The following is a 57,671-nucleotide window of genomic DNA, read 5'->3' as shown; positions in this document are numbered from 1 at the left end:
AAATCCAGCCATGGCAGCCTTCCCAGTGTCCCCAGATGTTGCTGTCAAGATGACAATCTTGTTTTCCAAGCCATGTTTCTTAGCAGCTGTCGTCATAAAGTATGGCAAGATGGACAAGGCCATATCTTTAAAGGCAATAGTTGAACCGTGGAAAAGTTCCAAGTTGTATTGGCCATCGAGTTTAACAAGAGGAGCGATAGCTGGAGTGTCAAACTTGCTGTCATAGGCATTGTTGATACAGTAGTCCAACTCCTCTGCTGTAAAGTCATCCAAGAAGGCTGACAAGACAAGCTTGGCCACTTCTTGGTAAGAAGCATCTTTCAATGTATCAAAATCCAAATCTACCTTTGGATAGCTAACTGGAGTAAATAAACCTCCATCTGTTGCCAAACCTTGCAAAATTGCTTGACTGGCTGTTACGGTATTTTTCGCATCACGCGTTGATTGATAAACTAATGTCATAAATCTCTATCCTTTATCTATAGTCTCATCCATTATAACATGATTTTTCAGAAAATTCTCCCTTTATAAGAAAATTATAGAGTCATTTCTTCTTTTAAAGGCTCTAAGTAGGTCATTTCACTTTGACCTCTCATCTCAAGACCTTGCTCTGCTATCGCTAGCAAGTCTTTGGAAAAACGTACAATCCCAGCTTTTTCCTCGTCTGTGAGCTGCTTCTTAGAAAATTGTCGTCTCAAAGACTTGTAATCACGACCAAAACTTTCAAAGAAAGGAGCTGTTTCTAGGTAAGCTTCAAGCTTGTCTAAATTCACCAAAAGTCCCAAGTGAAAGGCTGCCGAAGCAAAAGTGCGGTCTAGGGGTTGTGTACAAACACTCCGAAATTCGACTGTTCCTCGAGTTGTTAAGTCTTGGAATTGATAACTACGGTGCGTTTGAAAATCCTTTTCTTGAGGGACAAGCAGAGTCTCTTTCCCATTTAAAGTATAAGCATGAATCTCATCAGTAGCTAGGTAATCTCTAGCACGAATCGGAGAAAAATAGTAGGTTTCTCCATCTCGTTCTGCTGTGAAAATCGCAGAGTGGTCTAGATAATCAAAGAAATCATCCTCATCTTTGAAGAGTTTTGAATTGACACCAACGTTCTCTGGATAAATCCCATGCATAGAGTCTTCCCAAAAAATATCTCGTGAAATCTGAGTATCCCAGTCTGCTCCCGAAAACTCAGAATTGGCAAATAAGTAAGCTTTTGCTGCTTCAATCTGAGTGAAAGCATTAATGACACGTAGGTAGTTAGCAGTCGATACATCCAACTGAACTTGACTCCCACAGATAAAGGCTCCATATTGTGGGAAGTCATGCAAATTAACTATCTCTTGGCGACTTCCCATATGTAGGTAATCCATCAGCATCTGGTAGCGTGGATAAGCCACCGGTCGATTGTCATTCTGATCCCAGTTTGGATGAATCCCCCAACCCTGAATAGCATGATCCTTTTCGCCTAGCCTTTCCTGAATGACCTTCATATAAGCTTGAAATCGTCCTTCGACCTCTTGGATTTTCTGGGCTCTACCAAAGGCAAACTCCAAGGTCGTGTAGGAAACCTCAAATAGAATCCGATCCTGACTCATTGGTTCTACAAGTTGAATCGGATTTCCGTCCTGGTCCTCTTTTTCAACTTCCAGGCTGAGAGCATCCACTAAAAATCGCATCAAGTCCTTGGTGACTTCAATATCTGTGGATTTCCCTTTCGTGTGTACGATAGGAAACTCCAACTCAATACCAATGTAGAGTTCTGGATTTTCTTTGATATTTTTTAAATAACGTTTTTTCAATAACTGAACAGAAGGGGACATATATACCTCTCACTCTAAATTCTCTTACTAGAAACATCAATTGCTTTCTATATTATACCAAAAAACTCTATGAGAACTTGACCGAAAAACGACTTTCAACAAATTGTTAATTACTTTGAAGTTTTATACTAATTTTCCCATGCAAGATTTTATGAAATCTCGAAAAGTATCGATATATCAATATCTTCAAAAACAAACTTCCCCCTTACATTCTTAGGATTTATTATAAGTAGTTGATTTTTTGCTGAAAACGGTTTATACTTAAAGAGTCTTAAAGTTTTCTTAAACTACAAGTCAAACATTTTATAAGGAGGAATGACAATAATGAGTATCGGAATCATTATTGCGAGCCACGGTGAATTTGCCGCGGGTATTCATCAGTCAGGATCTATGATCTTTGGTGAACAAGAAAAGGTTCAAGTTGTAACCTTTATGCCAAACGAAGGTCCAGATGATTTATACGCCAAATTCAACAATGCTGTGGCTGCATTTGACGCAGAAGATGAGGTTCTAGTCTTGGCTGACCTTTGGAGTGGTTCTCCATTTAACCAAGCTAGTCGCGTAATGGGAGAAAATCCTGAGCGTAAATTTGCCATCATCACTGGACTTAACTTGCCGATGTTGATCCAAGCCTACACAGAGCGTCTTATGGACGCGAATGCTGGAGTGGATAAAGTCGCTGCGAACATCATTAAAGAAGCTAAAGATGGCATCAAGGCTCTTCCAGAAGAGCTAAACCCAGCTGAGGAAGTTGCAACTGCTGCAGCTGCTCCTGTAGCCCAAGCTGCTATCCCAGAAGGAACAGTTATCGGAGACGGTAAATTGAAAATCAATCTTGCTCGTCTTGACACACGTCTTCTTCACGGACAAGTTGCAACTGCTTGGACACCAGATTCAAAAGCAGACCGTATCATCGTTGCTTCAGATAACGTTGCAAACGACGAATTGCGTAAAGAGTTGATCAAACAAGCTGCTCCTAACGGAGTGAAAGCTAACGTTGTTCCAATCAAAAAATTGATTGAGGTTGCAAAAGATCCTCGTTTTGGTAACACACACGCCCTTATCTTGTTTGAAACACCTCAAGACGCCCTTCGTGCTATCGAAGGCGGTGTGCCAATTAAGACTCTTAACGTTGGATCAATGGCTCACTCAACTGGTAAAACAATGATCAACAACGTATTGTCAATGGACAAAGACGACGTTGCTACATTTGAAAAAATGCGTGATCTTGGTGTTGAATTTGACGTACGTAAAGTACCAAACGACACTAAAAAAGATTTGTTTGACTTGATTAGCAAAGCTAACGTTCAATAATTAACATTAAATAGAAAAGGAATAAAACCATGTCAGATATTTCAATCATTTCTGCTATCTTGGTTGTAGTTGTTGCCTTCTTCGCAGGTCTTGAAGGTATCCTCGACCAATTCCAATTCCATCAACCAATCGTAGCATGTACCCTTATCGGTCTTGTAACTGGTAACCTCGAAGCAGGGGTTATGCTTGGTGGATCACTTCAAATGATCGCCCTTGGTTGGGCTAACATCGGAGCTGCCGTAGCTCCTGACGCGGCTCTTGCTTCTGTTGCTGCTGCAATTATCATGATCAAAGGTGGTAACTTTACTACTGAAGGTATCGCAGTCGCAACTGCAACTGCAATCCCTCTTGCCGTAGCTGGACTTTTCTTGACTATGATCGTTCGTACAATCTCAGTTGGTTTGGTTCACACTGCAGATGCTGCTGCTAAAGAAGGAAACATTGCAGCTGTTGAACGCGCTCACTACTTTGCCCTTGCTCTTCAAGGTCTACGTATTGCTATCCCAGCTGCACTCTTGCTTGCAATGCCAACTGAAGCAGTTCAAGGAGTATTGGAACTTATGCCAGAATGGCTTAAAGGTGGTATGGCTGTCGGTGGTGCCATGGTCGTTGCCGTTGGTTATGCTTTGGTTATCAACATGATGGCTACTCGTGAAGTATGGCCATTCTTCGCTATCGGTTTTGCTCTTGCAGCAATCTCTCAATTGACTTTGATTGCCCTTGGTGTCATCGGTGTTGCCCTTGCCTTCATCTACCTCAACCTTTCTAAACAAGGTGGAAACGGTGGCGGAGGAGCTGCAACTTCTAACGATCCAATCGGTGATATCCTAGAAGACTACTAGAAAGGGGAACAATCATGGCTGAAAAAATTCAATTATCAAAATCAGATCGCCAAAAAGTTTGGTGGCGTTCACAATTCCTTCAAGGTTCATGGAACTACGAACGTATGCAAAACTTGGGTTGGGCTTACTCTTTGATCCCAGCTATCAAGAAACTTTACACTAAAAAAGAAGACCAAGCCGCTGCTCTTGAGCGCCACCTTGAGTTCTTCAACACTCACCCATACGTAGCTGCTCCAATCATGGGAGTTACTCTTGCACTTGAAGAAGAACGTGCAAACGGTACTGAAATCGATGACGCTGCTATCCAAGGTGTTAAAATCGGTATGATGGGACCCCTTGCTGGTATCGGTGACCCAGTCTTCTGGTTTACAGTACGTCCTATCCTTGGTGCCCTTGGTGCATCACTTGCTGCAACTGGTAACATCGTTGGTCCACTTCTCTTCTTCTTTGGATGGAATGCAATTCGTATGTCTTTCCTATGGTACACACAAGAGTTTGGTTACAAGGCTGGATCTGAAATCACTAAAGACATGTCTGGTGGTATCTTGAAAGACATCACTAAAGGGGCTTCTATCCTTGGTATGTTCATCCTTGCCGTTCTTGTACAACGTTGGGTTTCTATCAACTTCACTGTCAATCTTCCAGGTAAACAATTGGCAGAAGGTGCTTACATCAACTTCCCAGAAGGCGCTGTTACAGGTGGAGAATTGAAGGGTATTCTTGGTCAAGCACTTAGTGGTTTGAGTTTGGATAGCGTTCAACCACAAACGCTTCAAGGTCAGTTGAACTCATTGATCCCAGGATTGATGGGACTTCTCCTTACTTTCCTTTGCATGTGGTTGCTTAAGAAAAAAGTATCTCCAATCACAATCATCCTTGCACTCTTTGCAGTTGGTATCGCAGCTCGTTACTTCGGTATCATGTAATCTCGGTGAGAATATACAAACAAAAAAGAATCAGGTTTATCACCTGATTCTTTTGGCTCTTTGTCAAATAGTGTTGATGAAGAACCTAATGAAAAAAGAATCCAACAAAAATTGGACTACCTGTCTCCGGTTGAATACCGAAGACGGTAGCCCTAGGGTGTTTTTATTAAATTCTCACTTTTTGGGGTCAGTCCCTAAGCCTGATAGTAGTTTCTTGTTCATACTATTCCCCTTTAGTCATTTACTACTTTAAGTCCCATTGTTTTAGCTACTTCTTCTGCTTTTGATCCCTTAGGTGTATGAATTTCTACATCTGGGTTACAGTTATCTACAAAATAGAATATGTCTGTAATTTCTGTTACACTTGCTGGAATTGTAATGGATTTAATTGACTTTGTGCCCCAGAATACTAATGTTCCAATACTCTTTGTGCCTTCTGGGAAAGTTACTTCTTCAAGAGAACTACATCCATTGAAGATATCATCTTCTACTGTTTCTATTGACTTACCTAAGTATACATACTTTAGAGCACCATCAATCGCAAATGCAGCTTTCGATAGATAACGTACTGTATCTGGTAGAACGATTGCCTCACAGTTCTTTAGGTTTGCTAGACCACGTTCTCCAATTGCGATAACAGGTTTACCTTTGATTTCCTTTGGTACACGAACAACCTTGTCATCGGAAGTACAACTATAGATAACATAACCTTCTTGCCATTCATCATATGTGAAGTACTTTTCATCTGTCTCTGGGAAGTCTTTGAAGTTCTTCTCAGTTACTTCAGAGTTGTTTGTTGTAGTTGTTGTGTTTTTTTCAGTTTCCTTTGTTTCGTTTGTAGATGTACTTGTTGTAGTGTCTTGTTTTGGTTCTTTAGGTCCACAGCCTACTAAACCTGATAAGAGTATTGCTGCACATAAGCCTGATAATAGTTTCTTGTTCATTATTTCTCCTCCTAATATTTTATGAATATATTAATACCTATATGTTATAAGATGTAGATATTCTTGCTAATATCAAATATTTCTATTTAATCTTCCTATAAATATACGCATGTTAATATATTAATATCTTTAAGTATTTATAACTATAGTTCCTTAATTTTCCCAGTAAAAAACGAAAGGCACCACAAGTTATTTATATGTTTTCTTTAAACGATTCATGTACTTCTGTCGCAACTTCTCGCCCGTCTTTAATTGCGGTTGCGATAGATTGAGGACCTAAATATGCATCACCTGTTATTATTTATTTCTATTGTATTCTGATGTTGACCGAAAATCAAATTTTTACCTTTCATCTAGAACACTAAAGTCTACTTTTGTTCAATTGCTGCAACGACAAGATCACATGGAATAATATGTTCACTACCTGCCACTTCATGCGTTAATCTTCTTCCACTTTCATCTGATTCACCAAGTTCCATTGTAATAACCTTTACACCAGTTACTTTCCCACTCTCATCACGCAATACTTCTTTAATATTCTCTAAGAAATGGAATGTAACACCTTCATTGTGTGCATCTTTGATTTGTAGTATAGCTTCTAGTATATTGTTCATATGGTCATCATCCTTTTGTTTTAGGTTTAGGCGCTTTTAATATAATGGATGTTGGCCTTTTTGTATACACTAAAATAGGGTTGGTGGAAAATTTCCATCAACCCTAAAAATTATAGAACCACACAAAACCCTGACCAGAGATGGTCAGGGTTTTGTATTTCAAAAATTATTCTGTAAATTCTATAGTTACTTTTACTTCAGAATCCATTGAAGAAAATATTGTTTTATAATAATTGATTGCAGATTCTTTAATTTCACTCTTAAATTTATCTAAATACTCTGCTTGTTTATCACTAGAAAGTTGGTTTGTGACCAATTTCCCAGTATCAACATCTTCTGTAGTCCCACTTAATAACTCTCCATGACTATCATATAAATCATAAGGATCATCTTTTGAAAGTTCAACACCAATTACTTCCAATTTTGGAACAATAACCTTATATTCTTTTTCGCTTATTTGTTCAACCTTTACACTACTTTTAATTCCAAATTTAGCGTTATAATTTAAAATTACTAATGCTGCTTTTTTAGAGAACGGCACATCAAACCCAAAAACTTGAGTTGTTTTTGTTTCAGAAATAATTTCATTAATTCCCGCATTCAAAAATACAACTTCATTCACTTTTTCAATACTTTCGATATTAATTGACGATTTGACTTCTGATTTATGTTCCTTAGGTAAGAAAAATAGCACTCCAATAGCTATAATAGCTATTAATACCAGATTCAATAGAACACTAAACTTATTAAATTTCTTCTTTAATATAGACAAGATAAAAAAACCTCACTTTAAATAATCTATCTAAATTTTACACATTCTAAAGAAAACAGTCAATATTTTTTCGTACTATCTTCTAAAATTAATTGTGCCTATTAAAAATGAAATTAGTTTGTTGCATTTGATTATATTTTTTGAACACCAAATCCATTTAAAATTGAGTGCTATTTTGAGCACTAAAAAAGGGCTCTTTGTCAAATAGTGTTGATGAAGAAATTTAGGAAGGGATTAAGCAACTAATTGTTGCTTAATTCCTTTTTGTTTTGGGCCAAACATTTTTGTTATTAAAATAATCCTATTTCTAAAATAGTAATAGTTTCTAAAGCCGTAGGCATTTCTTTTAAGCACTTTTATTTTATTGTTTATTCCTTCAATAGGGCCATTTGTTCTAGTTGGATACTCACAAGTATTTTGAATATATGGCAAGTAAGTCATAAGAGTCTTTAATACTCTTTTTAAACCAGGAGATAGGTCTAATTGCGTAGCTGCTTCAATCGTTTCCTTGAATTCTATATAATCTCTATCCTGTATACATTCACGAGGTGAATGTACAACCTCATAATCATTTTTTAGAGATGGATTGTTTTCTAAGATATAATCTACGATTCCTTTACTTGTTATGAAGCTTTCAAAAAGCTTATAACGATTATATTTATAGTTCTGAAGTTCATTAGGGTTCTTTAAAATTAACTTCCAATAATGTTTTAACTTTCGATATAATTTAGGATTTTTATAACGATGCTGATTCATGACACGTACCCGAGTTCGATTTAATTCTCTATTTAAGGCTTGTACGATGTGAAAAGGATCAATGATAATTTTAGCGTTAGGAAACATTTCTTTTATTAATTGAATGTACGGTAAGTACATGTCGATTGAGATAGTTTTTACCTTTAATCTTGTCTTAGTCTCAAAACGATGAAAATATTGTTTTAAACTGTAAGATTTTCTATCACGTACAACATCGACCAGCTTGTGTGTAGTGCTATCACAAATAATGAAGCTCATATTACTATCGGAAGCTTTGACGGATTTAAATTCATTAAAACACAAATGTTCAGGGAAATCATGTAATGGTTTAATCGTTAATAATCGTGCTGTATCATCTATGATACGTCTTACAGTATGAACTGAAACATTTGATTCTTTTGAGATATATATTTCAGATACTGTTTCACTTATTTTTGCCTTAATTTCATTTTTTAATCGTTTCGAAATATGACAATGTTTTTCTACAATGCGACTAGCATCTGCGGTAAATGAAGAACTACATTCTCTACAGAGAAATCTTTGCTTGCGTAGATTTAAGTAGGCCGGAAGGCCTGAAACAGAACAGAGAGTGATACGAGAAGTTTTCGTTCCGTTTTTAACGATATTGTTATTTTGGCTAACACACCCACAAACAGTACAAAATTCTGGTTTATGCGTATATGTAGCTGAATAAAATAAAGATTTTCCCTTTTTAAATATCTTCTCTTGAACTTTATCATCCCAAATAATGTTTTTATCTTTGATTTGTAGTGTAGCTTCTAGTATATTGTTCATATGGTCATCATCCTTTTATTTTAGGTTTAGGCGCTTTTAATATAATGGATGTTGGCCTTTTTGTATACACTAAAATAGGGTTGGTGGAAAATTTCCACCAACCCTAAAAATTATAGAAACATTCTTTTTATATCTCATTTATTCTGCCAAGGCACCCATTGGATCCCATGGTGCAAGGACGATTGGTTCTGCTTCGTAAGCAGCTCGTTCTTCTGCTGTTAGTAATTCCTTACGAACAACAATTTGGTAAGTGTATTCGTCCATCCAAGCATCTGAAGCAACAAAGTAACCATCGGTACCAACCTTGTCTCCCCATGAGTTTTCAACTTTCCACTTGACTGATTTACCGTTTTCGTCCACATCAACACCTGTCAAGACCATGGCGTGAGTCATCAAGCTTTCGCTGTAATCCAAACGTCCAGCCTTGTCTTGAGTGAGTTTAATGTCCATGCTTGATTCAAAGTCATAAACATCTGTCGCAAGGATTCCTGCTTTACGGTTGCTGAGCTGACCGACATCTGAACCAAACCAAACAGTTTCACCTGTTTGCATTTGAGCAATCGCTAATTCTTTCAAGCGCTCCATCGGTACGTTAATGTAACGAACTGCACGGCTACCAACGACATTTCCCAACATTTCAACTGTGTATGATTTACCGTATGGTTTATCAGCAGTTGGAGCATTGATCACAGAAACGTAGTCTTCTAGTGGAAGATCGACATATTTCTTGTAAAACTCTTGTGGAGTGATGCCTTTTTCGCTTTGGTAGTTATTGTCTTTATCACGATAAGCAAAGTCAAATTTACGCGGTGGGAGGCCTAGTGACATTGCAAGGAAGTTAAAGATTTCTTGCAAGAGATCTTCTTTCTTAGTCTGAACAGTCGCTTGATCCGCACCTGAAGCTAATAGATCTCGCAAGATTTGAGCATCTTGACGAAGCAATTTGTTAAGGATTGCATTGAGCTCACGGCTACTGCTAGATGAGATAGATTCAGGATACACTGATTTAGGTACGACACCGTATTTTTCAAAGAGAGAAACTACCATATCCCATTGTCCGCCATCTTGTTGTGGAGTTTGGAGTAGGAAGCTAACCTTGCGGCTAGTCAATTCTTGATCTGCAGTCGCAATCACTTGCTCCAAGAACCAGTTAGACTTTTCATACTTGTCCCAGAAGAAGGTGTGCGCTTGTGACAATTCAAAGTTTTCAAGTTTGTATTGAGAGATGAGTTTGTGGCGGAAAGTATTGAGAGCCGCAAACATCCAGCAACGACCAGAAGCCTTCTGGTTAGTGACCTTGTCCTTAGTCAAGTCAAGCGAGAAAACAGGTGTATTGTCTACATGGCTTTGGCGACGCTCTAGGGCTGCAAAAATTCCATTGTGGCTAGCAGCATTTTCGATAGCTTGGTACTTTACATTTGCTTCATAGTTGGCAAATAATTTATCTGTAAATGATTCTTGAATCGCGTTCATAAAATCCTCCTTTTTTCTTACTGTCTATTATAACTCTTTTCACAAAGGAAGCAACCAAAAACTGAAAAAGGCAAGGATATTTTCCTCGCATTTTCCTAATATTTCATGGTGCTGCTATCACTAGCTGACACTTTCAAGCAAAGCTTCTAGTTCTTCCTTACTTAGGCGACGCCATTCCCCAGGTTTCAGATTTTCATCCAAGGTTAAAGTTCCCATAGTCAGACGTTGCAAGTCTACCACTTCCTTGCCACAATAGGCTACCATGCGTTTGACCTGGTGGAATTTCCCTTCTGCAATGGTCACACGAACCAGACTTTGATTCTTTTCTGCATCCATAGACACAAGCTCCAGCTTGGCAGGTTGGCAGGTAAAGTCCTTGAGCGGAATGCCCTTGGCAAATGTCTCAATGTCTTCATCCGTCATGATTCCATTGACTTGCGCCAGATAAGTCTTATCCACATGGCGTTTTGGTGAAAGAAGAGCATGAGCCAGCTGGCCATCATTGGTCAAGAGCAAGAGTCCATGCGTATCGATATCCAAACGTCCTACTGGGAAAACTTCCTTTGAACGAGCTAAGTCATCCAACAAATCCAGTACAGTTTTGTGTTTGGGATCTTCAGTTGCTGAAATAACACCCTGGGGCTTGTTCATCATGTAGTAAACAAACTCCTCGTAGTCTAACTTTTGCCCGTCAAAACAAATCTCGTCCGTGTCTTCATTGATTTGCAGTTTGGCAGATTTTTCCTTTTTGCCATTGACCGTCACGCGCCCAGCCTTTAGAAAGTTTTTGACCTCCGTCCGGCTTCCTACTGCACATGCAACTAAAAATTTATCTAATCTCATAGGGCTATTATATCATGAAATTTCTTGAACTAAGAACAAAAAAAGCCGCCTGATTGGGCGACTTAATTTTTTTATAGGGAGATTATTATGAAAAAGTTTTAGGAGTATAAGTTAAGTTCTTCTTAACTTATGAGGTAAGTATACAGCTCCTATCTTAAAGTTTCCTTAAGTATTTTTAATTGTGAGATTTTTCCATTTTTCTCGCCAGTTTTTCTTGGATAAACGCTGTTGATAGAGCTTCATTCGGTCTTGATTTTCTAAAAAATGAGGAGTTGGACGAACTTGAAAGTTCAAAATATCCTCCAAACCATAAGGCGCAAAGAGCTCTAAAGTTGCGCCAGCATGCAAGCGAAGTCCTACTGCCGTACAACGTTCAGGATATTTACTCATGGCATCGCAGGAATTTCTATACGGAGGCGTGTGGGGACTATGCTGATGCATATAGACTTGATTTTTCAATTCCCATTGATACTGAGGAAAGTCCTCTCTCAACTTGTTTTCTAGAGCTAGCGTTTCTTCGTAACTCACATCTGGGTCAAAGAAAATCACGTCCACATCTGTTTCACGGTCAAAGGCTGGCTTATCTGACAAGAGATTCCAGATAAAATTTCGGACCGATCCAGCCGCCAACCAGGAATCTTTCAACTCCAAGTCACGGATGATGGTCAGAATAGCCATTATATCAGGATTTTCTCTAAAAGATTCTACGATTTCAGCCTTATTTTTCAATATATTCATACCCTAAATGTTCATAAGCCTTGGCTGTCGCGACCCGTCCTGAACGAGTTCGCATGATAAAGCCTTTCTGGATCAGGTAAGGTTCATACATATCTTCTACCGTCTCACGCTCTTCAGCGATATTAACCGAAAGAGTACCTAGACCGACAGGACCGCCACCGTACATTTCAATCATGGTGCGGAGAATTTTCTGGTCCACATAGTCCAAACCTTCATGGTCTACATCCAGCATAGTCAAAGCCTTATCCGTAATCACATCATCAATCAAGCCATCGCCCATAATCTGCGCAAAGTCGCGCACGCGCTTGAGAAGACGATTGGCGATACGAGGAGTCCCACGGCTACGTAAAGCTAACTCCAAAGCTGCTTCATGAGTGATTTCCATCTCAAAAATATCTGCCGTCCGCTCGACAATCTCTGTCAAGTCATCATGGGTATAGTATTCCATGTGACCAGTGATCCCAAAACGTGCACGAAGTGGATTTGAAAGCATCCCAGCTCGTGTCGTCGCACCAATCAAGGTAAAAGGTGGCAAGTCTAGATGGACACTACGGCTAGCTTCTCCCGCACCAATCATGATGTCAATGTAGAAGTCTTCCATGGCACTATATAGCACCTCTTCTACCGACATGGGCAAGCGATGAATCTCATCAATGAAAAGAACATCTCCTGGCTCCAAGTCATTCAAAATCGCTACCAGATCACCGGCTTTTTCGATAACGGGACCAGACGTTTGTTTGAGATTGACTCCCAGTTCATTGGCAATAACAAAAGCCATGGTTGTTTTCCCGAGACCTGGAGGGCCAAACAAAAGAACATGGTCCAGCGCTTCATCACGCATTTTAGCCGCCTCGATAAAGATTTGAAGCTGATCCTTGACCTTGTCTTGACCGATATATTCACGTAAATATTGGGGACGGAGGGTACGCTCTACCAACTCCTCATCACCCATGATTTCATTATCTAAAATTCTACTCATGTTCCTATTATAGCAAAAATCTAGTAGACAAACAAAAAAGCCACCGAATTTGGTGGCTTCTTTAGGGAGATTATTATGAAAAAGAAAAGTTTAGGATTTCTATTAAATAAAGTTAGGAGGTCTTTACTTAATAACTATATGATATAAGACAATACTTAAAATTAGCTTAAGATTTTAAATCCATTATTAACAATTTTCTTGAACAGCTGTTTGACCTGCAATACGTCCAAACGTAAAGATATCCGTAAGTGAATTTCCTCCTAGACGGTTACCTGCATGAAGTCCTCCTGCAACTTCTCCAGCAGCATACAAACCAGGGATAATCTGACCTTTTTCATTTAAAACATGTGTTGAAGTATCAATCTTGAGTCCACCCATTGTATGGTGAACAGCGGGTTTCCTTGGTGTTGCGTAGAACGGTGCAACCTCACACTTGAGATCGAAACTACCCTTGTTAAATTCAGGGTCAAATCCTGCATCAACATAAGAGTTGTACTTCTTGATTGTATCCGCTAAAACTTGTGGATCCATACCAATCTGAACTGCCAATTCTTCTATCGTATCTGCACGGTAGAGAGTGCCTGCTTTGACTTGGGCATCGATTTTTTCTTGGCTAGTATTGTAGGCTGTTGCCTTGATGCGGTCATCCGCGATCAAGTAGAACAAACCTCCATTATCAATCGCTGCTTGAGATAACTTATCTCGGCTACCGTACTCATCCACAAATCGCTTCCCTTCAGTATTTACCATGATAAAGTTAGCTGGAGGAACTTGAAGTCCTGAGAAGAGAGCACCTGTCACTGGATCGGATACTGGCATCATTTGGCTAAAGCCCATACCCACTAGGTCAGCACCTACACTTTGACCCAAGACGATTCCATCCCCTGTTACGGCTGGTGTATTAGATGTGGCAATATCATCCGCAATTTCAGTCCAGTAGGTATTGTATTTTTGTAACATCTTGGTATTGGCACCAAATCCTCCAGAAGCTAGAACGACGGCATCTGCATGAACGATGATGGTTTGACCGTTTCGGCCTTCTGCTCTGACACCCTTGACAGCCCCTTCTTCTACAAGCAATTCTTTGACTGGAGAGTCCGTCAAAATCGTGCCTCCATTTTCTAGAACATATTTTTGTAGAACCGAGATAAAAGCATAACCCATTGGTTGAACCGGCTTATGACCACGACGCCAAAGGGCTCCAACTGGCATTGTGACTTCACTACGAACAAATTCAACACCGATGTCTTCCAACCAGCGAACAGATTCTAGGGCACGTTCAGTCAATACAGAAACCAAATCATATTGGCCATGAATTTCATGTCCTTGTAAATCTTTTCGTTTTCCACCGATATAGGTTTGGATACGGTAAAGTAAGGTAGAATCAAACAAATAGCTTGGATCTTGCAAATACTTCTCAACCTCAACCTTCAAGGCTCTAAAGTCCTCTAAATATTCTGGGTCAATCGTTGATTCATCTGTCGCAATCAATTCTTGAAGCGTATGTGCCTCACCTGGATGAGCTGCGAAGGTCCCTTGCCATGCTGGATCTGGTGCATTCATTGGACCACCTGCACGAACCGTATTTCCTCCAATTGCTGGGAATTTCTCTACGATAATTGGCTTTTTACCAGCTTGTAAAACTGCAGCAGCTGCAGCTAAACCAGCTCCTCCACCTCCGACGATGACAACGTCTGCCTGATAAGTTTTATCTTCTTTATCCAAGGCAGATGGAGCTTTGGAACGTTTGCGTAAAACATCTGGATTTGCACCAGCTTGTTTGACCGCACGCGCAACTCCATCCAAGACACCATTTGAAGTCACAGAAGCTCCTGACACCGCATCAACATTTAAGGTTTGCCCCTCAATGATTTCCGCTGGAATACGGGTAAATACAACATCTGCAATACCTGAAGATTCTCCAGAAGAATCGATTTCAATTTTTTCAATACGGTCTTCAGAAACGGTGACGTCCATCGGTAACTTACCATTGTGACCTTCAGTTGTAACATGATAAGTTCCTGGTTCAAATCGGATTTCTTCAGGAAGGTTTAGTTGGTTTGCAACAGATACAAAGCGAAGGAAACGATAGAAACAGCTATCTAAGAAATCAACAGTTCGCTCATTAATCAAATCTCCATTTGCATCAAATGCTCGATGAGCTCGACCAAGTAAAAATTCACTTCCTGGCATAACTGTTGCATTTACCCCGGGTGCATCAAGAATCTGACGAAGATGAAGTTGGGCACGCGAAGATCCTTGAACATCATAGGAAGCCCCTACAATCATGGTTGGTTTCCCATCTAGTGGATGAATGTTAAAAGACAACCATTCGAGCAAACTATTTAAACTTGATGGGATTGTATGATTATGCTCAGGTGTCGCGATAATGACACCATCAGCTTCCGAAATCGCTTTGTTAAACTTCTGAATAACAGGTGTATCTGTTTGATCATCGGTTTCATTGAACATCGGTACATCGGTAATTTCTAAAATCTCAATATCGGCTTTTGACGCAAAATGTTTTTTCATAAATTGCAACAAACTGCGATTATAGGATTGTTTGGCATTGGTACCAACAATAGCTACTAATTTCATGGATTGTTCTCCTTTCTTGAAATACTTATGCTTTCAACCATTCTTCCCAGATGAAAGATTTCTTACGATTTGTATCTTCTGGTTTGACTAAAGCCTTTGTTAGTTCAACAAAATTTTGGAATTCTGCAAAATGTTCTTCCAACTCTGCGACTTTTTCAGGATTGTTCAAATTATAGTCATCGTCCAACACCTGTTCAGAATGACCTAGGAAAAATTCTGTCCCTGGCATGACTCTTGCTTTTAACTCAGGCGCATCAAGAATCTGACGCAAGTGCGCTTGGGCTCTAGATGTTCCAAGCAATCCAAGAGAAGCTCCGACAATCATCGTTGGTTTGTTGATCAAAGCGCGACTAGTATAGGCAATCCATTCCAAGGCTGAAGCCAAAGGTGCTGGTATCGTATGGTCATATTCAGGTGTTGAGATAATCACACCATCTGCAGCAAGGATTTTTTCTGAAAAAGCTTGAACTTCGGCAGGCGCTAGCTTGTCCTCAGGTTCGTTAAATGCTGGCAAGTGTTTGATTTCCAACACCTCAATGTCGGCTTTATCTGAAAAATGCTTTTGCATAAATTTCAAAAGTTTCCGATTGGTTGAGCGGTCAGAGTTTGTTCCAACGATAGCAACTAATTTCATCTTGCTACCCCCTTTTTTGTTTTATTCACTTTCATTATACTACTTTAAATTATCTTCGACATTCATGACACTAAAACATTGTGTTATTCTATCAGTTTATCTTATCTTAGTATAACTTAGTGAAAAAATTAACAATATTTTCTTAGAAAGTATTGACCCTCATTTTTAACTATGTTATAGTCTTTGTGAAAAATGTATTAAGTTAAAGGAGGGTCTTCTTATGAAAGAGACATTCAATCGTTGGCAAGTTCTAGCTGCGTCAACTGCTATTCTTCTCTGTACAGGTGCTGTCTATTCCTTTTCAGTTTTTGCTGGACCTTTAAGCTCCTCAACAGGTTGGTCTATGTCCGAGATTATGCTCGCATTTGCTATTAACTCAGCTATCGGACCGATTCCGATGATTCTTGGAGGTTACCTGGTAGACAAGGGATATGTGAAATGGACAATTGCACTTGGTGCCCTTCTATTTGCTAGTGGCTTTTTCCTAACTGGTTATGCTAGTTCACCAGCCATGCTCTATCTTACCTATGGTTTGATGGCAGGTCTTGGTCAAGGATTTGCTTATTCAGGAGCCCTCTCAAATTCTCTTCGCCTCTTCCCAGATAAACGTGGTTTAGCTTCTGGGATTCTAACAGGAGGTATGGGATTTGCCGCAGTTATTGCGTCACCAGTTGCAAGTAGTCTCATTCAAAAACAAGATGCCTTCTTTGCTTTTCGAACCATTGGACTTGTCTATATTGTTGTGATTATCGCTGCCATTTTCTTCATCAAGGCAGCCCCAAGTGGCTACCAACCAGCAGGTTGGAAAGCTCCCGTACAAACTAAACAAGGACCTGCCAATAAAAACTGGAAAGAAATGCTACAGGGTCCTTTATTCTACATCATTATCAGCATGTTCTTTGTCGGTGCCTTCTCTGGTTTGATGATTGCCTCTCAAGCATCCCCAATTGGTCAATCAATGTTTGGACTCTCTGCTGGTACAGCAGCTCTCTATGTCTCTCTCTATTCAATCGCAAACTCTAGCGGACGCTTTATCTGGGGATCACTCTCTGATAAAATTGGTCGTTCTCAGACTCTATTAATTATCTATTCAGTCATCGTATTGGCACTTTTCTCCTTAACAATCATCCCTGGACAATTTGGCTTTACTCTAGGAATCATCGGTCTTGGCATCTGCTTCGGCGGTGTTATGGGTGTCTTCCCATCTATTGTCATGGAGAACTACGGACCTGCTAATCAGGGAGTCAACTACGGCATCGTCTTCACAGGTTATTCTTTAGCTGCATTTTTTGCACCTAAAGTTGCGGTTCAAATGGCAGCAGCTAACAATGGAAATTACAGTGCCGCATTCTACGTTGCTATCGCTCTCGCAGTTGTTGGGCTTCTTCTCAATCTCCTTTACATGAAGAAGAAAGGTTAGAGAAAAACTTCTCATCAAATACTCATTACTAATTTAAGGCAGGGTCGGGATTTTTTGCCCCGCCCTTTTTTTGGTATAATAAAACTAGAAATAGCTTATTGGGAGGTTTTATCATGGTTCAGCAGTCAAGACTTTTACGAGATAACCCATCTGATTTTCCCTATGATTTTGAAAAACAAATCTTATCTAAGCAATCTTCTAATACCATTTATCATTGGCATCCTGAACTCGAGATTGTCTATGTCAAAAAAGGAACTGCTACCTTCTATATCAACTCTGAGCGCTTTGAAAGTCATGAAGGCGATATTTTTCTAATTCAGCCAACTTCTCCTCACGCTATCTACCCTATTGAAAATCAAGAACAAATTTCAACAGTTTTTCATATTCATTTAGATTTCTTAGGTAGAAGTCAAATTGACAGCTTTAGCCAACGCTATATTCAACCTATATACTCTGGGCATTTTTATCTCACTCCTCGGATTTCTCCAGATGATCATGCTTATGAACCGATTCGCGATTGTCTTTTATCTCTTTTTTCTATCCTTGAAGAGCAGAGTATTTATTATGATCTCCTTTTAAAGGCAAAACTCTATGAATTTCTCTATCTTCTCTTTAGGTACAGGTATGTCAATCGACACTATACAGATGATACCTATCAAAAATATCAGAAATTAAAAGAAATGATTAGCTATCTTGAGCAACACTATGCAGAACCCATTCAAATTGACCAGCTCGCTGCTACATTTGGATACAGCAAAAATCACTTTATGAATATTTTCAAACAACACACCGGGACAAGTTGTATGGAATATCTCATACGATTGCGCCTGGAAAAAGCTTGCGAAAAGCTCGTTCAGACCAATCAAAGTGTTCAAGAAATAGCAAGCCAGGTCGGTTTTACCAACCTCTCAAATTTCAATCGACAATTCAAACAACACTTCCAGCTAACTCCTAGACAGTATCGAAACCAACAACTTAAAAAAGAATCCTAACTACATGTCTCCTTAGTGACTCACTAGGGAGAATTTTTTTCAAACAAAAAAGCCACCGAATTTGGTGGCTTCTTTAGGGAGATTATTATGAAAAAGAAAAGTTTAGGATTTTTTATTAAATAAAGGTTACTCAATGAAAATCGAAATCAGGCTAGGCAGAGCGACGCAAGCATAACTAAAGTTAGCTAAGTCGACTCTAACGAAGGATGCTAAGATTTTCGAAGAGTATTAGGAGGTCTTTACTTAATGATTACATGATACAGTAGAAGACTTAAAGTTAACTTAACCTATAAATTTTATTTTTTTGCTAGAGATTTTAACTACTACTAGCCAAAGCAGAAAAGTTAGGAGGCAGATACTCACCACTATTAAGTATGTTTCTTCCTTTGTTAAAAGGTTCTGCCAATTAAGCCGGATTCCTAATTTTTCTTGAAACTCTTCTAATAAGCTACTATTCCCCATAAATGTAGTTTCTAATTGCTCCTTCATTAAGACCTGTCTATAGAGAGAAGCAAGATAGGTAGCCGGTGTGCACTTCATGAGAACTTGAGCGAAGTTAGGAAGAATTCCCATTGGTACATAAGTTCCTACTAAAAATCCTGAAGCTGTACCTACAATTGTAGCCAATTTACCCAGACTATCTACTGACTGGAAATGGTAAATCAAGAGTGCATTTACCAATGTTGAAAGGAGACTACTTAGTAGCATGATTAAACTTATTTCAAATAGCTTACTCATAGCTGGAATTTCTTGAAAATAAAGGCTCATAACAATAAGCATAAAGGCTTGCATAACAAAGGAAATGATAAGGCTACTAATAAGATAAGACAGTTGCAAGCCCCAGCTCCCTAAGTCTGTCAAAAAGAGATCCTGATCCACTTGATTTTCACGGTCTTGTACCACCTGGGTCAAAGCTGTAAAACTGGTTGTAATCCCAGTCACAGCCAAAGTTCCACCCATCAGCCAGTTATTTAATAGACTCTTATTATCAGGAAGTTGGGACCAGGCATCCATCAAATTTTTCTGCAAAAAAATGATATAGAGTAGAAAGGAAATCAAAGCTCCTAGTAATGAGAAAAAGACTCCTGAACGATTACGTAAATACAACAAAAAATCACGTTTTAATAAGGCTAACATTAGCGCACCTCTCTTCCTGTAAGGGCTATGAAGGCATCATCCATAGTTCCTGGACGAAATTCAAAGCCAGCAATCTTCTCACGAACTTGGGTCAAATAATCAATAGCTTCCAATTGGCTCTTAGGATAAAGACTATACTCAAACTCATTTTCCTTTTCCACAGGCATATTCTTAGGTAAGAATTTCTCCACCTGCTTATCTTTAAAACAAATTTTTAAAAGATTGGAAGCGTACTCACTTTTAATCTCAGTAGCAGAACCTTGGGCAATAACCTTTCCATGATCTATAATATAAAGTTGATCTGCCTCATCTGCTTCATCCAGATAATGAGTCGTTAAGATAATAGTCATCCCTTCATCTCTTTGTAGACGATACAATAAATCCCAAATGGATTTGCGAGTCTGAATATCTAGTCCAGTCGTAGGCTCATCTAGAAATAAAATATCGGGATTGGATAGGAGAGCCCGAGCAATGTCAGCTCGACGTTTCTGTCCTCCTGATAAAGTTCCATAAAGTTGTTTCTGAAAAGCAGTCAACCCTAGTTGATTGATTAAATCTTCCACACGACCACCTTTAATCCCCTTATACTGCTGGGCTCGAATGGTTAGGTTTTCTTTGACTGTCAACTTTTCATCCAATACACTTGCTTGAAAAACAACTCCAATCCTAGTATTGGGCGCATAGATGATTTGACCATTAGTAGCTCGTTTAAGTCCGATTAACATTGAAATCGTGGTCGATTTGCCAGCCCCATTAGGGCCTAAGATTGCATTAAAACTCCCTTTTTTAAACTCTAAATTTATATTTCTAACTGCTATATGGTCTCCATACTTCTTAGTGAGGTCTTTTGCTTGTAAAATCATATTTCTTTCCTCCTTTTCACACCCTCAGTTTAACAAAAAGGAAAAAGAAAAAATATAGTTTGGTGTTATGTGGTCGAAATGGATGATTATGTGGTCAATTTTATTTTAAAATTTCTACAGGTGAACATAAAAAAAGCCACCGAATTTGGTGACTTCTTTAGGGAGATTATTATGAAAAAGAAAAGTTTAGGATTTCTATTAAATAAAGTTAGGAGGTCTTTACTTAATGATTACATGATACAGAAGAAGACTTAAAATTAACTTAAGATAAAAAAATTATTTTAATTTTTTTCGATCCACCCAAATCATTCCTGTACAATCGTAAGTAGATAAGGTTTCAAACCCCAGAGAACGGTAAAACCCCAAGGTTTTTTCTGTCTGTTCAGTCGCTAGTTGTACTTGGTAGGCACCCTTATAGTCAGCTAAGGCTTCTTTCATCATAGAACTTCCAATCCCTTGGCGCTGATAGCTAGGCAAAACAATCAAATCCTGGACAAAAACGGATGAAAATCCGTCTCCAACCAAACGCACTAAACCAACGATTTTCTCACCATCACGGGCAAGATAAGTCGCTAGCGAATGAGACAAGGCCTGCTCCAACATCTGTGGCTGATTGGTATAGTTTGTCCAACCAACTGCCTGATAGAGATGTAAAACGTCATCAATTGAAACAGATCTTTCTTTTGTAATCTTAATCATAGCAAACCTTTCTAGCAATCTCTAAGAGATTTCAACTGATGGCCTTCTTCATCAAAATTCTCAGATTTTAACCACGCTTCCAAGCAAGCTTTGACTTGAGGCCAGTCCTTATCAATCATGGACAACCAATCCGTATCTCTGGTGCAACCTTTATAGATAACAGCTTGGCGGAAGGTTCCTTCATAGACAAATCCCAAACGTTCTGCTGCTTTTCTAGATGGAAGATTGAGAGCATCACACTTCCACTCATAGCGGCGATAGTTAAGCTCTTCAAAGACATAACGAGCTAGCAAATAGTGGGCTTCTGTTCCCATCCTGGTCTGTTTGAGAGCCGGAGAAAAGGTCACCGCGCCAACTTCAATGGTGCGATTGGCTTGGTCAATACGCATGAGAGAAAATGTTCCCAGCGCCTTTCCAGTTGCTTTATCGATAATCGCATAATAGAAGCAATCCTTACGCTCAAGCATCTGCTTCAAAGCTACGATTAATTCTTCGAGATTCTCTACTGGTGGTTGAAAGAGATAGGTCCACATCTCTCGAGGTGATTCTGGACCATAAACAGCCAGCAAATCCTCCGCATGCTTTTCTACTGACAGAACTTCAATAATCGTATACTGCCCCTCTATCCGTACAAGTGAAGGCAAAACTCCAGGTGTATCGTCTACAGATTCACCAATCATCTGACCATATTCATTTACTGGCATAGCTTTCTCCTTGTCTCACTCTTATAAGTTTAAAGATGTGAATAGTATATCACATCTCACAGGGAATCTACAAAAAATCCTCCAGAACTTAGCTCTGAAGGACTTTTAAATTTATTTCGTTACGATATTTACAAGCTTGTTAGGTACACTAATTACTTTCACGATTTCTTTGCCATCAATCTCTGCTTTGACTTTTTCGTCAGCTAGAGCGACTTCTTGCAATTCTTCGCGTGAAAGATCCTTCGCAACCATGAGTTTAGCACGAACTTTTCCTTTGATTTGAACGACAATTTCGATTTCGTCTTCAACCAATTTGCTTTCGTCCCATGTTGGCCAAGCTACATAAGAGATAGACTCGCCTGTTGCTGCGACTGTTTGCCAGAGTTCTTCTGCCAAGTGAGGGGCAAATGGGGCAATCAATTGGATAAAGCCTTTGGCGTAGTCTACATAGAGTTTGTCTTCCTTATTCGCCGCATTGACAAAGACCATGAGCTGAGCAATGGCTGTGTTGAATTTCATCGACTCGATTTGCTCAGTGACAGCCTTAACGGTTTCGTTATAAACCTTGTCAAGAGCGCCATTGTTTTCCGCAACGATTTCTTTACTTGTAATCAAACGGTAAACACGGTCAAGGAATTTACGGCTTCCTTCCAAACCTTCTTCTGACCAAGCGATAGAAGCATCTAGTGGTCCCATGAACATTTCATAGACACGAAGGGTATCAGCACCGTATTGTTCCACCACATCGTCTGGGTTAACCACGTTCTTGAGGGATTTAGACATCTTGGCTGGTGCTTGCTCCAACTCTTCGCCTGTTTCCACATGGAAGAAGGAAGCGTCACGTTTTTCAACCTTGTCAGTTGCCACAAGAGCACCACGGTGGTCACGGTAGCTTGTTCCTAAGATCATTCCTTGGTTAAAGAGTTTTTGGAATGGCTCCTTAGTCGGTACAACACCAAGGTCATAGAGGAATTTGTGCCAGAAACGAGCGTAAAGCAAGTGAAGCACAGCATGTTCTGCACCACCCACGTAGATATCGACTGGCAACCATTGTTTGAGAAGGTCCTCGTCAGCCAATTTCTCTGTGTTGTGTGGATCGATATAGCGGAGGTAGTACCAGCTTGAACCTGCCCATTGTGGCATCGTATTCGTCTCACGACGACCTTTGACACCATCCTCACGAGTCACTTCAAGCCAATCTGTCAAGTTAGCCAATGGGCTTTCACCAGTACCTGAAGGACGGATATCCTTGGTTACTGGCAAGACAAGTGGCAATTCACTTTCTGGAACGGCTGTTGAAGTTCCATCTTCCCAATGAATGATTGGGATTGGCTCACCCCAGTAACGTTGACGGCTAAAGAGCCAGTCGCGGAGACGGTAGGTAACCTTTTCTTGACCAAAGCCTTTTTCTTCTAGCCAAGCCACGATTTTAGCAATCGCTTCTTCTTTGTTGAGACCGTTCAAGAAGTCAGAGTTGACGTGAAGGCCATCTTCTGTGTATGCAGCTTCTTCAACATTTCCACCTTCAAGTACTTCTACGATTGGAAGGCCGAATTGGTTAGCAAATTCCCAGTCACGTTGGTCGTGGGCAGGTACAGCCATAACAGCACCTGTTCCATAGCTAGAAAGAACATAGTCGGCAATCCAGATTGGAATTTCTTTGCCGTTTACAGGATTGATGGCATAAGCACCAGTCCAAACCCCTGTTTTTTCCTTGGCAAGGTCAGTACGAGCCAAGTCTGATTTGAGGCTGGCTTGGTGTTTGTAGTCCGCTACAGCCTCAGCTTGTTCAGGACTTGTGATGGCATCTACCAAGTCATGCTCAGGAGCCAAGACAGTGAAGGTCGCACCAAAAAGGGTGTCAGGACGAGTGGTAAAAACTGTGAATTCCTTGTCTGTCCCTTTCACTTTGAAGGTGACATTGGCACCAGTTGATTTCCCAATCCAGTTGCGTTGCATGTCCTTGATAGACTCTGACCAGTCAAGGTCATCCAAGTCATTGAGCAAGCGCTCCGCATAGGCAGTGATTTTGAGCATCCATTGGCGCATTGGTTTGCGGACAACTGGATAGCCACCACGCTCAGATGTTCCATCAGGAAGGACTTCTTCGTTGGCGATAGCTGTTCCTAGTTCCTCAACCCAGTTTACTGGCACTTCAGCTTCATAAGCCAAACCTTTTTCGTAAAGCTTAGTGAAGATCCATTGCGTCCACTTGTAGTAGTTCGGATCTGTAGTATTGACTTCACGATCCCAGTCGTAAGAGAATCCAAGCGCATTGATTTGGCGTTTGAAGTTGGCAATGTTTTCCGCTGTGAATTCTGCTGGGTCATTACCAGTATCCATAGCGTATTGCTCAGCAGGCAAACCAAAGGCATCCCATCCCATTGGGTGAAGGACATTGTAACCTTTGGCACGTTTGAAACGGCTGAGGATATCAGTTGCTGTGTAGCCTTCTGGGTGTCCTACGTGAAGACCCGCTCCAGATGGGTAAGGGAACATGTCCAATGCGTAAAACTTAGGTTTTGAGGCATCTGTTCCTGTTTTAAAAGTGTGATTGTCAGCCCAGTATTTTTGCCACTTAGGCTCGATTTCTTTATGATTGTAAAAACTCATGCTATTTCTCCAATTTTATGATGTTACTATTATACCATTTTTGGGGGAATTTGAAAGTCGAGAAATGTTCTTTTGGGCTTGGATGGAAAGAAAGACTGAATCGCAAATCCAGCTTATTTAGCAGTATAAAAAATTAGCTAACACTTGAAATTAACTTATATCGATTATTTATCTCTTCCATCTTTTTCCCCTAACGCCTTTGACTCATATTCCTCGTTTTAGATTTCTTTAAGGTTTTTATTATATCCTATAGAACTCTGCAAATTATAAACATTAAGCAAGTCGTAGAGTAAAAACGTTCGTAAAAAAGGAGACTCTTATGAAAAAACTACTATTCTTTCTCTCTTGTGGATGGATATTTCTTACTTTATCAGGATGTTCTTCAACAACAGAAGCGGAAACTAGCTCTGAAAAAGATTCAGATAACACTTTGGTTATCTACTCGCCTAACCCTGAAGACCTTATCGAAGAAACAATCCCAGCCTTCGAAGAAAAATATGGTATTAAGGTTGACTTAGTACAAGCCAGCACTGGTGAATTGTTCAAAAAAGCTGAGGCTGAAAAAGAATCCCCTGTAGCCGATGTCATTTTCGGAGGCTCCTACGCCCTCTTCTCTTCTAACGAAAATCTTTTTGAACCTTATATTTCTCAAGAGAACGACCAGATAATCCCTGAATATCAAAATAAAACTGGATTCTACACGCCTTATACACTTGATGTCAGTGTCATCATTGCCAATTCAGCTCTTACAAAAGATATTAAAATTGAAGGCTACAATGATCTACTCAATCCTAAATTAAAAGGAAAAATCGCAACTGCTGATCCAAGTAATTCTTCTAGCGCCTTTGCTCAATTAACAAACATGCTCGTAGATCAGGGGGGCTATGAAAATGAGCAAGCTTGGACATATGTGAAAAATCTATTTAGCTTAGTAGATGGGAAAATTGCTTCTAGTTCTTCAAATGTCTACAAATCAGTCGCTGACGGAGAAATGGCTGTCGGACTCACCTATGAAGATCCTGCATTGAAACTCTTAAACGATGGCGTTGATGTAAAAGTCATTTATCCAAAAGAAGGAACCGTCTTTTTGCCTGGTAACGCAGCTATTATCAAAAATGCCAAACACATGGAAAACGCTAAAAAATTTATCGATTTCCTTCTTTCTCAAGACATTCAGGATAAACTAGGAACTGAAACAACCATTAGACCCATTCGAAAAAATGCTAAAACCAATAAAAATATGAAATCAATGACCGAAATCAATATCGCCACTGAAGATTCTGAGTACGTCATCCAAAATAAATCAGCTATTCTTAAAAAGTACAATGATATTTTCACTAATATTCAATCGAAACAGTAAAAGAGGTTCAGTATGAGTGAGATCAAAATTATTAACGCAAAAAAAATCTACCATGACATTCCTGTCATTGAGAATTTAAATGTTACGATCCCAAAAGGAAGTCTTTTCACTATTCTTGGACCTTCAGGTTGTGGAAAAACGACTCTTCTTCGAATGATTGCAGGCTTCAACAGTATTGAAGGCGGAGAATTTTACTTCGATGATACTAAAATCAATAACATAGAACCCAGCAAACGCAACATCGGTATGGTTTTCCAAAACTACGCTATTTTCCCACATTTGACTGTTCGAGATAATGTTGCTTTTGGTCTTAAACAAAAAAAGGTTCCAAAAGATGAATTAGTTCAACAAACTAATAAATATCTGGAACTAATGCAAATTGATCAATACGCAGATCGAAAGCCCGATAAGCTCAGTGGTGGACAACAACAACGTGTCGCCTTAGCACGTGCATTAGCTGTTAATCCAAGTGTTCTCCTCATGGACGAGCCACTTAGTAACCTGGATGCGAAACTTCGCTTAGATATGCGCCAAGTTATTCGAGAAATTCAACACGAAGTGGGAATTACAACTGTATATGTGACCCACGACCAAGAAGAAGCCATGGCTATTTCTGACCAAATCGCGGTTATGAAAGATGGTGTTATTCAACAAATTGGTCGTCCAAAAGAGCTATACCACAAACCAGAGAACGAATTTGTCGCAACCTTTATTGGTAGAACAAACATCATCCCTGCCCGTTTAGAAAAGCAAGCTGATGGAGCGTACATCGTCTTTGAAGACGGCTACTCTCTTCGTATGCCAGCTCTTGACCAAATTGACGAGCAAAACATCCGTGTTAGCATTCGTCCTGAAGAATTTATCCGTGATGAAAATGGCCCAATCGATGGAACAATCACCGATAGTGTTTATCTTGGACTCACCACTGAATATTTTGTAGAGACTGCATTTTCTTCAAAAATACAGGTCAGCGAAGAATCAACTTTTGAAGAAGATCTTCAAAAAGGGGATCGAATTCGTCTACGAATCAATACTCAAAAGTTAAATGTCTTTTCTGCAGATGGTTCCCAAAATCTTATTACAGGAGTTGGCTATGAAAGGTAAAAAACTAAATATTTGGACAACCTCCTCATTCTTCATCTTTCTTACCTATCTTATTTTTCTTGTTTATCCAATTATTATTGTACTCAAGCAAGCACTCATACATGAAGGTCAATTCTCACTAGCTAATTTTGAGGATTTCTTTAGTAAATCCTATTACTCTGAGACACTAGTAAACAGTTTTAACGTCTCCATTACTTCTACTGTAACTTCCCTAGTTTTAGGGACCTTATTGGCTTACCTCTTTTCTATATATGACTTCAAAGGAAAGAAATTTTTACAGATATTGATTATCATCGCTTCCATGTCAGCTCCTTTCGTAGGGGCATACTCTTGGATTCTCTTGTTGGGGCGAAATGGTGTCATCACTAAATTTTTGACAAATGCCCTTCATCTTCCAGCTATTGATATTTATGGCTTCAAAGGAATTGTACTTGTGTTCACACTCCAGCTATTCCCATTAGTTTTTCTATACGTGGCTGGAGCCATGAAAAGAATTGACCATTCTCTTCTTGAAGCCGCTGAAAGCATGGGGGTATTTGGATTCAAACGTATGATAACAGTTATTTTGCCCCTTTTAGTTCCAACTTTACTTGCCGCTGCCCTACTCGTATTTATGAGAGCATTCTCCGACTTCGGAACTCCTATGTTAATTGGTGAAGGATATCGAACTTTCCCTGTTTTAATTTATAATCAATTCATTAGTGAGGTTGGCGGAAATTCTGCTTTTGCATCTGCTTTAGCAATCATGGCGATTATCATTGCTTTAACAATCTTTCTTATTCAAAAATATATTTCCAATCGCTATAGTTTCAGCATGAATTCTCTCCATCCAATTGAGCCGAAAAAAACTACAAAAGGGAAAATGGCAGCAATTTATGCAACAGTTTACGGAATTGTCTTATTTTCTGTTCTACCTCAATTATTTTTGATTTATACCTCTTTCCTAAAAACATCAGGTATGGTATTTGTCAAGGGCTATTCTCTAAACAGTTACAAGATTGCCTTCAATCGCATGGGAGCTACTATTTTTAATACGATTCGCATTCCTTTGATTGCTTTGATTCTAGTTGTTTTATTTGCATCATTTATCTCCTACCTAGCTGTTAGAAAACGAAATTTGTTTACAAACTTAATTGATAGCCTTAGTATGGTACCTTATATCGTACCAGGAACAGTTCTCGGTATTGCCTTTATCTCTTCATTCAATACAGGTATCTTCGGAAGTGGCTTCCTTATGATTACAGGAACAGCCTTCATCTTGATTATCTCCTTATCTGTAAGAAGACTCCCTTATACAATCCGCTCATCCGTTGCTAGCTTACAACAAATAGCACCTAGTATTGAAGAAGCAGCTGAGAGTTTAGGAAGTAGCCGTCTCAATACTTTCAGTAACATCACTGTTCCAATGATGTTACCCGGTATTATTTCTGGATCTATTCTATCATGGGTAACAATGATTTCAGAACTATCTACTTCTATCCTGCTATATAATGCCAAAACAAAAACTATGACCGTAGCAATCTATACAGAGGTCCTCAGAGGAAATTATGGTGTGGCAGCTGCTTTGTCAACTATCCTCACTGTCTTGACAGTTGCTTCATTATTACTATTTATGAAAATTTCTAAAAACAATAGCATTACCCTCTAGTTTTTCTCCTAAAGACAGCCAAATTACTCATTGGCTGTCTTTTTATTTATACTCTATCATTCAATTAATGCTTCATAAATAATATAGATGCATGATAGTCCTTTTTATGGTAGAATATAGGAAAGTGCTTTCTCAGAAGGAGGAAAATATGAACAAACAAACCATCGCTGTTTTAGGGCCTGGTTCTTGGGGTACTGCACTGTCACAAGTTCTTAACGACAACGGACACGAAGTGCGTATCTGGGGAAATATTCCTGACCAAATTGATGAAATTAATACACAACATACTAACAAACGCTATTTTAAGGATATTGTATTAGACGATAAAATTGTGGCCTATCATGATTTGGCAGAAGCCTTGAAGGGTGTTGATGCTGTCTTGTTCGTAGTCCCAACAAAGGTGACAAGATTGGTAGCTCAACAGGTAGCTGCTGTTTTGGATCATAAAGTGGTGGTCATGCATGCTTCAAAAGGTCTTGAGCCAAATAGTCACAAACGTCTTTCAACTATTCTCGAAGAAGAAATCCCTCAAGAGTTTCGTAGTGAAATTGTGGTTGTATCTGGTCCTAGTCACGCAGAAGAAACGATTGTGCGTGATATTACCTTGATTACTGCTGCGTCCAAGGATTTACAAACTGCTCAGTATGTTCAGACACTCTTTAGCAACCACTACTTCCGTCTTTATACCAATACAGATGTTATCGGAGTGGAAACAGCTGGTGCTCTTAAAAATATTATCGCTGTTGGGGCAGGAGCTCTTCACGGTCTTGGTTTTGGAGACAACGCAAAAGCTGCGATTATCACGCGCGGGCTTGCAGAAATTACCCGTCTTGGTGTCAAGCTTGGTGCAAATCCATTGACTTACAGTGGACTTTCTGGAGTTGGGGATTTGATTGTTACTGGAACTTCTGTCCACTCACGTAACTGGCGAGCAGGTGATGCTCTTGGACGTGGAGAAGCCTTGGCAGATATCGAAGCCAACATGGGGATGGTGATTGAAGGAATTTCAACAACCAAAGCTGCTTATGAATTGGCGCAAGAACTTGGAGTCTATATGCCTATTACTCAGGCTATCTACCAGGTTATTTATGAAAATGTTAATATTAAAGATGCTGTTTCTGAACTCATGAATAATGAGTTCAAAGCGGAAAACGAGTGGTCATAATCACCGTTAGAAAGGATGCTCATGAAGCAAAAAGTTAGAAAAGCTGTTATCCCTGCCGCGGGGCTTGGAACTCGTTTCCTTCCAGCAACCAAAGCCTTGGCCAAAGAAATGTTGCCAATCGTGGATAAGCCAACTATTCAATTCATCGTTGAAGAAGCCCTTAAGTCTGGAATTGAGGATATTCTTGTAGTAACAGGGAAATCAAAACGATCTATCGAAGACCATTTTGATTCAAACTTTGAACTAGAGTACAACCTTAAGGAAAAAGGAAAAACCGATCTTTTGAAACTAGTTGACGAAACAACTGGTATGCGCCTTCACTTCATCCGTCAAACACACCCACGTGGACTCGGAGATGCCGTTTTACAAGCCAAAGCTTTCGTTGGAAATGAACCCTTTGTGGTCATGCTTGGAGATGACCTCATGGATATCACAGATGATAGTGCTATTCCATTGACCAAACAACTTATGAATGACTATGAGCAAACTCATGCTTCTACTATCGCTGTGATGCCTGTCCCACATGAAGAAGTTTCTGCCTACGGTGTTATCGCGCCTCAAGGCGAAGGAAAAGATGGACTTTACAGTGTTGAAACCTTCGTTGAAAAGCCAGCACCTGAAGACGCACCAAGTGATTTAGCCATCATCGGCCGTTACCTTCTCACACCTGAGATTTTCGGTATTCTTGAAAATCAAAAACCTGGTGCCGGAAATGAAATCCAGCTAACAGATGCTATCGATACACTCAACAAAACTCAACGTGTATTCGCCCGTGAATTTAAAGGTTCACGTTATGACGTTGGAGATAAGTTTGGATTTATGAAAACTTCTATCGAATACGCTCTCAAACATCCTCAAGTTAAAGACCACTTGAAAGACTACTTGATTGATCTTGGAAAAGAACTTTCAGGTGAATAACAAACCCTTAAAACCAGGTTGAATTTACCTGGTTTTTTTGTTGCCTAACCCCCTCTAAAGCTCGTCCAAGACTAATTTCTTGCAATCATTGCTTTTATGGTATAATAATAAGGAGTGAGGAAAGAAATGAAGAATAAATTATTATCTATGAAAGAAAAAGGACTGGCTTTCCTTCAGTCCCTAAAAACAAAACTAAAAAATATACATTTAGGTAAAAGTGGTCCTAAAAAATCTAAAAAGAAAAAGCAAACCAAAACGAATATTTGGACTATCTTTGCTAATATCTTATTGGGAATCAAGGCAACCTTTAATACCCTTTTTATCATCGCCTTTCTTGGTGGACTTTTGGGCACTGGGGTTGTTTTCGGTTATGCGGTTTCTCTATTTGACAAAGTAACCGTTCCTCAGACGGAGGATCTGATCAAACAGGTGAATGATATTTCATCCATCTCTGAGATTTACTATGCTGACGGATCCATGATCGGTGCTATTGAGAGCGATCTTCTGCGAACATCTGTTGCGTCGGACGCTATTTCAGATAATCTCAAGCAGGCTATCGTTGCAACAGAGGATGAACATTTTGCAGAACACAATGGTGTCGTTCCTAAAGCTGTTATTCGTGCTAGTCTAGGAAACTTTATCGGTCTTGGTTCTTCGAGCGGTGGATCTACTCTGACACAACAGCTCATCAAACAACAAGTTGTTGGTGATGCCCCTACACTCGCTCGTAAAGCTAGTGAAATTGTGGATGCCTTGGCTTTAGAGCGAGCAATGAGCAAGGATGAAATCTTGACAACCTATCTCAACGTCGCTCCATTTGGCCGTAACAATAAAGGTCAAAATATTGCGGGGGCTCAACAAGCAGCCAAAGGTATTTTTGGGGTTGATGCAAATCAGCTAACAATCCCTCAGGCAGCCTTTATAGCAGGATTACCACAAAGTCCTATCTCTTACTCCCCTTATGAAGCGACTGGTGAGATGAAGAATGAAGAGGATATGGAACTCGGAATCAAGCGTTCCAAAGATGTCCTTTACAATATGTATAGAACTGGAGTGCTCAGTCAGGAAGACTACGAAACCTATATAGCATATGACATTAAGCAAGACTTCTTGCCAGCAGAAAGTGTAAACCTAACAGCTAAGGGTTATCTTTACTTCACTGCACTTGATGAAGCGACTAATGTCATGTATGATTATCTGGTCAAAAAAGATAACGTTTCCGAACAAGAGCTTAAGAATGAATCTATTCAGAAATCTTATCGTGAATTGGCTGAAAAAGAAATTCAAAATGGTGGTTACCGTATCACTACTACAATCGATAAAACGATCCATAATGCAATGCAAAATGCAATGGCAAACTATAGCTACCTTCTAAATGATAGTAGTGGTCAACCTGAAGTCGGAAATGTCTTAATGGATAATAAAACAGGAGCCATCATAGGATTTGTAGGAGGACGAGATTACCAAAGCAATCAAAATAATCACGCCTTTGACACAAAACGATCTCCGGCTTCGACCACCAAACCTATCTTAGCCTATGGTATTGCTATTGACCAAGGCTTGATGGGAAGTGCTAGCATCCTATCAAACTATCCAACGAACTTTGCCAACGGAACTCCGATCATGCACGTCAACAGTCCGGGAACAGCTATGATAAACCTAAAGGAAGCTCTCAATTATTCCTGGAATATCCCGGCCTACTGGACTTATCGTATGCTTCGTGAAAAAGGAGTTGATGTCCGCTCCTATATGGAAAAAATGGGATATGAAATCCCAGAATACGGTATTGAAAGTCTTCCTATGGGAGGAGGAATTGAAGTTACTGTAGCTCAACATACAAACGGATACCAAACCTTGGCCAACAATGGTGTTTACCATAAAAAATACATGATTTCAAAAATCGAAAAAAGCAGTGGAGAAGTTATCTATGAACATAAAGACGAACCTGTTCAAGTCTACTCAAAAGCTACTGCAACCATTATGCAAAGTCTACTAAGAGATGTACTTTCATCCCGGATAACTACAAGTTTCCAAAGCGATCTTTATAGCATAAATTCCAGTCTAGCAGGTGCTGATTGGATTGGGAAAACTGGTACAACCAACGAGGAGGGCGATATGTGGCTCATGCTTTCAACGCCTCGATTGACTCTTGGTGGTTGGATTGGTCATGATGATAACAGTCCGTTAGCCAAAGGCGCATATTATCGTAATGCTAAGTATATGGCCCACCTCGTAAACGCTATTCAACAAGCTTCTCCTTCTGCTTGGGGAACTGAGCGTTTCAGCCTTGATTCAAGTGTAACATCTTCTCAAGTCCTTAAGTCTACTGGACAGAAGCCTGGTAAGGTCACTATCAACGGCAAAGAGATTGACGTTACTGGAGAAATGGTAACAAGTTACTGGGCTAACCAAGCTGGTGCTCCGACTACTACCTACCGATTTGCTATTGGTGGTAGTGACTCTGATTACCAAAAAGCTTGGAATACGATTGTTGGAAATTTAATAAAACAAGACAACAAAGATAAAGACAAGGACAAGGACAAAGATAAGGATAAGGATAAGGATAAAGATAAAGATAAAAATAATAACAGCTCTTCTTCGAATAGATCCCAACGCTAACATACCTATTATCAAGAGTATGTCACCTAACTCGACTTTTATATGAATTACTATCAAAAAAATATTTTCAAGGGAACCATTTACTCCCTCCTATCTGGATTAATATGGGGTATTTGTGGCATTTTAGGAGAATTCTTCTTTACGCATTATCCAGTCTCCTCTGGTTGGATCACTTCTATGCGACTAAGTCTTGCAGGTGGTTTCGTACTTATCTTTTCTAGCTTTAAGTTCCGCTCACAGCTATTTGATATCTGGAGAAAGCGCAAAAACTACCTGCCTTTTCTGGCTTATGCCATCTTAGGAATCTTCTCCGTTCAGTATTTCTTCTATCTTTGTGTAGAGTACTCTAATGCAACAACGGCAACTATCCTACAATTTATCAGTCCTGTTTTCATTCTCATATACAACCGCATCATCTACAAGAAAAAAGCTTCTAAAAAAGCAAGCTTCTATGTTTTAACTGCTATGCTTGGAGTATTTTTGATGGCTACCAAAGGCGATCTTTCTAAGTTATCCATCACTCCTATCGCCTTACTAACTGGACTTCTCAGTGCCCTAGGGGTTATGTTTAATGTCATCTTACCCCAACCATTTGCTCGAAAATACGGTTTTGTGCCAACTGTTGGCTGGGGAATGATGCTAGCTGGACTCTTTAGTAATTTTCTCTACCCCGTATATAGAATTAGTTTTCAACTGGATTGGGTGAGCATCTTGATTTGTTTGACCATTGCCTTTTTGGGAACAGCTTTTGCCTTTTTCCTATCCATGAAGGCTGTCTCTCTGGTATCCCCATTGGTGGTATCGGTCGTCAGTGCTAGCGAACCTCTATCCTCTGCTATTCTAAGCGTTCTATTTCTAGGTCTGGTCTTGGATGGCTACTTGCTATTAGCTATGATTTTGATTATTATTCCCATGATCTTCTTATCCATCGAAGAATCAAAGGACAAACTGAAAGAATCTTCTTTTAACACTTAAGGCTTCAATTTTGAAGCCTTTTTTGGTAGAATAGTAAGCATTACAAAGAGTGAGGAGACATCAATGACTGCTACAAAAATGAATGCCCAAGAAATTATCCAATTTATCGCAAATGCTGAGAAAAAGACAAGTATAAAAGTGACCTTTGAAGGACAACTTGCCGGAGCTATCCCTGTCTCTGTTATCAAGCTTGGGAATGTTCTCTTTGGAGACTGGAAAGATATCGCTCCACTTCTTGATGGACTAACAGAAAACAAGGACTATGTTGTTGAACAAGACGCTCGCAACTCTGCTGTGCCTCTCCTTGATAAACGTGATATCAATGCTCGTATCGAGCCAGGCGCTATCATCCGTGACCAGGTTGAGATTGGCGACAACGCTGTTATTATGATGGGAGCTGTGATCAATATCGGTGCAGAAATCGGAGCTGGTACTATGATTGATATGGGAGCTATTTTAGGTGGACGTGCTATTGTCGGTAAAAATAGCCACGTCGGTGCCGGTGCTGTTCTTGCAGGTGTTATCGAACCAGCCAGCGCTGAGCCTGTTCGTGTCGGTGACAATGTCCTCATCGGTGCTAACGCTGTGGTTATCGAAGGTGTTCAAATCGGTAGCGGTGCTGTTGTTGCAGCAGGTGCCATCGTCACTCAAGATGTTCCAGAAAATGTTGTGGTAGCAGGCGTTCCAGCTCGTGTTATCAAAGAAATCGATAGCCAAACCCAACAAAAAACAGCGCTAGAAGATGCGCTTCGCACCTTGTAATTAGTAACAGAGGCGGAAATGTTTCCAGCCTCTTTATTCGTATCAGTAGAAGGAAATTAGATATGTTAGATTTAATTCAAACTCGACGCGATCTTCACCAAATTCCGGAGATTGGTTTAGAAGAATTCAAGACTCAAGCTTATTTACTAAGCATCATTGAAAAATTAACAGCTGGCAAGGATTTTGTTCAGATTCGGACCTGGCAGACAGGTATTTTAGTTTACTTGCAGGGAAGTCAGCCAGAACGTACCATTGGTTGGCGAACAGATATTGATGGACTCCCAATCGTTGAACAAACAGGCCTTCCTTTTGCCTCTCAACACCCAGACCGCATGCATGCTTGTGGACACGATTTTCACATGACCATTGCCCTTGGAAGTCTCGAACGTGCTCTAGAAAACCAACCCAAAAACAATCTCCTCTTTCTCTTCCAACCTGCCGAGGAAAACGAAGCCGGCGGCATGCTCATGTATGAAGACGATGCCTTTGGCGACTGGTTGCCTGACCAATTCTATGGACTCCATGTCCGTCCAGACTTAAAAGTTGGACAAATTGCGACCAATACCCATACACTCTTTGCAGGAACTTGCGAAGTCAAGATTCGTTTCAAGGGTAAAGGCGGTCACGCTGCCTTTCCACATCAAGCAAACGACGCTCTGGTTGCAGCTAGCTATTTTGTCACTCAAGTTCAGTCGGTTGTCAGTCGTAATGTCGACCCTATCGAGGGTGCTGTCGTCACTTTCGGTGTTTTTCAAGCTGGTACAACCAATAATGTCATCGCTGATACAGCCTTCTTACATGGAACCATTCGAGCTCTCACACATAGCATGAGTCTATTGGTACAAAAACGTGTCAAAGCCATCGCTGAAGGTGTCGCAGCTGCTTTTGATATGGATGTGGAAGTTGAACTCAAGCAGGGAGGTTACCTACCTGTCGAAAACAACCCTAAATTAGCCCAGGAATTGATGACTTTCTTTGATGAAAAAGAGGGCATTGAACTAATCGACATCGAACCTGCCATGACAGGAGAAGACTTTGGTTATCTTCTCTCTAAGGTTCCTGGTGTCATGTTCTGGCTTGGCATTGACAGCCCTTATGCTCTTCACCATCCACAGATGAGTCCTAAGGAAGAAGCTCTGGCTATCGGTGTTGAGGCTGTATCAAGCTTTTTAGCCAAGAAAGCTGCGGAGTAAACAATGAAAAAAGCCTTACGCAAGCAGGTCTTGCAAGAACTCAAATCTCTATCCAAAGAAGAAAAGGAAGTCATGGGCGCTTGGTTGACTGAGCAACTACTTCTACATTCCTTCTACAAGGAAGCAAAAACCATCGCCACTTACCTGTCTTTTCCTCATGAATTTCAGACAGCTAGACTCATTGAAGAAGCTCAAAAAGATGGAAAGACTATCCTCATTCCCAAAACCTATCCACATGGGAAAATGGACTTTGTTCTATATGAACCAGAGAAACTCGAAAGAAATTCTTTTGGACTTCTTGAACCACAGGGGAAAACTATTGTCTTTGAGCCGTCTCAGATTGACTTGATCCATGTTCCTGGTTTAGCTTTCAATCCTTCTGGTTATCGAATTGGCTACGGTGGTGGCTATTACGATCGCTACTTGGAGCATTTCCCAGGCAACACTATCAGTACACTTTATCCTTGTCAGATTCAGGACTTCCATCCTGATCCACACGATATTCCAGTTGAGGAGGTACTCATCTATGAAAGAAATTTTTGATCGTCGTTATCCTGTCACGAGCTTCTTTCTACTCGTGACAACCCTGATTTTTGTACTCATGTTTCTAACCAGTGGTTTCAACTATACCAGCGCAGCCACCTTGTATAAATTCGGAGCTGTGTATCCCCCTGCTATCAAGGCCATGCCTGAACAAATCTGGCGCTTATTCTCCGCAACCTTTGTCCACATTGGCTTACAGCATTTTCTCGTTAATATGCTTTCCCTTTACTTCTTGGGACGGCAAATGGAACAAATCTTTGGCTCCAAACAGTTTTTCTTTATCTACCTTCTTTCGGGTATGATGGGAAATCTCTTTGTCCTAGTTTTTAGTCCCAATGCTATTACTGCAGGTGCTTCAACTGCTCTCTACGGGATGTTCGCCTCTATTGTCGTTCTTCGTTATGCTTCACGCAATCCCTATCTCCAGCAGCTCGGGCAATCCTACCTCTCCCTCTTAGTCATCAACCTAGTAGGTAGCGTTTTAATGCCTGGTATCAGCCTTGCTGGACACGTAGGTGGAGCTGTCGGTGGCGCATTACTAGCTATCGTCTTCCCAGTTCGAGGCGAAAGAAAGATATACAGCCCAGGCCAACGTGGTCTAGCAACCCTAGCCTTTATTGCTCTGTCAGCTTTGTTACTTTTTATCGGATTATTATAAAACAAGAAAAACCATTGGAAAAACTCGTAAAGAATTGATTCCCAATGGTTTTTTGAATCTATATAAAAAGTTGCTTAAAACCCATTGTTGTCACTGAGCTCTTTGAACCAGTGGCCGGATTTTTTCAGGCGACGTTCTTGTGTTTCTAAGTCTAGCTCGACCAAACCATAGCGATTTTTGTAACTATTGAGCCATGACCAGCAATCAATAAAGGTCCAGATCAAATAGCCTTTACAGTTGGCACCGTCTTCGATAGCACGATGGAGTTCACGCAGATGTCCTTTGACAAAGTCGATACGATAGTCGTCCTGAATCATGCCATTCACACGGAATTTATCTTCACCTTCAACACCCATCCCATTCTCAGTCAGCATCCACTCAATATTGCCATAGTTTTCTTTGATGTTTTGGGCAATGTCATAAATTCCTTGCTCGTAGATTTCCCAACCGCGGTGTGGATTAATCTTGCGACCTGGCATCACGTAAGGTTCATAGAAATGCTCTGGCAAGAGTGGGCTGTCAGGATGCTTAGCAAAACGTGGCGCCATGACACGCAAAGGCTGATAGTAGTTGACTCCTAGGAAGTCAACGGTGTTCTCACGAATGAGTTCCAACTCTTCGGTTGTGTATTCTGGTAACAAGTCATGCTCAGACAAAATTTCCACTAACTCTTCTGGATATGTTCCTAAAACAGACGGATCTAGGAAAGATTGGGCCTGGAAGAGATCTGCAATACGAGCAGCTTTCACGTCAGCAGGATGTTGGCTACGTGGATAGGCTGGTGTCAAGTTGAGGACAATCCCAATCTTAGAGCCTGGTAAGACTTCATGACAAGCCTTAACTGCAAGAGTGCTGGCTAGCTGGGTATGATAGGCAACCTTAACTGCCGCTTTGGCATCTACCTTATGAGGGTAATGGGCATCATAGAAATAGCCAAACTCTACAGGAACGATAGGCTCATTGAAGGTAATCCACTGGTCAACCAAGTCTCCATAAGTTTCAAAACAGAAACGAGCATAGTCTTCATAGGCCTTAATAGTTGCTTTATTTTCCCAACCATCCCCATCTTCTTGAAGGGCGAAAGGCAGGTCAAAGTGATAAAGATTGACTAAGAGACGAATGCCCTTGGCCTTGATGGCCTCAAAGACCTGACGGTAGAAAGCCACACCTTGAGGATTGACTGCTCCACGACCCTGTGGGAAAATACGTGACCACTGGATAGAAGTTCGAAAGGCTGTGTGGCCAGTTTCTAACAATAGTTCGATATCCTTTTCCCAGTTTTCATAGAAGGTCGATGTCTTATCTGGGCCAATCCCATTGTAGTAGCGATTTGGCTCTACTTGATACCAATAATCCCAGAGATTATCTCCCTTGCCGTCACCAGGTACTCGTCCTTCTGTCTGTGGTCCAGAAGTTGAGGAACCCCAGACAAAATCCTTTGGAAATTTTAGCATAGTACTACCTCTTTTTACGCTTTTAATGTTTACTTTCTCTCATTATAAAGAAAAAACAAGGCAAAAACTAGTTACATTTTTGTCTTGTTTTTCTTCTGATTATAGATTTTATTTATTTGTTAGGATTTCAAGGGTTTCAAGCAAGTTATCTGCGTGAACTTCGATTGTATCTCCTGTCGCCTTAATCTTGACTTCTACGATACCATCCGCTGCTTTTTTACCAACAGTAATACGGATTGGAAGACCAATCAAGTCGCTATCGCTGAATTTAACACCGACACGTTCGTTACGGTCATCCGTCAAAACTTCGTAACCTTTGTTTACCAAGGCTGCTTCGATACGATCTGTCAATGCAAGAGAGTCTTCATCCTTGACATTAACCGGAATCAAGTGCACATCAAATGGCGCCAATTCTTTAGGGAAGTTGATTCCCCAAGCGTAACGATATTCGCCTTTTGGAGTTTTGTTAACAAAGAGGCGAGCGTGTTGCTCCATAATCGCTGAAAGGAGGCGACTAACACCGATACCGTAGCATCCCATGATAATTGGGATCGCACGACCATTTTCATCCAAGACATCTGCTCCCATACTTGCTGAGTAGCGAGTTCCCAGTTTGAAAATATGACCAATTTCGATACCACGGGCAAAGTTGAGAACACCTTTTCCATCTGGTGAAATTTCGCCCTCACGCACTTCACGGATATCTACATACTCAGCAGTGAAATCACGACCTGGATTAACACCAGTCAAGTGGTAGCCATCTTGGTTGGCACCAGCAACAGCATTGCGAAGATCTTGAACTTTACGATCTGCAATGATTTTCACATTTTCAGGTAGACCGACTGGTCCTAGAGAACCGAATCCTGCTGGAATGACAGCAGCGACTTCTTCTTCAGTGGCTACGTCAAAGAAATCCGCTCCCAAGTGGTTTTTCAATTTTACTTCATTAAGTTGGTCATTTCCTACTAGAAGGGCTGCGACAAGCTCACCATCTGCCATGTAGAAGAGAGTTTTGATAGTTTGCTCTTCTGGAACGTTTAGAAAGGCTGCTACTTCGTCAATAGATTTAACACCTGGTGTTTCCACGCGAGTCACTTCATTTTCAGTCACAACACGGTTGCTTGGTTTGTAGGCGTTAGTTGCCATTTCCAAGTTAGCTGCATAGCTTGACTCACTTGAATAGGCAATGGTATCTTCACCAGAAACCATCCATTTGAGCAATTCTGCCTTGATTTCTTTCTGTACATCTACAGGAATCTCATCAAATGATGCGACAGATTTATCTAACACTACCCAACGGTCAAGGTCTGTACGAACAGGTGTGATGGCCATAAATTCTTGGCTGTCCTTACCACCCATTGCTCCACCGTCACCGATGATGGCTTTGAAGTCCAAGCCACTACGAGTAAAGATACGCTCATAGGCTGCCTTGTACTCATCATAGGTTACATCCAAGCTATCATAGTTAGCGTGGAAGCTATAACCATCTTTCATGATGAATTCACGCGTACGAAGAAGTCCATTACGTGGACGTTTTTCATCACGGTATTTAGGCTGGATTTGGTACAAGTTTAGTGGCAATTGCTTGTAAGACTTGACAGAATCACGGACAATCGCTGTGAAGGTTTCTTCGTGAGTCGGGCCCAAGATAAAGTCTGATTTCTCACGATTTTTCAATTTGTACAAGTCTTCACCGTAAGTATCATAACGGCCAGATTCACGCCAAAGGTCAGCACTGAGAAGGGCTGGAGCCAACATCTCAACAGCACCAATCTTGTCAAATTCTTGACGCATGATCTTCTTAGCTTTTTCGATAACACGGTTAGCAAGTGGCAGGTAAGAATAGACTCCTGCTGATACTTGACGAACATAACCAGCACGCAACATAAGAGCGTGGCTGATAACTTGAGCATCGCTTGGCATTTCGCGAAGCGTTGGGATTAGCATTTTACTTTGTTTCATATTTTTCCTCTAATTCTTAAAAGAAGGTTCGCATGATGTCGTTCCATGTAACGGCGATCATCAAGACAACCATAATCACAACTCCAACTAGAGTAACATAGGTTTCAATTTCTTGTTTCAGTGGTTTGCGGCGAATAGCTTCAATAATATTGAGCACGATTTTCCCACCATCAAGTGCCGGGATAGGAATCAAGTTGAAAATCCCGATATTGATAGAAATCATAGCCAAGAAGAACAAAACATTCTCAAGACCATTTTTAGCAGCATCGCTACTTGCCTTAAAGATTGCAACAGGTCCACCTAACTTATTCAAGTCAGGTTGGAAAATCAAGTTTTTCAAGGCATTGAGAATGCGCAAAGCTGAGTCAGCTGCAGATGTGAATCCACCTACAAACATAGACCAGATATCCGATTTAAGTCTCGGTTGAACACCCAAAATATAACGCCCTTGGCTTTCCTCAGGTGTCACACTGACTTGTTTTTCAGTTCCATTTTCAGAGACTGTCACATCTAAAACAGGTGCTGTTTTATCCTTGGTCTCTGCTTCCACTGCCTGAATCAAATCTTGCCAGTTACTGATTTCGTGTGAACCGACTTTAGTGATTTGGGCCGTATTTTCAAGGCCGACTTTTGCTATCGCGCTATCAGGGATGATACTAAAGTTATTACTTTGTGTATCACGAACACCACCTTGCATGAAAATCAAAATCCAGAAGACGACAACTCCTAGGATAAAGTTATTCATGGGGCCTGCAAAGTTGGTAATCAATTTGCCCCAGACAGTTGCATTTTGATATTGAACGTCTAGCGGAGCGATACGAACTTCCGTTCCATCAGCTTCCACAATAGTTGCATCATGGTCTACGGAGAACGTTTTTTCCTCTTCCAAGACCAAACCTGTGATAAAGAGTTTATCCTCAAAGTCAAACTGGGTTACTTGCATCGGAAGAGCCGTTTGGTCGACCTTCTTACCAGAAAGATTGATGCGCTTAACCTTGCCATCTTCGGCTAAGGTCAAACTAACAGGAGTTCCTGTCTTAATCTCTGTGGTATCTTCACCCCAACCTGCCATGCGGACATAACCACCAAGCGGTAGGAGACGAATCGTGTAAGCAGTCCCGTCTTTCCCGATATGGGCAAAGATTTTCGGACCCATACCAATGGCAAATTCACGAACCAAAATTCCAGACTTCTTAGCAAAGTAGAAATGTCCGAACTCGTGAACCACCACGATAATTCCAAAAACAAGGATAAAGGTTAATAATCCTAACATTTAATATCTGTCCACCTTTCCTTAAAATAAGCCGAATAGGTGCATAATAGGGAACACGGCCAACATAGAATCAAAGCGATCTAGTACCCCCCCATGTCCAGGGATGAAGACCCCTGAATCCTTGACTCCAAAGTGGCGTTTCATAGCACTTTCAATCAAGTCACCCAATTGACCTGCAATACTAAAGAAAATAGCAAAGAGTGTCATTTTGTAAATACCATAAGGAAGGGCAACTGTACTATCCACTAACATAAAGATGAGTGTAACAAGCATGGCAGCTATAATACCACCAAAAGCTCCTTCGACTGATTTGTTAGGAGAAACTCTTGGAGCCAATCTTCTCTTGCCGAAATTCATTCCAACGAGATAAGCACCACTATCTGTTGCCCACACGATACAGAGAGCCAAGAGCGCTTTATCCAAGCCAGCGATTCGAGCATCGACTAAAGCGTTGAATCCAAAACCAACATAGAAACTCATGGCGATTGGGTATACAGCATCTTCAATGGTGTAATTCTTGCTAAAAACAGTGCAACCTAACATGATAAAAATCACAACACCATATGCGACAACATTCCCATCTACAGGTAAAAATGTCAAGTAGTTTTCTAGGGGGATTGTCAGTGCGAAAGTTGCTAGCAAGGTCAACAAACTCTCAGGGGTCATGGTGTTTAACCCTTTCATCTGGAGCAACTCACGAACTCCAAGCATGGCTAAAATTCCCATCACAATCTGTAGCCACAGCCCTCCAACCATCAAGAGTGGGATAAAGATAGCTAGGGCCAAAGCGGCAAATATGGTCCTCTTTATTAAGTCCTTTTTCATAATGTTCCTATACTCCTCCAAATCGACGATTGCGGCGGTTAAACTCTGCAATAGCTTCCTTTAAGGCTTCCTCATCAAAGTCAGGCCACAAGACATCTGTGAAATAAAGTTCACTATAAGCTGCTTGCCAAGGCAAGAAATTACTCAAACGAAGCTCGCCACTAGTTCGGATGATTAAGTCAGGATCGCGCAAAGTTTTCGGCAAATGTCCCGTAAAGAGATATTCCCCAATCAACTCTTCTGTAATATCACCGGGATTGATCTTAGCATCTAAAACATCCTGTGCAATCAACTTGACTGCCTGTGTAATCTCAGCTCGTCCACCATAATTAAGGGCAAAGTTGAGAATCAAACCTGTATTTAACTTGGTCAACTCTTCCGCTTTTTTCAAAACATCAAAGGTCTCTTTAGGCAAACGATCAGTCTCCCCAATCATTTGAATCTTCATGTTCTTTTGGTGCAATTCGGGAACATACTTATCATAAAATTCAACCGGAAGGTTCATGATAAACTTGACTTCCTGATCTGGACGTGTCCAATTTTCAGTCGAGAAGGCATAAACTGTCATAGCCTTGACACCCATATCACTAGCAGCAATCGCTACTGTTCTCAGAGCATCCATCCCAGCCTTATGCCCAAAGACACGTGGCTGCATTCGTTTTTTAGCCCAACGACCATTGCCATCCATGATAACTCCGATATGCGCTGGTACCATCGCTGGTGTTTCTGTTACTTTATCTTTTTTTAAAAATCCAAACATGATTGTATTCCTATTCAAAAATCTATCGTTTCATTATACCATATTTTTCGCTTTTCTTCTATCATATTCTCTTATTCTAAGGCGGAATTCCCCATAGGACTCCTATCTTTCTCAACTAACAAGCCTTGCATTTCCCAAAGAAAGTTGATACAATAAAACATAAAGATTTATCCTTGTTCAGTCACAGGGGTTTTTTATTGAAAGGATCTTATCATGTCAAAAAAACTACAACGTAAAAAACAATTAAGAAACAATCTTCGTCGCTCAGGCGCACTTTCAAACGCTGTAAACAAGGTTGTCGAAGAAACAAAAAAAGTTGTGAAACACGCTGAAAAAGCAGCAAGTGAAGCAGGAAAAGCTGTTTCTAAGCAAGTTGAAAAAACTGTAGAAGCAACTAAAGAACAAGCTCAAAAAGTTACAAGCTCTGTAGAGGAATTCGCAGCCAACCTAGGTGGACTTTCAGTAGATCGCGCTAAAACTTTCTACGATGAAGGGATCAAATCTGCAGCTGACTTCAAAAACTGGACAGAAAAAGAACTCCTTGCCTTGAAAGGAATCGGTCCAGCAACTATCAAGAAATTAAAAGAAAACGGCATTAAGTTCAAGTAATCTTTCTTGTTCCTTGCTTTTCCGTCAAAAACTTGTTAAAATATAGCCATTAGAGGTGTTTTGAGTCCCACATTTTACAGAAAGTGGCGGAGCTGAGAAATCCACAAATGTGTCAAAACTGGTTGCTAATGGATGAAATTTAAAAATGAAATATAAATGTCTTTTTGTTTTAAAGACGAGAGTTGCGGGCATCTGCCCGAAATTGGGTGGTACCGCGGATTAAACACATTCGTCCCTGTCAGATTGATGACAGGGGCGATTTTTATTTTGCACCCCTAGCCAAAGGAGGTTGTCATGAAACAATCTTTTAAAACAAGTAAGCTCTACTATGGTTTTCCTATCTTCATTTTAGGCTATCAGGACCAGAACTTTGGGCACAATATCACGACCTGCAGTTCCTCTTATAGCCTTGGCGATTGGCTAGTCATCGGGGTTGGTGCTGAGGAAAATGCGGCTGACCAGATTAAGCATTATCAACAGTTCACTGTGAATATCCCTGACGAAAACCTCATGCTTGAGATGGAACAGGCTGGCTTTATCAGCCATCGGGAGAAATTGAAACACCTAGGGCTTGACTACGAGATTTCTGAACGAACTCAGGCTCCGATTTTGGAGGCCTGTCCAGTCGTTTTGGATTGCCAGGTAGAACGGATTATCGAGGAAGATGGCATCTGCCATATCTTTGCTAAAATTCTCGAGCGACTAGCTGATCCAGAGCTCTTAGATGACAAGGGACATTTTAAAAATGACCGCTTTGCGCCGACTTACTTTATGGGGGACGGCCACCAGCGCGTTTATCGTTATCTGGACGACCGAGTCGATCCCATGGGGAGCTTTATCAAGAAAGCGAGGCAGAAGAATGACAAGAGCAACATTACCTGAACGAATCGAAACGGAGCGTCTGGTCTTACGAGTCCGTACAGTAGCGGATGCTGAGGATATTTATGCCTACGCTAGTCTCCCAGAAGTTTCTTACCCAGCAGGCTTTCCACCTGTCAAGACCTTGAAAGATGAGATTTATTACCTAGAGCATATCCTTCCCGATCGTAATGAAAAGGAAAATCTCCCAGCAGGCTATGGAATTGTGGTCAAAGGGACTGATAAAATCATCGGCTCTGTTGATTTCAACCATCGCCACGAAGATGATGTGCTGGAGATTGGCTATACTTTGCACCCCGACTATTGGGGCCGAGGTTATGTACCAGAAGCGGCGCGTACCTTGATTGACTTAGCTTTTAAAGAATTGGGGCTTCACAAGGTAGAATTGTCTTGCTTTGGCTACAATGTCCAAAGTCAACGAGTCGCTGAGAAGCTTGGTTTCACCCTTGAAGCTCGCATCCGAGACCGCAAAGATGCTCAGAGCAACCGCTGTGACAGTCTCATATATGGCTTGCTGAAGAGTGAGTGGGAAACTCAAGGTCAACATTAAAAATAGAAATAACTAGAAAGGACACACACATGTCTAAAGAACTTTCACCTAAATACAATCCAGCTGAGGTTGAGGCTGGTCGTTACCAAAAATGGCTTGATGCCGATGTTTTCAAGCCTTCAGGCGATAAAAAGGCTAAGCCATATTCTATCGTCATTCCACCACCAAACGTAACTGGGAAACTCCACCTTGGTCACGCTTGGGATACGACTCTTCAGGATATCATCATCCGTCAAAAACGTATGCAAGGCTTTGATACGCTTTGGCTTCCTGGTATGGACCACGCGGGGATTGCAACTCAGGCTAAGGTTGAGGAGCGCTTGCGTGGTGAGGGCATCAGTCGTTACGACCTCGGTCGTGAGAAATTCCTTGAGAAAGTCTGGGAATGGAAAGATGAATATGCCACTACTATCAAGGAACAGTGGGGCAAGATGGGGCTCTCTGTAGACTACTCTCGTGAGCGTTTCACCCTTGATGAAGGTTTGTCAAAAGCCGTGCGCAAGGTCTTTGTGGATCTATACAAGAAAGGCTGGATCTATCGTGGTGAGTTTATCATCAACTGGGACCCAGCAGCTCGCACAGCCCTTTCTGATATCGAGGTGATCCACAAGGACGTGGAAGGTGCCTTCTACCACATGAACTACATGCTGGAAGACGGCTCACGCGCCCTTGAAGTTGCGACAACTCGTCCTGAGACTATGTTTGGGGACGTTGCCGTTGCGGTCAATCCAGAAGACCCACGCTACAAGGACTTGATTGGTAAAAACGTCGTCCTTCCAATCGCTAATAAACTCATCCCAATCGTTGGGGACGAACACGCAGATCCTGAGTTTGGTACGGGTGTCGTGAAAATCACACCTGCCCACGATCCAAACGACTTCTTAGTTGGTCAACGCCATAACTTGCCACAAGTTAACGTCATGAACGACGACGGAACCATGAATGACTTGGCCTTCGAATTTGCAGGCATGGACCGTTTTGAAGCTCGTAAAGCAGTCGTTGCTAAGTTGGAAGAAATCGGTGCCCTTGTTAAAATCGAAAAACGTGTTCACAGTGTTGGTCACTCAGAGCGTACAGGTGTCGTGGTTGAACCACGCTTGTCTACGCAATGGTTTGTCAAGATGGACCAATTGGCTAAGAATGCCATTGCAAACCAATACACAGATGATAAGGTTGAATTCTACCCCCCTCGTTTCAACGATACCTTCCTCCAATGGATGGAAAATGTCCATGACTGGGTAATCTCTCGTCAGCTCTGGTGGGGTCACCAAATCCCTGCTTGGTACAATGCTGAGGGTGAAATGTACGTTGGTGAGGAAGCTCCAGAAGGTGACGGATGGACTCAGGACGAAGACGTCTTGGATACTTGGTTCAGTTCTGCCCTTTGGCCATTCTCAACTATGGGCTGGCCTGATGTCGATTCAGAAGACTTCAAACGTTACTTCCCAACGTCAACCTTGGTAACAGGTTACGATATCATCTTCTTCTGGGTGTCTCGTATGATCTTCCAATCTTTGGAATTCACTGGTCGTCAGCCATTCCAAAACGTCCTGATTCACGGTTTGATTCGCGACGAGCAAGGACGCAAGATGTCTAAGTCACTCGGTAACGGGATTGACCCAATGGATGTTATCGAGAAATATGGTGCCGATGCCCTCCGTTGGTTCCTTTCAAATGGTTCTGCACCAGGGCAAGACGTGCGCTTCTCTTATGAGAAAATGGATGCTTCTTGGAACTTCATTAACAAGATTTGGAACATCTCTCGCTACATCCTCATGAACAATGAAGGCTTGACCCTTGAGCAAGCAACTGCCAATGTGGAAAAAGTTATTAACAAGGAAGCTGGAAACGTTACTGACCGCTGGATTCTCCACAACCTCAATGAAACGATCGGAAAAGTCACTGAAAACTTTGACAAGTTTGAGTTTGGTGTCGCTGGCCACATCCTCTACAACTTCATTTGGGATGAATTTGCGGACTGGTACGTTGAGTTGACCAAGGAAGTCCTTTATAGCGATAATGAAGAAGAGAAAGTCATCACACGTTCTGTTCTCCTTTATACTTTGGACAAGATCCTTCGTCTCCTTCACCCAATCATGCCATTCGTGACAGAGGAAATCTTTGGACAAATCTCAGAAGGCTCTATCGTCACAGCGGAATACCCAACTGTTAACCCAGCCTTTGAAGACCTTGCAGCTCACACGGGTGTCGAAAGCCTCAAAGACTTGATCCGTGCCGTTCGGAATGCGCGTGCGGAAGTAAACGTAGCACCAAGCAAGCCAATCACCATCCTTGTTAAGACAAGCGATAGCGACTTGGAATCCTTCTTTAACAGCAATGTCAACTACATCAAACGCTTCACAAATCCAGAACACTTGGAAATTGCATCAACCATCCCTGCACCTGAACTCGCTATGTCAAGCGTCATCACAGGAGCAGAAATTTACTTGCCACTCGCAGACCTCCTCAATGTCGAAGAAGAATTGGCTCGTCTCGATAAGGAACTAGCTAAATGGCAAAAAGAACTGGATATGGTCGGTAAGAAGCTCTCTAACGAACGCTTCGTAGCCAATGCCAAACCAGAAGTCGTCCAAAAAGAACGCGACAAACAAGCCGACTACCAAGCCAAATACGACGCGACCGTCGCACGTATTGATGAGATGAAGAAGTTGGTGAAATAAACACAGAAACACGGTGATGAGCCGTGTTTTTTGGGGAATTGCTGAAACAACTGGTGTTGTAAAGAATAGAATGGATTTATTTGATCCTTATTTTGACATAATCGAAAAGGTTGGTGGCAAAAATCTAAGGGGCGTGTGCGTTTGACTGCCAAAGAATTTGAAAAAACCAAGGAGTTTCAATCGGATTTTATTTTATCCTTGGTTACCAATCTAGATGACATTTCAAAGTTAGTATTAATCGATAATCCATTGAATCATTTTGAATTTAAAAAGAGTATCATAAAGAATGAAGTTATAGAATACAGAAGTCTTGAAGATTTGTATTAGTTCCCTTTAACTTTTCCAATTGAAGGAACGAGAAGTATTGACAGGTCAACGACTAAACGAACTAGAAATCAATAGTAATCGATTGCCCAAGTTTAAAAATGGTGAAATCGAGATTGAATTCATCTGGATTGATACCGAAAACCCACCAATCGATGCCATCGGCTGGATAGCAAAGAAATAAAAAGTCCGCTGTTTTTTTGTTTTGTGTTTTACAGTTTTTTCTTGACAAGTATTTCTTTTTTATGGTATCCTTTTATGCAACAAGTGTTGCGCAACAGATGTTGCGCGAAAGGAGTCTTATGCCACCCAAGGTTAAATTTAGTAAAGAGGCTATGATTGGGATAGCTTTACAATTGGTGAGAGAAGAGGGAATGGCTAGTTTGACAGCTAGAGCATTAGCGGAGAAACTAGGAGCCACACCGAGAGTCATTTTTGGGCAATTTGCTAATATGTCTGAGTTACAAGCAGAGGTTATTGGTGCTGCGGAAATGGTCGTGGTGGAGTATATTCGCAAGGCCTTAGAAGATGAGAAGCCTTTTCGATCTGTCGGGGTTGCTTATATACTTTTCGCCTCAAAAGAGCCTCAACTCTTTCAATTGCTTTTCCAAAATCCTAGTAAAGATCCCATTCGTCGCTTTCAAGATTTTCTTCCCATGAAGGATCATAGTTACCAATTGGTTCTGGATTCGATTGTCGCAGACTATCCTTTGACTGTAGAGGAGGCTAGTCGATTGTACCAGCATCTATTTATCTACTCACATGGGATGGCCTCTATGGTTGCTTCTGGTATTTATCAATTCAGCATGGAAGAAGTAATTGGATTAATGACAGAGGTTTGTCAGTCGCTCATCAAAGAAATGGTAGGAAAAAAATGATTCAACTAGAAAATATTCACAAAAGTTACGGCCAAACCAAGGTTTTAAAAGGGATTGACTTGCAGATTCAAGACCAGGATAATGTGGTTATCCTCGGCCCTTCTGGATCGGGAAAGTCAACTCTCTTAAACGTGTTATCAGGCTTAGAAAAGGTAGATGAGGGGCATATCCTCATTCAAGGGCAAGATTTATCACAACTCGCGGATGCTCAATTGACAGCCTTTAGACGTGAGAAGATTGCCTTTATCTTCCAGCAGTATTATTTATTGCCTAATCTGACAGTCAAACAGAATGTAAAGATGGGGGCAGACCTGGCAAACAATCATGACTTTTTGCAGATCATAGAAGATTTGGGACTTGGCGATAAGCTAGACAAGTATCCGAGTGAATTGTCGGGTGGGGAACAGCAGAGAGTCTCTATTGCCCGGGCCTTGGCCAAAAAGCCAGAGATTCTTTTCTTAGATGAGCCGACGGGAGCCCTCGATGAAGAAACAGGGCGCAAGATTCTCGACTATATCTGGAAACTGAAGGAAAAGCTCGGCTTTACCCTCATCATGGTGACGCACAACCAAAATATTGCGGATATGGCCAGAACCATCATTCGAGTCAATAGTGGCAAGATTACCGAAGTTGTGACCAATGATCAGCCTCAGACTGCTTATGAGATTGGATGGTAAGCCATGTTTTCAGTAAAAGATATTCGAAAATTAGTTGTCGTCAGCATCATTGGGGCTTGTGCGGTCTTTGTGGCCAATCTCTTCTTAAATTTTTACTTGGACATCGAGCAATTAGAGATTTCGAAAACCAATCCCATGATTCAGACCTACTATGATGCCCAGGTTTCGCTTTCTTGGATGGTGGCCATGGTCAGTGGGGTCGTCTTGTCCTTGACGTCGGTCCTTCTCATGTGTTTTTATATCAAACAATTTGTCGATGACCACAAGGAACAATTAGGAATTTTAAAGGCCTTGGGCTACAGTAATGGCCAGTTGGCTAAACGATTTTGGGCCTTTGGACTGAGTTTTGGAGCTGGAGCGCTTCTTGGCTATTTAGCTTCTTTTCTTATAATGGAGCATTTTTATGACTTTCGTAATGAGAAGGGGATCCTGCCAGAAATCACCATTCATTTTCATTGGCAGCTCTTGCTTGCTTTGGTGATCCTGCCAACGGTATTTTTTATGCTTCTCGCGATTGGCTATGCTAGAAGACAATTACAAACGCCGACTCTTCGCTTATTGAAAAAATCTCCAACACCAATCAAGGCTCAAAGGAGAAAGAGGGCTCCTAAGAAAGAGAAGGCCTTCCTAAAAGAGCTGTCCTCATCACTGATTTGGGGGAGAAAATCTATACTGTTTTTTGTAGTCTTTGGCTCTATGTGTTTTGCGGCCATGGTTCAATTGTCCTTTGGCCTCAGGGATTACACAGATGATATCATCCAAACCATGATGATCATGATTGGCTTGATCCTTTCTTTCTCGATACTCTTTTTGTCATTGGGGATTGTGGTCTCTGAAAGTCGCGAAACCTTGGCTCTTATGAAGGCTTTTGGCTACACCGATCGTGAATGCCAAGGTCATATTCTCGCTCCTTATCGTTTTTGGGCTTATCTAGGATTTGTTTTAGGGACGGCTTATCAATACGGTATCATGGAAATCTTGATTGGTATAATCAAAGATACGGTTCCTGAAAAGATTGAGCATCACTTTGATGGGAATGCTTGCTTCTGGACTTTGATCGGTTTTGCTGTGGTTTATGAAAGCCTCTTTTATCTATCCAACAGAAAACTCCAAAAACAAACCATCAAAGAAGTGCTCTTAGCTGAATAAATAGAAAAGGTTGGCTTTCCCAGCCTTTTTCTTTATGTGACTTTCACTCCGTCTCGCTCCGTTAGGTGCGAGTCACATAACACAAAAAATCTCTTAGATTCATTTCTAAGAGATTTTTTCTTTCTCTCCCCTCACAACCAGCCTTCTTCTTCGGCAGTTTTGGCTGCTTCGGTTCGGTTGCTGGCGCCTAGTTTGGAGAGGATATTGGTCATGTAATTACGGACGGTGCCGTTTGAGAGGTAGAGCTTGTCAGCAATTTCTTGGTTGGAGAGGCCTTGGGCAACTCCATGCAAAACAGCGACTTCCTGCTCGGTCAAGGGATTGGGATGAGTCATCATGACTTCCATCAGCTCTGGAGAATACTCCTTGCGCCCCTCTAACACCGTATGCAGGGTTTGCATGAGCTCGGCGATGCTCCGCTCTTTCAAGACATAGGCGTCTACTCCTGCTTTGACCGCTCGTTCAAAATAACCTGGGCGTTTAAAGGTCGTAACGATAACTACCTTGGTTTCAGGTACTTCTTGTTTGATCCACTCGAGAGCTTCGAGTCCCGTCTTGACTGGCATTTCAACGTCAAGGATGGCAATATCTACTGCTTCTTTCCCCAAAATCTCAATAGCCTCGGCTCCATTTTTCGCCTGCAAGACAGTCTCTACATCTGGCTGAAAACTTAAGAGCTGGCACATGGCGTCTCTAAGCATACTTTGATCTTCTGCGACTAATACTTTCATCTACTTTCTCTCCTTATAAGGTTATAAGGCAGATGCACGCGCACCTCTGTTGGATGTTTCAAGCTGACCAGCTCTACTTGACCTGAGAAGGCTGCAACACGATCTCGGACTGTATGGAGTTCATTTCCTTTTACAGTTGCAAAACCTTTCCCATCATCTCTGACCGTCAATAGCAATTCCTGATCTGTACGTTCCAGTTTTAGATAGGCTTTTTCAGCACTGGAATGTTTGATGATATTGGTCGCCAGTTCTAACAAAATCATAGCAGCCGTCGACTCCACATCCTGGGTCAGGCTAGCCTTGTCCAATTGATTGTCAACCTCAACCTCAATTCCAGCAATCTCCAGCATCTTTTTGACAGTTTCAAGCTCTGATGCTAGAGTCCGTGATTTCAGATTTTCCACGATGGTTCGTACTTCATTCATAGAATCCTTGCTGATCTGGTGAATTTCTTTTAATTCCTTCTCCACCTGTGGATAGGCCTGCATCTGAAATAACTGCAAGGCTAAATCTGTCTTGACACTCAGCATAGCAAAGGTATGCCCCAGACTATCATGCAAATCCTGACCGATACGACTGCGTTCATTTTCAGCAAGCAATAAATTTATCTGAGCATTTTGCTTGGCCTGGGCTTCTTTCAAATCCTCGACAATGCGAATCCGAACCAAACCCAATGTCATCAAATCGACAAAAGTAAGAATCCCAAGCTCAAAGGCTACAGCCTCAGTTTCGACTGACTGAAACATCATGAGTTGTCCAACAACAAGAACTTGAGCAAGGAGAAAAGTCCAGACATGAAGAGAACGTAAGCTACGCACTCTAAAATGATAAATCAAGAGATTGGCAAGGAAAAAGAAGAACCAGACATAGTTGCCATAAATAAAGACGGTATTCCCAGCTACATAGGCTAGCATGATAATCCAAAAGAGCCAGGATAATCGCTGACTCTTGGTTGTCAAAACGCCTAAGTAAGCCACCACAAATAGAATATCAACTAGTAAATGCCAGCTAGGAATTTCCCCAACTACTGCAGAGAGGATAGGGAAAACCATAAAAATCAAACTGGCCCAAAACATATAGTGTATGCTTTTCAGTCTTTCAAGCATTAAGCATTCTCCTTATGACCTTGAAGGTAAATAGTCAAACCAAATAAAACTGCTGAAAAAACAAGTAGATAAACTGTGGATGATAAATTGATGCCTCCCTCGTTTAAGAAGGTCTTGAGCAATTCCATCAACTGATAGGTTGGTAGACACTTCCCGATTGCTTGCATCCAGTCTGGAAATAAAGTGATGGGCATCCAGAGTCCGCCTAAAACAGCCAAGCCTAGATAGAGAAGATTGCCCACGACAGACATCAGCTGACTAGACGGTAAGAGTGTCAGGATCAAACCAAGCGCTACAAAGGCTATACTTCCCGCAATCAGCAAGAGCGCAGCCCCAATCCAGCTTCCTAAAGGCATATCCACACCTCTGACCAAGTGCCCAACTGAGAAAACAACCAGGATTGAAACCAAATAATCAACCATCATACTTGTTATCTTTGATAGATAATATTCTACCATATTTACTGGAGTATGGCGTAATGTTTTCTGCCAGTTGTTGATTTTATCGGTATGTAAAACAGCTGGGAATGAAAACATAGCTGTCGACATCATAGAAAAGGCCGTCATAGAGATAAGGTAGTCGCGCATAAAATTAGCTGGCCCATCTGGTGTATCCTGGTACATGCCTGAAAAGAATAAATAGAAGGCCGTCGGCATCCCTACGGATAATAGATAATAGACTAATTGTCGTTTGGTCAATAGAAATTCTATCTTGTTTAGTGCGATCCATCGTTTCATCTTAGTCATCTCCCTTTTGTGTTTCTTCAAAGATTGTATCTAGCAAGCTACGGTTATTGACTTCAATTTCTTGTATCCTACAGCCTGCCTGGACTAACAGTTGCCAAAAAGCATCCGCTTCGCGTGTGACTACTTGCAGGGCATCTTGTTTTTGTGACCAGTTTTCAATCAAGTTTGACTGCTCAACGACTTCCTTATAAGCCAGAGGTAGGATAAAGTGCTTTTCAATCTCTTCACTGCGCATAGCTAGTGGTGTCGTATCACGAATCAATTCTCCCTTATTTAAGACCAAAATCCGGTCTGCTGTATGCTCTACTTCCTCAATATAATGAGACGAATAGAGAATGGTGACTCCCTGCGCTTTTAAGTCTTGGACAATTTCCCAAAAACGTTGACGAGTTGAGGTATCCATGGCCGCAGTTGGCTCATCTAAAAAGACAAGCTTTGGTCGGCCTATCAAGGTCAAGACAAATGAAAAGAGACGCTTTTGCCCACCTGACAATTTTTCTGCCAATTGTTCTTTTTGCTTCTTGTCAAACTGCAATAGTTGATCGATCTCCTGGTTGTTCAAGGGATTTGGATAAATACTTTGAAAGAAAGCAATCAACTCTTTGACCTTTAATTTCTGAACGATGACATTTTCTTGAGGGAGGTAGCCTCTAATATAGTCTAACTTAGAGCTCGTCACTGGCAAGCCTTGAATGGATACTTGACCGCTGGTAACTAGCTTATCTCCAAGTAAACAATCTAAGAGTGTGGTCTTTCCAGCACCATTGGGCCCAATCAAGGCGACACATTCACCTTCAGCTACCTCAAAGGAAATATCCTTCAAAATAGCCTTGCCCTTGATGTTCTTATTTAAGCCTTCTACCTTAATCATGTTCATGATACTCTCCTTTCAGCCACTCCTTCCCCATCGGAAAGGCGATAAAAATCATAAATCCTAGACCCCAAGCACCGCGAATGACTTGGTGAAGGAAGGCTTGGTCAAACCACCCTGTAAACATTTCGACCAACCATACCACTAGTGATAGTGCAATAAAGAGATAGAGAATCGCTTTTTTCATTTTTCAAACTCCTTTTTCACATCTGAGATCAATTTCAAACCTTCTCGAATCAACCAAGACATCATACCAAATCCTGCAAATAACTCCCAAGGAAAATGATAGAAGCCTTCGTCCAATCCTGAAAACATGAGATAAGTCATGACTCCTGCTGCTACTAAACTCATTGCGACAATTACTTTATGTTTCATTTTTTCTTCCTCCATTTGATACATCTATTATAATTCTTTGAAGGTTGTGTCACTAGAAGCTTCTGTCATGAGGAAATATGACAAATGTCACAAAAAAAGAAAGTTGATTTCTCAACTTTCTTTTTTCTATTATTTAATCTTTATTCCACACTGAAAAGATATGGGTAAACTGGTTGTTGACCTTGGTGAATTTCTACTTCAACATCTTCGAATTCTTCTGCGATTTCTTGAGCAATTTCATTTGCCAATTCTTCACTTCCGTCTTCTCCGACATAGAAAGTTACGATTTCACTGTCTTCGTCCAACATATGTTTCAAAGTTTCAGTCAAGGTTTGGTGCATGTCAGGGTTTGATACGAGGATCTTACCATCTACCATACCAAGATTATCATTTTCATGGATTTCCAAACCATCGATAGTTGTATCACGAACGGCTGTTGTTACACTACCGCTGATGACATCGCCAAGAGCTGCAGTCATGCGTTCTTTATTTTCTTCGATTGATTTGCTTGGATCAAAGGCAAGAAGACTAGTCAATCCTTGAGGAATTGTACGAGCTTCTACCACAACAGCTGGTTGCTCTAAGACTTCAGTTGCTGATTGAGCTGCCATGAAGATATTTTTGTTATTTGGCAAGAAGATGATATTGCGAGCATTAACTTGCTCAACAGCCTTGACGAAGTCTTCTGTCGAAGGGTTCATAGTTTGTCCACCTTCGATGACATAATCCACACCTTGTGCACGGAAGATGTCTGCCAAGCCTTGTCCAGCTACTACTGCGATAAGGGCATATTCTTTTTCTTCAGCTGGCTTGCTAACTTGAGCTGCTTCTTTTTCTACTTGCGCTTCGTGTTGGTTACGCATGTTATCGACTTTAACCTTAACCAAGCTACCGTATTTAAGACCTTCTTGCAAGACAAGTCCTGGATCTTCTGTATGGACGTGAACTTTAACGATTTCATCGTCATTAACAACAAGTAGAGAATCCCCAAGATTGTTCAAGTAGTTACGGAATTCTTCGTAGTCAAAGTCTTTAGCATAAGTTGGGCCTTGTTTGAGGGCAACCATGATTTCAGTACAGTAACCAAAAGTAATGTCTTCTGTTGCCACATGTCCAGCTACAGACTTGTGGTGTTCAGCATTGATCATTTCACTCATGTTTGCGGGAGTAGCAACAAAGTCCTCAGAAGCGCTGTATTCACCAGTAAGAGCTGAAAGGAAACCTTCATAGATGAAGACCAAACCTTGACCACCTGAGTCCACAACTCCAACTTCCTTCAAGACTGGAAGCATTTCAGGAGTTTTAGCAAGAGCTGCTTTAGCTCCTTCTAAGGCCGCACGCATAACTTCAACTGCGTCATCTGTTTGCTCTGCTTTTTTCTTAGCCCCGATGGCAGCTCCACGTGATACAGTCAAGATAGTTCCTTCAACTGGCTTCATAACAGCCTTGTAGGCTACTTCTACACCAGATTGGAAGGCAAGGGCCAAATCTTGACCTGTAAGTTCATCTTTTTCCTTGATAGCTTGTGAGAATCCACGGAAAAGTTGAGAAGTGATAACTCCTGAGTTTCCACGCGCACCCATCAAAAGACCTTTAGCCAAGATACTTGCAGCCTCACCAACTGTTGAAGCTGGTTTGTCTGCGACTTCCTTAGCACCATTTTCGATAGTCATCCCCATGTTTGTTCCTGTATCTCCATCTGGAACTGGGAAGACGTTCAATGAATTGACATATTCGGCTTGCTTGTTCAAACGAGTTGAAGCAGCCTGTACCATTTCTTGAAATAAGCTTGTAGTAATATTTGACACGATTATTCTCCTACAACTTTGATATTTTGAATGTAGACATTCACAGTTTGCGCAGTGATTCCAAGTTGGTTCTCTAAACTAAAGCGAACGCGCTCTTGGATGTTTTTTGAAACTTCACTGATTTTTGTACCGTAGCTCAATACAGTATATACATCAACTGCAATGCTACCGTCTTCAGCTGCTTTAACGACTACACCTTTTGAATAATTTTCCTTACCAAGAAGGGCTTGGAAATTATCTTTGAGGGCATTTTTACTAGCCATACCGACTACACCAAAAATTTCAGTTGCTGCACCACCTACGACAGTAGCGATTACATCATCTGTCAGTTCGACTTGACCATCTTTTGTATTAATTTTTACAGTCATTTTTTTTACCTCAAATAGTTGATACTCTATTTTATCATATTTCAGCCCAACTGTAAAAGCAGAATGATGTATCATCGGATATTTGCTTGATTTTTCAAATGATTTCAGCTTTCGAGCAAAAGAAAAAGACCCTGTAGGTCTTTTCATGTTTATTAAACTCGTTCTACTTTTCCTGATTTCAAAGCACGAGCTGAAGCCCAAACTTTTTTAGGTTTACCATCGATAAGAAC

General features: G+C 41.0%; 56 protein-coding genes and 1 pseudogene (2 of these 57 cut by a window edge). 26 read left to right on the top strand and 31 right to left on the bottom strand.

Translation table 11 applies throughout. The annotated features are described in order from the left end of the window. On the bottom strand, positions 1 to 462 hold the beginning of the coding sequence (gene thrC / locus NMM19_RS03985) for a threonine synthase (RefSeq protein WP_178894514.1). The gene continues 1,023 nt to the left of window position 1, outside the view; the window shows 462 of its 1,485 coding nt (coding positions 1-462); its start codon is at positions 460 to 462; the stop codon falls past the left edge of the window. 74 nt (positions 463 to 536) lie between these two features. Further along, positions 537 to 1,814, bottom strand: coding sequence for a gamma-glutamylcysteine synthetase (locus tag NMM19_RS03980; protein ID WP_178894513.1), 1,278 nt, complete (start codon positions 1,812 to 1,814; stop codon positions 537 to 539). A gap of 324 nt (positions 1,815 to 2,138) precedes the next feature. On the opposite strand from NMM19_RS03980, the gene NMM19_RS03975 reads away from it, so the two are divergent. Genes NMM19_RS03975 through NMM19_RS08390 form a run of 4 tightly spaced genes read left to right on the top strand, consistent with a single transcriptional unit; the run spans position 2,139 to position 5,046 of the window. Continuing rightward, entirely contained in the window at positions 2,139 to 3,128 is a 990-nt protein-coding gene (locus tag NMM19_RS03975) for a PTS sugar transporter subunit IIB (protein ID WP_178894512.1), read from the top strand. 29 nt (positions 3,129 to 3,157) lie between these two features. Beyond that, positions 3,158 to 3,970 carry a PTS mannose/fructose/sorbose transporter subunit IIC gene (locus NMM19_RS03970; RefSeq protein ID WP_006151319.1) on the top strand — a complete coding sequence of 271 codons (813 nt, stop codon included), beginning with the start codon at positions 3,158 to 3,160 and terminating at the stop codon, positions 3,968 to 3,970. A 14-nt stretch (positions 3,971 to 3,984) separates the two neighbouring features. Next, positions 3,985 to 4,896: a PTS system mannose/fructose/sorbose family transporter subunit IID gene (locus tag NMM19_RS03965; protein WP_178894511.1), complete on the top strand. Its 912-nt coding sequence runs from the start codon at positions 3,985 to 3,987 to the stop codon at positions 4,894 to 4,896. A 60-nt stretch (positions 4,897 to 4,956) separates the two neighbouring features. After that, positions 4,957 to 5,046 (top strand): IS3 family transposase, encoded by a 90-nt coding sequence (locus tag NMM19_RS08390; protein ID WP_367400507.1) that lies wholly within the window; start codon positions 4,957 to 4,959, stop codon positions 5,044 to 5,046. Between the two features lie 83 nt (positions 5,047 to 5,129). Here the strand turns inward: NMM19_RS08390 and NMM19_RS03960 are convergent, their stop codons facing one another. The 10 genes from NMM19_RS03960 to NMM19_RS03915 all read right to left on the bottom strand — a co-directional run bounded on the left by NMM19_RS03960 (position 5,130) and on the right by NMM19_RS03915 (position 16,042). Beyond that, on the bottom strand, positions 5,130 to 5,840 hold the full coding sequence (locus NMM19_RS03960) for a leucine-rich repeat domain-containing protein (RefSeq protein ID WP_178894510.1): 711 nt from the start codon (positions 5,838 to 5,840) through the stop codon (positions 5,130 to 5,132). A gap of 368 nt (positions 5,841 to 6,208) precedes the next feature. Beyond that, positions 6,209 to 6,454 carry a hypothetical protein gene (locus NMM19_RS03955; RefSeq protein WP_004250643.1) on the bottom strand — a complete coding sequence of 82 codons (246 nt, stop codon included), beginning with the start codon at positions 6,452 to 6,454 and terminating at the stop codon, positions 6,209 to 6,211. A 166-nt stretch (positions 6,455 to 6,620) separates the two neighbouring features. After that, positions 6,621 to 7,184: a DUF4230 domain-containing protein gene (locus tag NMM19_RS03950; RefSeq protein ID WP_006151309.1), complete on the bottom strand. Its 564-nt coding sequence runs from the start codon at positions 7,182 to 7,184 to the stop codon at positions 6,621 to 6,623. A 276-nt stretch (positions 7,185 to 7,460) separates the two neighbouring features. Then, the gene (locus NMM19_RS03945) at positions 7,461 to 8,777 is read right to left on the bottom strand and encodes an ISL3 family transposase (protein ID WP_006151344.1); all 1,317 of its coding nucleotides are present in this window, start codon (positions 8,775 to 8,777) and stop codon (positions 7,461 to 7,463) included. 138 nt (positions 8,778 to 8,915) lie between these two features. Continuing rightward, positions 8,916 to 10,250, bottom strand: a complete 1,335-nt coding sequence (gene pepC / locus NMM19_RS03940; RefSeq protein ID WP_178894509.1) for an aminopeptidase C — start codon at positions 10,248 to 10,250, stop codon at positions 8,916 to 8,918. A 120-nt stretch (positions 10,251 to 10,370) separates the two neighbouring features. Next, on the bottom strand, positions 10,371 to 11,093 hold the full coding sequence (locus NMM19_RS03935) for a pseudouridine synthase (protein ID WP_178894508.1): 723 nt from the start codon (positions 11,091 to 11,093) through the stop codon (positions 10,371 to 10,373). Between the two features lie 165 nt (positions 11,094 to 11,258). Then, entirely contained in the window at positions 11,259 to 11,831 is a 573-nt protein-coding gene (locus tag NMM19_RS03930) for a nucleotidyltransferase family protein (RefSeq protein ID WP_178894507.1), read from the bottom strand. Beyond that, complete coding sequence (ruvB, locus tag NMM19_RS03925) at positions 11,812 to 12,810, bottom strand: Holliday junction branch migration DNA helicase RuvB (RefSeq protein ID WP_302851378.1); 999 nt, start codon at positions 12,808 to 12,810, stop codon at positions 11,812 to 11,814. The genes NMM19_RS03930 and ruvB overlap by 20 nt, the downstream gene beginning before the upstream one ends. Positions 12,811 to 12,996: 186 nt before the next feature. Next, a complete protein-coding gene (locus NMM19_RS03920) occupies positions 12,997 to 15,408 on the bottom strand; it encodes a flavocytochrome c (RefSeq protein WP_254730053.1) in 2,412 nt (803 codons plus the stop codon). A 25-nt stretch (positions 15,409 to 15,433) separates the two neighbouring features. Continuing rightward, positions 15,434 to 16,042 (bottom strand): NADPH-dependent FMN reductase, encoded by a 609-nt coding sequence (locus NMM19_RS03915; RefSeq protein WP_254730051.1) that lies wholly within the window; start codon positions 16,040 to 16,042, stop codon positions 15,434 to 15,436. 220 nt (positions 16,043 to 16,262) lie between these two features. Here NMM19_RS03915 and NMM19_RS03910 point away from each other — a divergent pair, with 220 nt between their 5' ends. Both NMM19_RS03910 and NMM19_RS03905 read left to right on the top strand, forming a co-directional pair. Next, positions 16,263 to 17,462, top strand: a complete 1,200-nt coding sequence (locus tag NMM19_RS03910; RefSeq protein WP_254730049.1) for an OFA family MFS transporter — start codon at positions 16,263 to 16,265, stop codon at positions 17,460 to 17,462. Between the two features lie 113 nt (positions 17,463 to 17,575). Continuing rightward, positions 17,576 to 18,454, top strand: coding sequence for an AraC family transcriptional regulator (locus NMM19_RS03905; RefSeq protein WP_254730047.1), 879 nt, complete (start codon positions 17,576 to 17,578; stop codon positions 18,452 to 18,454). A gap of 282 nt (positions 18,455 to 18,736) precedes the next feature. On the opposite strand, the gene NMM19_RS03900 is transcribed toward NMM19_RS03905, so the two are convergent. From NMM19_RS03900 to leuS, 5 genes are all read right to left on the bottom strand, one after another. Further along, complete coding sequence (locus tag NMM19_RS03900; protein ID WP_254730045.1) at positions 18,737 to 19,591, bottom strand: ABC transporter permease; 855 nt, start codon at positions 19,589 to 19,591, stop codon at positions 18,737 to 18,739. Beyond that, positions 19,591 to 20,454, bottom strand: a complete 864-nt coding sequence (locus tag NMM19_RS03895) for an ABC transporter ATP-binding protein (RefSeq protein ID WP_254730043.1) — start codon at positions 20,452 to 20,454, stop codon at positions 19,591 to 19,593. The genes NMM19_RS03900 and NMM19_RS03895 overlap by 1 nt, the downstream gene beginning before the upstream one ends. Before the next feature lie 276 nt (positions 20,455 to 20,730). Beyond that, positions 20,731 to 21,153, bottom strand: coding sequence for a GNAT family N-acetyltransferase (locus NMM19_RS03890; protein WP_254730041.1), 423 nt, complete (start codon positions 21,151 to 21,153; stop codon positions 20,731 to 20,733). An 11-nt stretch (positions 21,154 to 21,164) separates the two neighbouring features. Then, positions 21,165 to 21,857: a GNAT family N-acetyltransferase gene (locus NMM19_RS03885; protein WP_254730039.1), complete on the bottom strand. Its 693-nt coding sequence runs from the start codon at positions 21,855 to 21,857 to the stop codon at positions 21,165 to 21,167. A 111-nt stretch (positions 21,858 to 21,968) separates the two neighbouring features. Next, the gene (gene leuS / locus NMM19_RS03880) at positions 21,969 to 24,470 is read right to left on the bottom strand and encodes a leucine--tRNA ligase (RefSeq protein WP_254730037.1); all 2,502 of its coding nucleotides are present in this window, start codon (positions 24,468 to 24,470) and stop codon (positions 21,969 to 21,971) included. 319 nt (positions 24,471 to 24,789) lie between these two features. Between leuS and NMM19_RS03875 the strand changes: the two genes are divergently transcribed. From NMM19_RS03875 to NMM19_RS03825, 11 genes are all read left to right on the top strand, one after another. Continuing rightward, a complete protein-coding gene (locus NMM19_RS03875; RefSeq protein WP_254730035.1) occupies positions 24,790 to 25,830 on the top strand; it encodes an ABC transporter substrate-binding protein in 1,041 nt (346 codons plus the stop codon). A 12-nt stretch (positions 25,831 to 25,842) separates the two neighbouring features. Continuing rightward, positions 25,843 to 26,934, top strand: coding sequence for an ABC transporter ATP-binding protein (locus tag NMM19_RS03870; RefSeq protein WP_075227075.1), 1,092 nt, complete (start codon positions 25,843 to 25,845; stop codon positions 26,932 to 26,934). Continuing rightward, positions 26,924 to 28,582 (top strand): iron ABC transporter permease, encoded by a 1,659-nt coding sequence (locus NMM19_RS03865; RefSeq protein ID WP_075227074.1) that lies wholly within the window; start codon positions 26,924 to 26,926, stop codon positions 28,580 to 28,582. Before NMM19_RS03870 ends, NMM19_RS03865 begins: the two co-directional genes overlap by 11 nt. Positions 28,583 to 28,730: 148 nt before the next feature. Further along, positions 28,731 to 29,747, top strand: a complete 1,017-nt coding sequence (locus tag NMM19_RS03860; protein WP_254730033.1) for an NAD(P)H-dependent glycerol-3-phosphate dehydrogenase — start codon at positions 28,731 to 28,733, stop codon at positions 29,745 to 29,747. 21 nt (positions 29,748 to 29,768) lie between these two features. Continuing rightward, positions 29,769 to 30,665 (top strand): UTP--glucose-1-phosphate uridylyltransferase GalU, encoded by an 897-nt coding sequence (galU, locus tag NMM19_RS03855; RefSeq protein ID WP_178894491.1) that lies wholly within the window; start codon positions 29,769 to 29,771, stop codon positions 30,663 to 30,665. Between the two features lie 126 nt (positions 30,666 to 30,791). Next, on the top strand, positions 30,792 to 33,284 hold the full coding sequence (pbp1b, locus tag NMM19_RS03850; protein WP_178894490.1) for a penicillin-binding protein PBP1B: 2,493 nt from the start codon (positions 30,792 to 30,794) through the stop codon (positions 33,282 to 33,284). A 42-nt stretch (positions 33,285 to 33,326) separates the two neighbouring features. Continuing rightward, complete coding sequence (locus NMM19_RS03845) at positions 33,327 to 34,259, top strand: DMT family transporter (protein WP_254730031.1); 933 nt, start codon at positions 33,327 to 33,329, stop codon at positions 34,257 to 34,259. A 63-nt stretch (positions 34,260 to 34,322) separates the two neighbouring features. Further along, the gene (gene dapD, locus NMM19_RS03840; RefSeq protein WP_178894488.1) at positions 34,323 to 35,021 is read left to right on the top strand and encodes a 2,3,4,5-tetrahydropyridine-2,6-dicarboxylate N-acetyltransferase; all 699 of its coding nucleotides are present in this window, start codon (positions 34,323 to 34,325) and stop codon (positions 35,019 to 35,021) included. A 62-nt stretch (positions 35,022 to 35,083) separates the two neighbouring features. Beyond that, the gene (locus tag NMM19_RS03835; protein WP_178894487.1) at positions 35,084 to 36,214 is read left to right on the top strand and encodes an N-acetyldiaminopimelate deacetylase; all 1,131 of its coding nucleotides are present in this window, start codon (positions 35,084 to 35,086) and stop codon (positions 36,212 to 36,214) included. 3 nt (positions 36,215 to 36,217) lie between these two features. Next, the gene (locus NMM19_RS03830; RefSeq protein WP_178894486.1) at positions 36,218 to 36,757 is read left to right on the top strand and encodes a 5-formyltetrahydrofolate cyclo-ligase; all 540 of its coding nucleotides are present in this window, start codon (positions 36,218 to 36,220) and stop codon (positions 36,755 to 36,757) included. After that, positions 36,741 to 37,415: a rhomboid family intramembrane serine protease gene (locus tag NMM19_RS03825; RefSeq protein ID WP_075227066.1), complete on the top strand. Its 675-nt coding sequence runs from the start codon at positions 36,741 to 36,743 to the stop codon at positions 37,413 to 37,415. The genes NMM19_RS03830 and NMM19_RS03825 overlap by 17 nt, the downstream gene beginning before the upstream one ends. A 74-nt stretch (positions 37,416 to 37,489) precedes the next feature. Here NMM19_RS03825 and NMM19_RS03820 read toward each other — a convergent pair whose 3' ends face one another. The 5 genes from NMM19_RS03820 to NMM19_RS03800 all read right to left on the bottom strand — a co-directional run bounded on the left by NMM19_RS03820 (position 37,490) and on the right by NMM19_RS03800 (position 43,689). Then, positions 37,490 to 38,869, bottom strand: a complete 1,380-nt coding sequence (locus NMM19_RS03820) for a glycoside hydrolase family 1 protein (protein ID WP_178894485.1) — start codon at positions 38,867 to 38,869, stop codon at positions 37,490 to 37,492. Between the two features lie 108 nt (positions 38,870 to 38,977). Beyond that, positions 38,978 to 40,831 carry a proline--tRNA ligase gene (locus tag NMM19_RS03815; RefSeq protein WP_254730029.1) on the bottom strand — a complete coding sequence of 618 codons (1,854 nt, stop codon included), beginning with the start codon at positions 40,829 to 40,831 and terminating at the stop codon, positions 38,978 to 38,980. A 16-nt stretch (positions 40,832 to 40,847) separates the two neighbouring features. Next, entirely contained in the window at positions 40,848 to 42,104 is a 1,257-nt protein-coding gene (rseP, locus tag NMM19_RS03810; RefSeq protein WP_178894483.1) for an RIP metalloprotease RseP, read from the bottom strand. Between the two features lie 21 nt (positions 42,105 to 42,125). Further along, positions 42,126 to 42,929 (bottom strand): phosphatidate cytidylyltransferase, encoded by an 804-nt coding sequence (locus NMM19_RS03805; RefSeq protein ID WP_178894482.1) that lies wholly within the window; start codon positions 42,927 to 42,929, stop codon positions 42,126 to 42,128. 7 nt (positions 42,930 to 42,936) lie between these two features. Then, complete coding sequence (locus NMM19_RS03800; RefSeq protein ID WP_178894481.1) at positions 42,937 to 43,689, bottom strand: isoprenyl transferase; 753 nt, start codon at positions 43,687 to 43,689, stop codon at positions 42,937 to 42,939. 213 nt (positions 43,690 to 43,902) lie between these two features. Here NMM19_RS03800 and NMM19_RS03795 point away from each other — a divergent pair, with 213 nt between their 5' ends. The 9 genes and pseudogenes from NMM19_RS03795 (at position 43,903) to NMM19_RS03755 (ending at position 51,436) form a co-directional block, all read left to right on the top strand. Continuing rightward, a complete protein-coding gene (locus NMM19_RS03795) occupies positions 43,903 to 44,298 on the top strand; it encodes a helix-hairpin-helix domain-containing protein (protein WP_178894480.1) in 396 nt (131 codons plus the stop codon). A gap of 294 nt (positions 44,299 to 44,592) precedes the next feature. Beyond that, a complete protein-coding gene (locus NMM19_RS03790) occupies positions 44,593 to 45,180 on the top strand; it encodes a flavin reductase family protein (RefSeq protein WP_178894479.1) in 588 nt (195 codons plus the stop codon). Continuing rightward, positions 45,158 to 45,727 carry a GNAT family N-acetyltransferase gene (locus NMM19_RS03785; protein ID WP_178894478.1) on the top strand — a complete coding sequence of 190 codons (570 nt, stop codon included), beginning with the start codon at positions 45,158 to 45,160 and terminating at the stop codon, positions 45,725 to 45,727. The genes NMM19_RS03790 and NMM19_RS03785 overlap by 23 nt, the downstream gene beginning before the upstream one ends. A gap of 29 nt (positions 45,728 to 45,756) precedes the next feature. Then, entirely contained in the window at positions 45,757 to 48,408 is a 2,652-nt protein-coding gene (locus tag NMM19_RS03780; RefSeq protein ID WP_254730027.1) for a valine--tRNA ligase, read from the top strand. 34 nt (positions 48,409 to 48,442) lie between these two features. Beyond that, a pseudogene (locus NMM19_RS03775) lies at positions 48,443 to 48,735 on the top strand (hypothetical protein); the annotation flags it as partial. Positions 48,736 to 48,754: 19 nt separating this feature from the next. Next, positions 48,755 to 48,916 (top strand): hypothetical protein, encoded by a 162-nt coding sequence (locus NMM19_RS03770; RefSeq protein ID WP_178894476.1) that lies wholly within the window; start codon positions 48,755 to 48,757, stop codon positions 48,914 to 48,916. Positions 48,917 to 49,034: 118 nt separating this feature from the next. Further along, positions 49,035 to 49,610, top strand: a complete 576-nt coding sequence (locus NMM19_RS03765; protein ID WP_178895639.1) for a TetR/AcrR family transcriptional regulator — start codon at positions 49,035 to 49,037, stop codon at positions 49,608 to 49,610. Then, entirely contained in the window at positions 49,607 to 50,287 is a 681-nt protein-coding gene (locus tag NMM19_RS03760; RefSeq protein ID WP_178894475.1) for an ABC transporter ATP-binding protein, read from the top strand. Before NMM19_RS03765 ends, NMM19_RS03760 begins: the two co-directional genes overlap by 4 nt. A 3-nt stretch (positions 50,288 to 50,290) precedes the next feature. Beyond that, positions 50,291 to 51,436 carry an FtsX-like permease family protein gene (locus NMM19_RS03755; protein ID WP_178894474.1) on the top strand — a complete coding sequence of 382 codons (1,146 nt, stop codon included), beginning with the start codon at positions 50,291 to 50,293 and terminating at the stop codon, positions 51,434 to 51,436. 131 nt (positions 51,437 to 51,567) lie between these two features. Here NMM19_RS03755 and NMM19_RS03750 read toward each other — a convergent pair whose 3' ends face one another. The 9 genes from NMM19_RS03750 to rpmB all read right to left on the bottom strand — a co-directional run. Continuing rightward, positions 51,568 to 52,167: a response regulator transcription factor gene (locus tag NMM19_RS03750; protein WP_006151288.1), complete on the bottom strand. Its 600-nt coding sequence runs from the start codon at positions 52,165 to 52,167 to the stop codon at positions 51,568 to 51,570. Continuing rightward, complete coding sequence (locus tag NMM19_RS03745; protein ID WP_254730025.1) at positions 52,164 to 53,273, bottom strand: sensor histidine kinase; 1,110 nt, start codon at positions 53,271 to 53,273, stop codon at positions 52,164 to 52,166. Before NMM19_RS03745 ends, NMM19_RS03750 begins: the two co-directional genes overlap by 4 nt. After that, complete coding sequence (locus NMM19_RS03740) at positions 53,273 to 54,010, bottom strand: ABC transporter permease (RefSeq protein WP_006151291.1); 738 nt, start codon at positions 54,008 to 54,010, stop codon at positions 53,273 to 53,275. The genes NMM19_RS03745 and NMM19_RS03740 overlap by 1 nt, the downstream gene beginning before the upstream one ends. 1 nt (position 54,011) lies before the next feature. Further along, complete coding sequence (locus NMM19_RS03735; protein ID WP_178894472.1) at positions 54,012 to 54,896, bottom strand: ABC transporter ATP-binding protein; 885 nt, start codon at positions 54,894 to 54,896, stop codon at positions 54,012 to 54,014. Then, complete coding sequence (locus NMM19_RS03730; RefSeq protein ID WP_000709296.1) at positions 54,883 to 55,077, bottom strand: hypothetical protein; 195 nt, start codon at positions 55,075 to 55,077, stop codon at positions 54,883 to 54,885. The genes NMM19_RS03735 and NMM19_RS03730 overlap by 14 nt, the downstream gene beginning before the upstream one ends. Next, positions 55,074 to 55,280: a hypothetical protein gene (locus NMM19_RS03725; protein ID WP_178894471.1), complete on the bottom strand. Its 207-nt coding sequence runs from the start codon at positions 55,278 to 55,280 to the stop codon at positions 55,074 to 55,076. Before NMM19_RS03725 ends, NMM19_RS03730 begins: the two co-directional genes overlap by 4 nt. Before the next feature lie 125 nt (positions 55,281 to 55,405). Beyond that, positions 55,406 to 57,073 (bottom strand): DAK2 domain-containing protein, encoded by a 1,668-nt coding sequence (locus NMM19_RS03720; RefSeq protein WP_006151349.1) that lies wholly within the window; start codon positions 57,071 to 57,073, stop codon positions 55,406 to 55,408. 2 nt (positions 57,074 to 57,075) lie between these two features. Continuing rightward, positions 57,076 to 57,441: an Asp23/Gls24 family envelope stress response protein gene (locus NMM19_RS03715; RefSeq protein ID WP_000216443.1), complete on the bottom strand. Its 366-nt coding sequence runs from the start codon at positions 57,439 to 57,441 to the stop codon at positions 57,076 to 57,078. A 152-nt stretch (positions 57,442 to 57,593) separates the two neighbouring features. Further along, positions 57,594 to 57,671 carry the 3' end of a 50S ribosomal protein L28 gene (rpmB, locus tag NMM19_RS03710; protein WP_001140948.1) on the bottom strand. It continues 111 nt past the right edge of the window, so the window shows 78 of its 189 coding nt (coding positions 112-189); its start codon lies off the right edge, out of view; it ends in the stop codon at positions 57,594 to 57,596.

The sequence above is a fragment of the Streptococcus sp. CF8_St5-17 genome (assembly GCF_024295665.1).
GTDB lineage: Bacteria > Bacillota > Bacilli > Lactobacillales > Streptococcaceae > Streptococcus.
Note: the sequence above shows the minus strand (reverse complement) of the source record. Positions and strands in the feature narration are given on the sequence as shown.

Bases quoted from the DNA above. Each gene is read 5' to 3' on its own strand.
- NMM19_RS03980 (WP_178894513.1), bottom strand. From the start codon at position 1,814: ATGTCCCCTTCTGTTCAGTTATTGAAAAAACGTTATTTAAAAAATATC.
- NMM19_RS03975 (WP_178894512.1), top strand. From the start codon at position 2,139: ATGAGTATCGGAATCATTATTGCGAGCCACGGTGAATTTGCCGCGGGT.
- NMM19_RS03970 (WP_006151319.1), top strand. From the start codon at position 3,158: ATGTCAGATATTTCAATCATTTCTGCTATCTTGGTTGTAGTTGTTGCC.
- NMM19_RS03965 (WP_178894511.1), top strand. From the start codon at position 3,985: ATGGCTGAAAAAATTCAATTATCAAAATCAGATCGCCAAAAAGTTTGG.
- NMM19_RS03960 (WP_178894510.1), bottom strand. From the start codon at position 5,840: ATGAACAAGAAACTATTATCAGGCTTATGTGCAGCAATACTCTTATCA.
- NMM19_RS03955 (WP_004250643.1), bottom strand. From the start codon at position 6,454: ATGAACAATATACTAGAAGCTATACTACAAATCAAAGATGCACACAAT.
- NMM19_RS03945 (WP_006151344.1), bottom strand. From the start codon at position 8,777: ATGAACAATATACTAGAAGCTACACTACAAATCAAAGATAAAAACATT.
- pepC (WP_178894509.1), bottom strand. From the start codon at position 10,250: ATGAACGCGATTCAAGAATCATTTACAGATAAATTATTTGCCAACTAT.
- NMM19_RS03935 (WP_178894508.1), bottom strand. From the start codon at position 11,093: ATGAGATTAGATAAATTTTTAGTTGCATGTGCAGTAGGAAGCCGGACG.
- NMM19_RS03930 (WP_178894507.1), bottom strand. From the start codon at position 11,831: ATGAATATATTGAAAAATAAGGCTGAAATCGTAGAATCTTTTAGAGAA.
- ruvB (WP_302851378.1), bottom strand. From the start codon at position 12,810: ATGAGTAGAATTTTAGATAATGAAATCATGGGTGATGAGGAGTTGGTA.
- NMM19_RS03920 (WP_254730053.1), bottom strand. From the start codon at position 15,408: ATGAAATTAGTAGCTATTGTTGGTACCAATGCCAAACAATCCTATAAT.
- NMM19_RS03915 (WP_254730051.1), bottom strand. From the start codon at position 16,042: ATGAAATTAGTTGCTATCGTTGGAACAAACTCTGACCGCTCAACCAAT.
- NMM19_RS03910 (WP_254730049.1), top strand. From the start codon at position 16,263: ATGAAAGAGACATTCAATCGTTGGCAAGTTCTAGCTGCGTCAACTGCT.
- NMM19_RS03905 (WP_254730047.1), top strand. From the start codon at position 17,576: ATGGTTCAGCAGTCAAGACTTTTACGAGATAACCCATCTGATTTTCCC.
- NMM19_RS03900 (WP_254730045.1), bottom strand. From the start codon at position 19,591: ATGTTAGCCTTATTAAAACGTGATTTTTTGTTGTATTTACGTAATCGT.
- NMM19_RS03895 (WP_254730043.1), bottom strand. From the start codon at position 20,454: ATGATTTTACAAGCAAAAGACCTCACTAAGAAGTATGGAGACCATATA.
- NMM19_RS03890 (WP_254730041.1), bottom strand. From the start codon at position 21,153: ATGATTAAGATTACAAAAGAAAGATCTGTTTCAATTGATGACGTTTTA.
- NMM19_RS03885 (WP_254730039.1), bottom strand. From the start codon at position 21,857: ATGCCAGTAAATGAATATGGTCAGATGATTGGTGAATCTGTAGACGAT.
- leuS (WP_254730037.1), bottom strand. From the start codon at position 24,470: ATGAGTTTTTACAATCATAAAGAAATCGAGCCTAAGTGGCAAAAATAC.
- NMM19_RS03875 (WP_254730035.1), top strand. From the start codon at position 24,790: ATGAAAAAACTACTATTCTTTCTCTCTTGTGGATGGATATTTCTTACT.
- NMM19_RS03870 (WP_075227075.1), top strand. From the start codon at position 25,843: ATGAGTGAGATCAAAATTATTAACGCAAAAAAAATCTACCATGACATT.
- NMM19_RS03865 (WP_075227074.1), top strand. From the start codon at position 26,924: ATGAAAGGTAAAAAACTAAATATTTGGACAACCTCCTCATTCTTCATC.
- NMM19_RS03860 (WP_254730033.1), top strand. From the start codon at position 28,731: ATGAACAAACAAACCATCGCTGTTTTAGGGCCTGGTTCTTGGGGTACT.
- galU (WP_178894491.1), top strand. From the start codon at position 29,769: ATGAAGCAAAAAGTTAGAAAAGCTGTTATCCCTGCCGCGGGGCTTGGA.
- pbp1b (WP_178894490.1), top strand. From the start codon at position 30,792: ATGAAGAATAAATTATTATCTATGAAAGAAAAAGGACTGGCTTTCCTT.
- NMM19_RS03845 (WP_254730031.1), top strand. From the start codon at position 33,327: ATGAATTACTATCAAAAAAATATTTTCAAGGGAACCATTTACTCCCTC.
- dapD (WP_178894488.1), top strand. From the start codon at position 34,323: ATGACTGCTACAAAAATGAATGCCCAAGAAATTATCCAATTTATCGCA.
- NMM19_RS03835 (WP_178894487.1), top strand. From the start codon at position 35,084: ATGTTAGATTTAATTCAAACTCGACGCGATCTTCACCAAATTCCGGAG.
- NMM19_RS03830 (WP_178894486.1), top strand. From the start codon at position 36,218: ATGAAAAAAGCCTTACGCAAGCAGGTCTTGCAAGAACTCAAATCTCTA.
- NMM19_RS03825 (WP_075227066.1), top strand. From the start codon at position 36,741: ATGAAAGAAATTTTTGATCGTCGTTATCCTGTCACGAGCTTCTTTCTA.
- NMM19_RS03820 (WP_178894485.1), bottom strand. From the start codon at position 38,869: ATGCTAAAATTTCCAAAGGATTTTGTCTGGGGTTCCTCAACTTCTGGA.
- NMM19_RS03815 (WP_254730029.1), bottom strand. From the start codon at position 40,831: ATGAAACAAAGTAAAATGCTAATCCCAACGCTTCGCGAAATGCCAAGC.
- rseP (WP_178894483.1), bottom strand. From the start codon at position 42,104: ATGTTAGGATTATTAACCTTTATCCTTGTTTTTGGAATTATCGTGGTG.
- NMM19_RS03805 (WP_178894482.1), bottom strand. From the start codon at position 42,929: ATGAAAAAGGACTTAATAAAGAGGACCATATTTGCCGCTTTGGCCCTA.
- NMM19_RS03800 (WP_178894481.1), bottom strand. From the start codon at position 43,689: ATGTTTGGATTTTTAAAAAAAGATAAAGTAACAGAAACACCAGCGATG.
- NMM19_RS03795 (WP_178894480.1), top strand. From the start codon at position 43,903: ATGTCAAAAAAACTACAACGTAAAAAACAATTAAGAAACAATCTTCGT.
- NMM19_RS03790 (WP_178894479.1), top strand. From the start codon at position 44,593: ATGAAACAATCTTTTAAAACAAGTAAGCTCTACTATGGTTTTCCTATC.
- NMM19_RS03785 (WP_178894478.1), top strand. From the start codon at position 45,158: ATGACAAGAGCAACATTACCTGAACGAATCGAAACGGAGCGTCTGGTC.
- NMM19_RS03780 (WP_254730027.1), top strand. From the start codon at position 45,757: ATGTCTAAAGAACTTTCACCTAAATACAATCCAGCTGAGGTTGAGGCT.
- NMM19_RS03765 (WP_178895639.1), top strand. From the start codon at position 49,035: ATGCCACCCAAGGTTAAATTTAGTAAAGAGGCTATGATTGGGATAGCT.
- NMM19_RS03760 (WP_178894475.1), top strand. From the start codon at position 49,607: ATGATTCAACTAGAAAATATTCACAAAAGTTACGGCCAAACCAAGGTT.
- NMM19_RS03755 (WP_178894474.1), top strand. From the start codon at position 50,291: ATGTTTTCAGTAAAAGATATTCGAAAATTAGTTGTCGTCAGCATCATT.
- NMM19_RS03750 (WP_006151288.1), bottom strand. From the start codon at position 52,167: ATGAAAGTATTAGTCGCAGAAGATCAAAGTATGCTTAGAGACGCCATG.
- NMM19_RS03745 (WP_254730025.1), bottom strand. From the start codon at position 53,273: ATGCTTGAAAGACTGAAAAGCATACACTATATGTTTTGGGCCAGTTTG.
- NMM19_RS03740 (WP_006151291.1), bottom strand. From the start codon at position 54,010: ATGAAACGATGGATCGCACTAAACAAGATAGAATTTCTATTGACCAAA.
- NMM19_RS03735 (WP_178894472.1), bottom strand. From the start codon at position 54,896: ATGAACATGATTAAGGTAGAAGGCTTAAATAAGAACATCAAGGGCAAG.
- NMM19_RS03730 (WP_000709296.1), bottom strand. From the start codon at position 55,077: ATGAAAAAAGCGATTCTCTATCTCTTTATTGCACTATCACTAGTGGTA.
- NMM19_RS03725 (WP_178894471.1), bottom strand. From the start codon at position 55,280: ATGGAGGAAGAAAAAATGAAACATAAAGTAATTGTCGCAATGAGTTTA.
- NMM19_RS03715 (WP_000216443.1), bottom strand. From the start codon at position 57,441: ATGACTGTAAAAATTAATACAAAAGATGGTCAAGTCGAACTGACAGAT.